The organism is Nocardioides sp. CPCC 205120, assembly GCF_048654585.1.
Classification (GTDB): Bacteria; Actinomycetota; Actinomycetes; order Propionibacteriales; family Nocardioidaceae; genus Nocardioides.
Genome location: NZ_JBMCYY010000001.1, coordinates 1,303,064 through 1,360,439, shown reverse-complemented (window position 1 = coordinate 1,360,439; position 57,376 = coordinate 1,303,064). Strand labels below are relative to the sequence as shown.

50 protein-coding genes (2 of these 50 cut by a window edge) are annotated in these 57,376 nt (G+C 74.4%); 27 read left to right on the top strand and 23 right to left on the bottom strand.

Annotated features, from left to right (window positions below; translation table 11 throughout):
* Both ACOACO_RS06345 and ACOACO_RS06340 read right to left on the bottom strand, forming a co-directional pair.
* Positions 1–742: the 5' portion of an acyclic terpene utilization AtuA family protein gene (locus ACOACO_RS06345; protein WP_420295396.1), read on the bottom strand. It extends 602 nt beyond the left edge of the window; only the first 742 of its 1,344 coding nucleotides appear in the window; it begins with the start codon at positions 740–742; the stop codon falls past the left edge of the window.
* Between the two features lie 2 nt (positions 743–744).
* Positions 745–936: a ferredoxin gene (locus tag ACOACO_RS06340; protein WP_420295395.1), complete on the bottom strand. Its 192-nt coding sequence runs from the start codon at positions 934–936 to the stop codon at positions 745–747.
* Positions 937–1,108: 172 nt separating this feature from the next.
* On the opposite strand from ACOACO_RS06340, the gene ACOACO_RS06335 reads away from it, so the two are divergent.
* Genes ACOACO_RS06335 through ACOACO_RS06320 form a run of 4 tightly spaced genes read left to right on the top strand, consistent with a single transcriptional unit; the run spans position 1,109 to position 6,521 of the window.
* Positions 1,109–2,362 carry a cytochrome P450 gene (locus ACOACO_RS06335; RefSeq protein ID WP_420295394.1) on the top strand — a complete coding sequence of 418 codons (1,254 nt, stop codon included), beginning with the start codon at positions 1,109–1,111 and terminating at the stop codon, positions 2,360–2,362.
* A gap of 13 nt (positions 2,363–2,375) precedes the next feature.
* Entirely contained in the window at positions 2,376–4,019 is a 1,644-nt protein-coding gene (locus ACOACO_RS06330; RefSeq protein ID WP_420295393.1) for an FAD-dependent oxidoreductase, read from the top strand.
* 28 nt (positions 4,020–4,047) lie between these two features.
* A complete protein-coding gene (locus ACOACO_RS06325) occupies positions 4,048–5,292 on the top strand; it encodes an NAD(P)/FAD-dependent oxidoreductase (RefSeq protein ID WP_420295392.1) in 1,245 nt (414 codons plus the stop codon).
* The gene (locus ACOACO_RS06320) at positions 5,289–6,521 is read left to right on the top strand and encodes a CynX/NimT family MFS transporter (protein ID WP_420295391.1); all 1,233 of its coding nucleotides are present in this window, start codon (positions 5,289–5,291) and stop codon (positions 6,519–6,521) included. Before ACOACO_RS06325 ends, ACOACO_RS06320 begins: the two co-directional genes overlap by 4 nt.
* A 96-nt stretch (positions 6,522–6,617) precedes the next feature.
* Here ACOACO_RS06320 and ACOACO_RS06315 read toward each other — a convergent pair whose 3' ends face one another.
* From ACOACO_RS06315 to ACOACO_RS06290, 6 genes are all read right to left on the bottom strand, one after another.
* Positions 6,618–7,181: a nuclear transport factor 2 family protein gene (locus ACOACO_RS06315; protein WP_420295390.1), complete on the bottom strand. Its 564-nt coding sequence runs from the start codon at positions 7,179–7,181 to the stop codon at positions 6,618–6,620.
* Positions 7,178–8,974: an ABC transporter permease gene (locus ACOACO_RS06310; RefSeq protein ID WP_420295389.1), complete on the bottom strand. Its 1,797-nt coding sequence runs from the start codon at positions 8,972–8,974 to the stop codon at positions 7,178–7,180. Before ACOACO_RS06310 ends, ACOACO_RS06315 begins: the two co-directional genes overlap by 4 nt.
* Positions 8,974–10,149 carry an ABC transporter ATP-binding protein gene (locus ACOACO_RS06305; RefSeq protein WP_420295388.1) on the bottom strand — a complete coding sequence of 392 codons (1,176 nt, stop codon included), beginning with the start codon at positions 10,147–10,149 and terminating at the stop codon, positions 8,974–8,976. The genes ACOACO_RS06310 and ACOACO_RS06305 overlap by 1 nt, the downstream gene beginning before the upstream one ends.
* 43 nt (positions 10,150–10,192) lie before the next feature.
* Positions 10,193–11,179 (bottom strand): ABC transporter substrate-binding protein, encoded by a 987-nt coding sequence (locus tag ACOACO_RS06300; RefSeq protein WP_420295387.1) that lies wholly within the window; start codon positions 11,177–11,179, stop codon positions 10,193–10,195.
* 208 nt (positions 11,180–11,387) lie between these two features.
* Positions 11,388–12,230 carry an SDR family oxidoreductase gene (locus tag ACOACO_RS06295; RefSeq protein ID WP_420295386.1) on the bottom strand — a complete coding sequence of 281 codons (843 nt, stop codon included), beginning with the start codon at positions 12,228–12,230 and terminating at the stop codon, positions 11,388–11,390.
* Between the two features lie 75 nt (positions 12,231–12,305).
* A complete protein-coding gene (locus ACOACO_RS06290; RefSeq protein WP_420295385.1) occupies positions 12,306–13,037 on the bottom strand; it encodes a PaaX family transcriptional regulator C-terminal domain-containing protein in 732 nt (243 codons plus the stop codon).
* 62 nt (positions 13,038–13,099) lie between these two features.
* Between ACOACO_RS06290 and ACOACO_RS06285 the strand changes: the two genes are divergently transcribed.
* Entirely contained in the window at positions 13,100–14,728 is a 1,629-nt protein-coding gene (locus ACOACO_RS06285; protein ID WP_420295384.1) for an acyl-CoA dehydrogenase family protein, read from the top strand.
* 69 nt (positions 14,729–14,797) lie between these two features.
* Entirely contained in the window at positions 14,798–16,705 is a 1,908-nt protein-coding gene (locus ACOACO_RS06280; RefSeq protein WP_420295383.1) for a hypothetical protein, read from the top strand.
* Positions 16,706–16,806: 101 nt separating this feature from the next.
* Here ACOACO_RS06280 and ACOACO_RS06275 read toward each other — a convergent pair whose 3' ends face one another.
* Positions 16,807–17,664 carry an SDR family oxidoreductase gene (locus ACOACO_RS06275; protein ID WP_420295382.1) on the bottom strand — a complete coding sequence of 286 codons (858 nt, stop codon included), beginning with the start codon at positions 17,662–17,664 and terminating at the stop codon, positions 16,807–16,809.
* Positions 17,665–17,825: 161 nt separating this feature from the next.
* On the opposite strand from ACOACO_RS06275, the gene ACOACO_RS06270 reads away from it, so the two are divergent.
* The gene (locus ACOACO_RS06270; RefSeq protein WP_420295381.1) at positions 17,826–18,389 is read left to right on the top strand and encodes a cysteine hydrolase family protein; all 564 of its coding nucleotides are present in this window, start codon (positions 17,826–17,828) and stop codon (positions 18,387–18,389) included.
* 232 nt (positions 18,390–18,621) lie between these two features.
* Positions 18,622–19,455 (top strand): sigma-70 family RNA polymerase sigma factor, encoded by an 834-nt coding sequence (locus ACOACO_RS06265; protein WP_420295380.1) that lies wholly within the window; start codon positions 18,622–18,624, stop codon positions 19,453–19,455.
* 70 nt (positions 19,456–19,525) lie between these two features.
* Here ACOACO_RS06265 and ACOACO_RS06260 read toward each other — a convergent pair whose 3' ends face one another.
* The gene (locus tag ACOACO_RS06260; protein ID WP_420295379.1) at positions 19,526–20,704 is read right to left on the bottom strand and encodes an alcohol dehydrogenase catalytic domain-containing protein; all 1,179 of its coding nucleotides are present in this window, start codon (positions 20,702–20,704) and stop codon (positions 19,526–19,528) included.
* A 122-nt stretch (positions 20,705–20,826) separates the two neighbouring features.
* Here ACOACO_RS06260 and ACOACO_RS06255 point away from each other — a divergent pair, with 122 nt between their 5' ends.
* From ACOACO_RS06255 to ACOACO_RS06205, 11 genes are all read left to right on the top strand, one after another.
* Complete coding sequence (locus ACOACO_RS06255; protein ID WP_420295378.1) at positions 20,827–22,050, top strand: cytochrome P450; 1,224 nt, start codon at positions 20,827–20,829, stop codon at positions 22,048–22,050.
* A 26-nt stretch (positions 22,051–22,076) separates the two neighbouring features.
* Positions 22,077–24,350, top strand: a complete 2,274-nt coding sequence (locus tag ACOACO_RS06250) for a catalase (RefSeq protein ID WP_420295377.1) — start codon at positions 22,077–22,079, stop codon at positions 24,348–24,350.
* 1 nt (position 24,351) lies between these two features.
* The gene (locus tag ACOACO_RS06245) at positions 24,352–25,866 is read left to right on the top strand and encodes an FAD-dependent oxidoreductase (protein WP_420295376.1); all 1,515 of its coding nucleotides are present in this window, start codon (positions 24,352–24,354) and stop codon (positions 25,864–25,866) included.
* A 187-nt stretch (positions 25,867–26,053) separates the two neighbouring features.
* Positions 26,054–26,542: a DUF4383 domain-containing protein gene (locus tag ACOACO_RS06240; protein ID WP_420295375.1), complete on the top strand. Its 489-nt coding sequence runs from the start codon at positions 26,054–26,056 to the stop codon at positions 26,540–26,542.
* 141 nt (positions 26,543–26,683) lie between these two features.
* Positions 26,684–27,007, top strand: a complete 324-nt coding sequence (locus tag ACOACO_RS06235) for a DMT family transporter (RefSeq protein WP_420295374.1) — start codon at positions 26,684–26,686, stop codon at positions 27,005–27,007.
* A gap of 111 nt (positions 27,008–27,118) precedes the next feature.
* Positions 27,119–28,126 (top strand): TauD/TfdA dioxygenase family protein, encoded by a 1,008-nt coding sequence (locus ACOACO_RS06230; protein WP_420295373.1) that lies wholly within the window; start codon positions 27,119–27,121, stop codon positions 28,124–28,126.
* 122 nt (positions 28,127–28,248) lie between these two features.
* Complete coding sequence (locus ACOACO_RS06225; protein WP_420295372.1) at positions 28,249–28,923, top strand: GTP cyclohydrolase II; 675 nt, start codon at positions 28,249–28,251, stop codon at positions 28,921–28,923.
* Between the two features lie 53 nt (positions 28,924–28,976).
* Positions 28,977–29,738 (top strand): ABC transporter permease, encoded by a 762-nt coding sequence (locus tag ACOACO_RS06220; RefSeq protein ID WP_420295371.1) that lies wholly within the window; start codon positions 28,977–28,979, stop codon positions 29,736–29,738.
* A 455-nt stretch (positions 29,739–30,193) separates the two neighbouring features.
* Positions 30,194–31,444: a DUF222 domain-containing protein gene (locus ACOACO_RS06215; RefSeq protein ID WP_420295370.1), complete on the top strand. Its 1,251-nt coding sequence runs from the start codon at positions 30,194–30,196 to the stop codon at positions 31,442–31,444.
* Between the two features lie 355 nt (positions 31,445–31,799).
* The gene (locus ACOACO_RS06210) at positions 31,800–32,411 is read left to right on the top strand and encodes a flavodoxin family protein (RefSeq protein WP_420295369.1); all 612 of its coding nucleotides are present in this window, start codon (positions 31,800–31,802) and stop codon (positions 32,409–32,411) included.
* 426 nt (positions 32,412–32,837) lie between these two features.
* Positions 32,838–33,581, top strand: a complete 744-nt coding sequence (locus tag ACOACO_RS06205; RefSeq protein ID WP_420295368.1) for a hypothetical protein — start codon at positions 32,838–32,840, stop codon at positions 33,579–33,581.
* Positions 33,582–33,612: 31 nt separating this feature from the next.
* On the opposite strand, the gene ACOACO_RS06200 is transcribed toward ACOACO_RS06205, so the two are convergent.
* Positions 33,613–35,031: a mycothione reductase gene (locus tag ACOACO_RS06200; protein WP_420295367.1), complete on the bottom strand. Its 1,419-nt coding sequence runs from the start codon at positions 35,029–35,031 to the stop codon at positions 33,613–33,615.
* 116 nt (positions 35,032–35,147) lie between these two features.
* Between ACOACO_RS06200 and ACOACO_RS06195 the strand changes: the two genes are divergently transcribed.
* Positions 35,148–36,221 carry a spore photoproduct lyase family protein gene (locus tag ACOACO_RS06195; RefSeq protein WP_420295366.1) on the top strand — a complete coding sequence of 358 codons (1,074 nt, stop codon included), beginning with the start codon at positions 35,148–35,150 and terminating at the stop codon, positions 36,219–36,221.
* Positions 36,222–36,322: 101 nt separating this feature from the next.
* Complete coding sequence (locus ACOACO_RS06190) at positions 36,323–37,147, top strand: alpha/beta fold hydrolase (RefSeq protein WP_420295365.1); 825 nt, start codon at positions 36,323–36,325, stop codon at positions 37,145–37,147.
* A gap of 67 nt (positions 37,148–37,214) precedes the next feature.
* On the opposite strand, the gene ACOACO_RS06185 is transcribed toward ACOACO_RS06190, so the two are convergent.
* A complete protein-coding gene (locus ACOACO_RS06185; protein WP_420295364.1) occupies positions 37,215–38,873 on the bottom strand; it encodes a SpoIIE family protein phosphatase in 1,659 nt (552 codons plus the stop codon).
* 116 nt (positions 38,874–38,989) lie between these two features.
* Between ACOACO_RS06185 and ACOACO_RS06180 the strand changes: the two genes are divergently transcribed.
* Together ACOACO_RS06180 and ACOACO_RS06175 are read left to right on the top strand one after the other, a co-directional pair.
* Positions 38,990–40,180 carry a PP2C family protein-serine/threonine phosphatase gene (locus ACOACO_RS06180; protein ID WP_420295363.1) on the top strand — a complete coding sequence of 397 codons (1,191 nt, stop codon included), beginning with the start codon at positions 38,990–38,992 and terminating at the stop codon, positions 40,178–40,180.
* A gap of 207 nt (positions 40,181–40,387) precedes the next feature.
* Complete coding sequence (locus ACOACO_RS06175) at positions 40,388–40,855, top strand: hypothetical protein (protein WP_420295362.1); 468 nt, start codon at positions 40,388–40,390, stop codon at positions 40,853–40,855.
* Between the two features lie 24 nt (positions 40,856–40,879).
* Here the strand turns inward: ACOACO_RS06175 and ACOACO_RS06170 are convergent, their stop codons facing one another.
* Positions 40,880–41,248: an ATP-binding protein gene (locus tag ACOACO_RS06170; protein ID WP_420295361.1), complete on the bottom strand. Its 369-nt coding sequence runs from the start codon at positions 41,246–41,248 to the stop codon at positions 40,880–40,882.
* An 89-nt stretch (positions 41,249–41,337) separates the two neighbouring features.
* Positions 41,338–41,643, bottom strand: a complete 306-nt coding sequence (locus ACOACO_RS06165; RefSeq protein WP_420295360.1) for an STAS domain-containing protein — start codon at positions 41,641–41,643, stop codon at positions 41,338–41,340.
* A gap of 199 nt (positions 41,644–41,842) precedes the next feature.
* Between ACOACO_RS06165 and ACOACO_RS06160 the strand changes: the two genes are divergently transcribed.
* On the top strand, positions 41,843–42,625 hold the full coding sequence (locus tag ACOACO_RS06160; protein WP_420295359.1) for a GAF and ANTAR domain-containing protein: 783 nt from the start codon (positions 41,843–41,845) through the stop codon (positions 42,623–42,625).
* Positions 42,626–42,741: 116 nt separating this feature from the next.
* Entirely contained in the window at positions 42,742–43,185 is a 444-nt protein-coding gene (locus tag ACOACO_RS06155; protein ID WP_420295358.1) for an ATP-binding protein, read from the top strand.
* A 74-nt stretch (positions 43,186–43,259) separates the two neighbouring features.
* Here the strand turns inward: ACOACO_RS06155 and ACOACO_RS06150 are convergent, their stop codons facing one another.
* From ACOACO_RS06150 to ACOACO_RS06110, 9 genes are all read right to left on the bottom strand, one after another.
* A complete protein-coding gene (locus ACOACO_RS06150) occupies positions 43,260–45,638 on the bottom strand; it encodes an ATP-binding cassette domain-containing protein (RefSeq protein WP_420295357.1) in 2,379 nt (792 codons plus the stop codon).
* A 91-nt stretch (positions 45,639–45,729) separates the two neighbouring features.
* Positions 45,730–45,939, bottom strand: coding sequence for a hypothetical protein (locus ACOACO_RS06145; protein ID WP_420295356.1), 210 nt, complete (start codon positions 45,937–45,939; stop codon positions 45,730–45,732).
* A gap of 105 nt (positions 45,940–46,044) precedes the next feature.
* Positions 46,045–46,980 (bottom strand): carbon-nitrogen hydrolase family protein, encoded by a 936-nt coding sequence (locus ACOACO_RS06140; RefSeq protein WP_420295355.1) that lies wholly within the window; start codon positions 46,978–46,980, stop codon positions 46,045–46,047.
* Positions 46,980–47,687: a CoxG family protein gene (locus ACOACO_RS06135; RefSeq protein ID WP_420295354.1), complete on the bottom strand. Its 708-nt coding sequence runs from the start codon at positions 47,685–47,687 to the stop codon at positions 46,980–46,982. The genes ACOACO_RS06140 and ACOACO_RS06135 overlap by 1 nt, the downstream gene beginning before the upstream one ends.
* The gene (cutA, locus tag ACOACO_RS06130) at positions 47,684–50,167 is read right to left on the bottom strand and encodes an aerobic carbon-monoxide dehydrogenase large subunit (protein ID WP_420295353.1); all 2,484 of its coding nucleotides are present in this window, start codon (positions 50,165–50,167) and stop codon (positions 47,684–47,686) included. Before cutA ends, ACOACO_RS06135 begins: the two co-directional genes overlap by 4 nt.
* Positions 50,164–50,757, bottom strand: coding sequence for a (2Fe-2S)-binding protein (locus ACOACO_RS06125; RefSeq protein WP_420295352.1), 594 nt, complete (start codon positions 50,755–50,757; stop codon positions 50,164–50,166). The genes cutA and ACOACO_RS06125 overlap by 4 nt, the downstream gene beginning before the upstream one ends.
* Positions 50,754–51,674, bottom strand: coding sequence for an FAD binding domain-containing protein (locus tag ACOACO_RS06120; RefSeq protein WP_420295351.1), 921 nt, complete (start codon positions 51,672–51,674; stop codon positions 50,754–50,756). The genes ACOACO_RS06125 and ACOACO_RS06120 overlap by 4 nt, the downstream gene beginning before the upstream one ends.
* Positions 51,675–51,764: 90 nt before the next feature.
* Complete coding sequence (locus ACOACO_RS06115) at positions 51,765–53,201, bottom strand: uracil-xanthine permease family protein (RefSeq protein WP_420295350.1); 1,437 nt, start codon at positions 53,199–53,201, stop codon at positions 51,765–51,767.
* 202 nt (positions 53,202–53,403) lie between these two features.
* Positions 53,404–55,170, bottom strand: coding sequence for a PucR family transcriptional regulator (locus tag ACOACO_RS06110; RefSeq protein ID WP_420295349.1), 1,767 nt, complete (start codon positions 55,168–55,170; stop codon positions 53,404–53,406).
* Positions 55,171–55,245: 75 nt separating this feature from the next.
* Between ACOACO_RS06110 and ACOACO_RS06105 the strand changes: the two genes are divergently transcribed.
* Together ACOACO_RS06105 and ACOACO_RS06100 are read left to right on the top strand one after the other, a co-directional pair.
* On the top strand, positions 55,246–56,133 hold the full coding sequence (locus ACOACO_RS06105) for a DUF2877 domain-containing protein (protein ID WP_420295348.1): 888 nt from the start codon (positions 55,246–55,248) through the stop codon (positions 56,131–56,133).
* Positions 56,130–57,376: the 5' portion of an FdrA family protein gene (locus ACOACO_RS06100; RefSeq protein WP_420295347.1), read on the top strand. The gene runs 262 nt beyond the window's last position; only the first 1,247 of its 1,509 coding nucleotides appear in the window; the start codon lies at positions 56,130–56,132; its stop codon lies beyond the right edge, outside the window. Before ACOACO_RS06105 ends, ACOACO_RS06100 begins: the two co-directional genes overlap by 4 nt.

Genomic DNA, 57,376 nt, shown 5'->3' with positions numbered 1-57,376 from the left:
CCACCACCGAACCGTCCTGGACCTCCCCGATCGGGAAGCCGAGGTCGTGGGGGTCGGGCACGACCCGGTACGGCGGGTCCTCGTAGTTGCCACCGGTGGAGTGCACGCCGCACTCCAGGAGGTGCCCGACCATCGTGGCGTGGCCGACGCGGTCCCAGTCGTCCAGGTCCCAGCCGAGCTCGTGGCAGACCGGCCCGACGAACAGCGAGGGGTCGGCCAGCCGACCACCGAGCACCACCTGTGCGTCCTCCCGCAGGCACCCGACGATGCCGTCGGCGCCGAGGTAGGCGTTCGCCGAGACGACCCGGTCGCCGAGAGCACGCACCGTCGTGCCCAGCTCGGGGAGCTCGGCGTCGATCTCGTGCACCAGGTCGCGCACGTCGTCGCCGTGGACGACGCCGATCCGCACCCCGGGCACGCCGACCTCGCGCAACGCCCGGGCGAAGTCGTCCCGGGCGGCGTCGGGGTTGGCCGCCCCGAAGTTGCCCACGACCTTCCCCCCGGCCGTGAGGTAGTCACGCAGCAGCGGGACCAACCGGCCGATGCGCCGGTCCTGGCCGGCTGACGGGTCCTCGCGCCTGCGCACCTGCGCCAGCGCCATGGTGCGTTCGGCGAGACAGTCGAAGCCGAGGTAGGACACCCGTCCGCTCGCCGCCATGGCGGCGACGGAGTCGAGGCGGTCGTCGGCGTAGGCCGACCCCGAGCCGAGGCGCAGGACCGCCGGGGCAGCCGGGCGCTCCACGCTCAATCGACCTCGATCGCCAGCTCCGGACAGCTGTCCGCCGCGAGCTGGGCGTCGTCCGCGCGGTCGTCGGGGACGAGCTCGTCCTTGACGTACGCGTTCCCGTCCTCCTCCCGCGCGAAGAAGAGGTCGGGAGCGCTGATGCGGCACAGGCCGTGGCCCTGGCAGCGGTCGTCGTCGACCTTCACGTGCATGGGGTTCCTCCTCGCAAGGGGTCGCCGGGAGCGGCGACCTGGTCCGTCCTGGGCGTGTCCGTCCTGGGTGTGACGCAGTTGACACGACGCCTATCGAGTATAACCATGATCACATTCGTGGGAACCCCTGATCGCAGACGCGATCCGAACACCCGAGAGTGAAGGACCAACGATGACCGAGACTGCCGACCGCAGCCCCGTGGTCGAGTTCGACCACAACTCCGACGCGCACTCGGACGACCCCGCCGGTTCCTACCGCCGGCTGCGCACGGAGCACCCGGTCGCGTGGACGGAGGCGCACGGCGGCTACTGGGTGCTGTCCGGCTACGACGCGGTCTTCGAGGCCGCGCGCGACGACTACACGTTCTCGTCGGCCCGGAACTCCTACGGCGGCGAGGGCCTGTCGGTGGTCATCCCGAAGACACCCGCGCCGTTCCACATCCCGATCGAGGTCGACCCGCCCGAGTTCAAGAAGTGGCGCAAGCTGATCAACCCGATCACGGCACCGGCGGCCGTGGAGCGCATGGAGCAGCTGGTCCAGCACTACGTGACGGCCTTCATCGACGACATCATCGAGGTCGGCGAGTGCGACATGACCTCCGTCATCGGCGTGCCCGCCATCGTGACGGTCGACTGGCTCGGCCTGCCCATCGAGCACTGGCGCACGTACGCCTCCGCCTTCCACGCCCTCCTCGTCGCGGTGCCCGGGACCGAGGAGTTCGACCGTGCGGTGACGCAGGACCTGCCCATGCTGGAGGAGATCACCCGCAAGGTGATCGCCGACCGCACGGCCGACCCGAAGGACGACATCATCAGCTACCTCGTGCAGCAGGAGGTCGACGGACGCCGCGTCACCTCCGACGAGGTCTTCGCGATGGTGGACCTGCTGCTCTCCGGCGGGGTCGGGACCACCGCGTCGCTCGTCAGCAACACGGTGGTCTGGCTCTACCAGCACCCGGACGTGCGCCAGGACCTCATCGACCACCCCGAGAAGCTGGAGCGTGCGCTCGAGGAGTTCCTCCGCTACTTCTCGCCCACCCAGGCGCTGGCGCGCACCGTGACCACCGACGTCGAGTTCCAGGGTGCGGACATGAAGGAGGGTGACCGCGTGCTCATCGCGTGGTCCTCGGCCAACCGCGACGCCCAGCAGTTCGACGACCCGGACGAGATCGACATCGAGCGCTGGCCGAACCGGCACACCGCGTTCGGCATCGGCGCGCACCGCTGCGCCGGGTCCAACCTCGGACGCGCGATGGCGAAGGAGCTGCTCTCGCAGTTCCTCACCCGGATGGGCGACTACGTCGTCGACCTCGACCAGCTCGAGCGCTACCCCCACCAGGGCACGAACACCGGGTGGCAGCGGATCCCCGCGACCTTCACCCCCGGCCCGCGCCTGCTGGGCACCGACGCCGCGCCCGGCCGGTGAGCGGGGAGCAGCCGTGAGCACGCCGGGACCCGCCCGGCCCCGCGAGCACCACGACGTCGTCGTCCTCGGCACCGGCGCGGCGGGCCTCACCGCCGCCCTCGCCGCGGCCCACACGGGCGCCACCGTCGGCCTCTTCGAGAAGGGCCCGAAGGTGGGCGGCACGACGGCGTTGTCCAGCGCGGTCGTGTGGCTGCCCGACAACCGGTACGCCCGCGCCGCCGGGGTGGCCGACTCCCGCGAGGACGCGCTGGCCTACCTGTCCTCGCTCTCCCACGGCCTGATCTCGCCCGCGCTCGCCGAGGCCTTCGTCGACACCGTCGGGGAGATGTGCGACTGGCTCGAGGGATCCACCCCGGTGCGCCTGCAGCTCGTGGCCGGGTTCCCCGACTACCACCCCGAGCACCCGGGCGGGAAGCCCGGCGGCGGCCGCTCGGTCGAGCCGGCGCTCTTCTCCTTCGACAGCGTGCCGGGCTGGGCCGGCCGCGTCGTGGGCACCCCTCGCCGCATGAACGTCTCCGACACCCCGACCGGCGGCGGCACCGGCGTCCTCGCCCCCGACGAGCTCGCCCGGCGCGAGGCCGCCGGACTCGAGGGGCTCGGTCGAGCGCTCGTCGGCGGTCTGCTGGCCGGATGCCTGGAGCACGGCGTGGAACCGGTCACCGACCAGCGGGCGACCCGGCTGCTCACCACCGACGGCCGCGTCACGGGCGTCGAGCTGACCTCCGCGGACGGCGAGGTGCGCACGGTCGGGGCGGGCGCCGTGGTGCTGGCCACCGGAGGCTTCGAGCAGGACGCCGAGCTCGTCCGCGCCTTCCTGCGCGGCCCGATGACCGCCCCCGCAGGGGTGCCCACCAACACCGGGGACGGACTGCGCATGGCCATGCGCCTCGGCGCGAGCCTGGGCATGATGCGCGAGGCGTGGTGGGTGCCCGTCGTACGTCTGCCGGGAGAACGCGCCGACGGCGGCGAGAACGTGTTCCTCGTGCTGCGCGAGCGCACCCTCCCCCGCTCGATCGTCGTCAACGACCAGGGCCGCCGCTTCACCAACGAGGCCGCGAACTACAACGCGCTGGGCGGCGCGTTCCACGCCTTCGACCCCACGCGGTTCCGCTACGCCAACCAGCCGGCGTACCTGGTCTTCGACGCCGGGTTCGCCGAGACCTACGGTTGCTTCGGAGGCGCCCCGGGGGCGCCGGTGCCCGACTTCGTCACCCGCGCCGACACCCTGGCGGAGCTGGCGGCGGCCATCGACGTGCCGCCGGACGCGCTGGAGGCGACCGTCGCGCGCTGGAACGCGATGGTGGCCGCCGGCCACGACGACGACTTCGGCCGGGGCGACAGCGCGTACGACGGGTGGTGCGGCGACCGCTCCCGCTACCCCGGACGCGCGGCGACGCTGGGCCCGCTCGAGCGCGGTCCCTTCCACGCCGTCGAGCTGCTGAGCTCGACGCTCGGCACCAAGGGCGGCCCTCGCACGGACGTCGACGGCGCCGTCCTCGACGTCGACGGTGTCCCCGTCCCCGGTCTGTACGCCGCCGGCAACGTCATGTCCGCCCCGACCGGGATGGTCTACGGCGGTGCCGGCGGAACCCTCGGGCCCGCGATGGTCTTCGGTTACCGCGCCGGCCGGGCGGCCGCACGCGTGCCGGTCACCTGAGCGCGGCCCCCGATCCCGAAGGAGCACCATGGAGAGCACGCTGGACCCCTCCGCGGCCACGGTCGTCGTCGTCGGAGCGGGGCTCGCCGCCCTGCGCACGTGCGAGCGGCTCCGCGCGGCCGGGCACCACGGACCGTTGGTGGTGCTCGGCGAGGAGGCGCACCCGCCGTACAACCGCCCGCCCCTGTCGAAGGAGGTGCTGCGCGGGACCGCCGACCTCGACCGCCTGCCGTTCCGCCAGCGCCCCGCCACGCAGGAGGGGGTCGACTGGCGGCTCGGCGAGCGCGTCGTCGCCGTCGACCTCGACGCCCGCACCGTGACCACGGACGGCGGGGACGTCGTCGGGTACGACGGTCTCGTGGTCGCCACCGGCGTGCGTGCCCGTGCCCTCGACCTGCCCGGCGACCCGCGCTGGCGCCACCGGATCCGCACCGTCGAGGACGCCCGCAGGCTCGCGCCCGAGCTGCGGCGGGGCACCCGCGTGGTCGTCGTCGGGGGCGGGTTCATCGGCTGCGAGGTGGCGGCCACCGCCACCACGCTGGGCTGCGACGTGACGATCGTCGAGCCGCTGGCAGCCCCCCTGCAGCGGCCGCTGGGCGGCCTCGTCGCCCGGGAGGTGCAGCGACGCCACGAGGCGCACGGTGTGCGCTTCGCCCTGGGCCGCACGGTCAGTGCGCTGGAGGACGCCGGGGAGCACCTCGAGGTGGTCCTGGACAACGGGGCCCGGGTCCCCACCGACGTGGTCGTCGAGGCCGTCGGCTCGCAGGCCAACGTGGAGGCGTTGGCCGGGACCGGTCTCGACCTCACCGACGGCGTGCTGTGCGACGCCGATCTCCACCCCCTTCGGGGCGGCGAGCCCGTGCCCCAGGTCGTCGTCGTCGGTGACGTCGCCCGGTTCCCGGTGGCGGGGTACGGCGACCGGTCCCTGCGGGTGGAGCACTGGACGATGCCGACGGACATGGCCGCCCACGCGGCCGCGAGCCTGCTCGCGGGCCTCGCCGGTACCCGCCCGACGGAGCGGCTCGCACCGCTGCCCACCTTCTGGAGCGAGCAGTACGGCGTACGCCTCCAGTCGTTCGGCGTCCCCCACCTCGGCCTGGACGACGTGCGGGTGCTGGAGGGCGACCTGACCGACGAGGCGGCGGTCGGCTACCACGACGCGGACGGCGTCCTGCTCGGCGTGGTGCTCCTCGGGATGGGAAAGCGGATGCTGGAGTTCCGCACCGCGGTGACGCAGGCCCGCGCGGCCCGCGCCCTCGAGCCGGCCGGGTGAGCGAGGCGCCGGTCCCCGTCCCGCCGTCCGCGGCACGGACGGGCGCGCCCCGGCCCTCGCACCTGCCCGTCGGTGTCGTGGTGGCGATGGTCGCCGTCATCGGGCTCAACCTGCGCGCCAGCATGGGCGCGCTGCCCCCGCTCGTCGACGCGATCGACCGCGACCTCGGTCTGTCGAGCACGGCCGCGGGCCTGCTCACCTCCGTCGCCGTCGCCTTCATGGGTCTCTCGGCCCCGCTCGGGCAGCGGCTGGGTGTGCGGATCGGCGCCGAGCTCGCCACCGGCGTCCTCATGCTGCTGCTCGCCGTCGCCGGGCTCGTGCGCGTGCTCCCGCTGAGCACCCCCCTGCTGTTCCTCAGCGCCGCGGTCGCGGGCGGGGCGATGGGGGGCTGCTCCGCACTCATGCCCTCCCTCATCGCCCACCACGTCCCGCGCATCCGCGGGCTGACGACGGGTGTCTACTCCACCGGCCTCGCCCTCGGCGTCGCCGTGGCGGCAGGAACGGCCGTGCCGCTGGAGCACCTGCTCGGCGGGTGGCGCCCCGCGCTGGCCTTCTGGGGCGCGGTGAGCGCGGCGACAGCCGCCGCCTGGCTGCTGCTGACCCCCGCGCTGCGCGGGCCCCGTCCCGACGCCGGCGCCCCCGCCGTCGTGGTCGACCACCGGATGCCGTGGCGGTCGTCGACCGCGTGGTGGGTCACGCTCTTCACGACCTCGCAGATGATCGTCGGCTTCAGCGGGCTCGCGTGGATCACGCCCCTCTACGTCAGCCACGGCCTGGGGGCCCAGGAGGCGGCGAACCTGTTCGTGCTCTTCCAGGTCGTGCAGGTCGTCACCATGCTGACCCTGCCGGCCCTGGCCGACCACACCCTCGACCGGCGCCCCCTGCTCGGGCTGGTGGTCGCCTCGACCGTCGTGGGCATCTCCCTGCTGCTCGTCGACCCCGTCGGACTCGCCGTGCCGACCATGGCGCTGTTCGGCATGGGGGTCGGCGGTGGCTCCGCCCTCGGGCTCGTGCTCATCACCGACGTCACCCACACCCAGGCCGACGCGGCGCGCCTGGGGGCCATGGTCGTGCTCGTGGCCTACCTCGCCGGTGCCCTCGGACCCCTCGTGCTGGGGGTGCTGCGCGACCTCACCGGCGGCTTCGCCGCGGGGTACGGCGTGATGCTCGCCCTGTCCGTGGTCGTGCTCGGCGCGGTCGCGGCGTACCGGCCCGGCCGCTCCGTGTGACCCCCGCTCCTCCGCGGCCGCGTCCCGACGCGGACGCACCGCGGCCCCGGGCCGTCGGGACGACGGCGCGGGGCCGGGCGGGCTGCTGGATGACGCTCAGAGGTAGTCGTGCAACCAGGCGCTGCCGGTCTCGGAGTAGAGCGCCTCGGGCCAGTCCGCGGGCCGCTGGTCGCCGTAGGCCCGCACGCTGTTGCGGTCGCCCAGCTCCGAGAGCTCGGCGACGGGCAGGTAGTACATGTAGCTCATCAGCCGCGAGGCGAACTGCCAGCGCCCGTCGTTGCGCACGTACTCGTCCTTGTAGCGCAGCGCCACCTGCATGGCGACGCCGTTGCGGCTCACCTCCGCGTGGCTCGCGAGCAGGCCCCGCGCCCGGTCGGGGTCGTCCCCGAAGCGCACGACGTGGCCGTGGGAGAAGTGGTTGGTCGGACCGAGCGCCGAGAACCGCCCGAGGTACGTCTCGACGATGTCCTCGATGCCGTCGGCGGCGAACACGCCGTCCTGCGAGCGCAGGGCGGCGTCGGGCGCGAAGATCTGGCGGATGCCCCGTTCGTCGCGCTCGTCCATCACGTAGCCGTAGAGGACGCCGAGCTCCTGGATCTCGGCACGGTCCTGCAGGCGCTGGAGCCGCTGCTCGGTGGTGGTGGTGGTCGGGTCGGTCACGGTGATACCTCCTGGGTCGGGACGGCCGCGGCGCGTCGCGCACCGCGGGTCGTGCGGGAGCGCTGCCAACGGGCCAGGCCCAGCGCGACCGAGACCACCACGGTGGTCAGCAGCGTCGTGAGCACGGCCATCGCCGCGAGGGGCGGGTAGGTGCCGGTGTTGTAGCGGTCGAGGATCACGAAGCCGGCGACCGGGTTGCCCGTGCCGGCCAGCAGGGCTGCGACGGTGACGTCGCCCGCCACCAGCACGAAGAGGAACGCCCAGCCGGAGGTCAGGCCGGGCAGCATCAGCGGCAGCTGCACCCGGGTGAAGGTGCGGCCCTCCGAAACACCGAAGACGGCCCCGGCCTCGCGCAGCTGCGGGCCCACCTGCAGGTACGCCGAGGTGGCGTTGACGACGGCGTGCGGGAAGAAGATGGCGGTGTACGCGATCACGAGGAGCAGGGTCGTGCCGCCGATGCGGAACGGCTCGCCGACGAACGCCGCGATGAAGGCGAGCGCGAGCACCAGGATCGGCACGGCGGCGGGGATGCGGGTGACCGCCTCCACGACGCCCGTCCACCGCGACGTCTCCCCGTGCGTCATGCGGGCCACGACGGCGGCCAGGGTCATGCCGATCGTGGCGCAGGCGACACCGACGAGCACGCTGTTGCGCAGCGCGGTGGTGACCAGGTCGTTCGACAGCAGCTCGGTGTAGTTGTCGAACGTGAGGTCGCCCCACGGGATCGATGCCGTCCAGAAGCGCTCGAGCGAGACGACCACCAGGGCGACGATCGGCAGGACGCTGGCGCCCAGGAGGTAGAGCAGCATCAGGGCGCGCGCGACGTGGCGGAAGGGACCGAGCCGGGTGGGCTGGGAGTTCAGGCCCTTCCCGCCCACGGTCGCGTGCCCCGTGGAGCGCACGAAGCGGCGCTGCAGGAGCCAGGCGATCGTCACCATCAGCAGGAGCAGCAGGCCGTGTCCGAGCGCCTTGGCCTCGTCGGCGGGGAACGAGCGCGTCATGGCCTCGACCACCTCGACCGACAGCACGTCGACGCCCGCCTGGGTACCGATGACGACCGGCGTGGAGAAGAGCGCGAAGCCGATGGCCATGACGATGAGGAGGGCGCCGCCGACGGAGGGCCCGAGGCTCGGCAGCGTGACCCGGCGGAAGGTCTCGAGCGGCCCGGCCCCCGAGATGCGCGCCGCCTCCTCCGCCACCGGGTCGAGGTTGCGGAACCCCGCCGCCAGGGTCAGGTAGGCGAACGGCACGAGGTCGAGCACGTAGACGAAGAACAGACCCTGCCAGGTGAAGATGTCGAGCGGGCCGTCGACGTCGGCCCCCAGGAGCCCGAAGAAGCCCTCGATGGCGCCGTTCAGCAGGCCCGCGCTCGGGGCGGCCAGGAACACCCAGCCGATCGCTCCCGCGACCGGGGGGATGAACATCGGGAGGATGGGGGTGACGTCGGCCAGGACCCCGATGCGGGCGTCGGTGCGCTCGTTGACCCAGGCCAGCAGCGCCGCCAGGAGCAGGGCCACCACACCCGCCGGTACGACGAGCATCACCGTCGTGCGCAGCGTCGCCAGCGCCGGTCCGCTGGTGGCCTCCGCCCAGACGTCGCCGGCCATCGACGGGTCGTCGCCGAGGCCGAACACGTCGCCGAGGATGGTGAGGACCGGGTAGAGGATGACGACGCAGACGAGCGCGCAGACCGCCCAGCCGAGCACCTTGAAGCCGTCGGGGCGCCGCCGGGGCCGGCCCGTGCCGGCGGGCGACGGGGACGGGGCCGGGCGCTCCAGGGTGGGAGCGGTCATCACGGCACCAGGTGCAGGTCGGTCGGGTCGATCGTGAGCGCGAGCTCGTGGCCGGGAGCCAGGAGCGCCGAGCCCTGGGGCCGGACCCGGAGGGTCACGTCACCCACGTCGACGAGGTACTGCGTCGCCGCACCCAGGTAGGCGCTGTCGCGCACCGTGCCGTGCACGGCGTTGCGACCGGTCTCCCCCGTGGGCCCCCCGGCGGCCAGCCGCCAGTCCTCGGCCCGGAGGACGACACCCACCTCGGCCCCCGTGCTCGGCGCCCCACCGGGCACGGCGACCACGAGGTCGCCGATCGTGGAGCGCACGCGCACCTGCCCTTCCCCGGCCGGGCCCAGCACGGTGGCCTCCACGACGTCGGCGGTGCCGACGAAGTCCGCGACGTACCGGGAGACCGGGGTCCGGTAGAGCTGGCGGGGGGCGCCCGCCTGCTCGATGCGCCCCTTCCTCAGCACCACCAGCGTGTCGGCGAGCTCCATCGCCTCCTCCTGGTCGTGCGTGACGTAGACGGCCGTGAAGCCCAGCTCGCGCTGGAGCGCGTGGATCTCCTGGCGCAGCTGCACGCGCACCTTTGCGTCGACGTTCGACAAGGGCTCGTCGAAGAGCACGACGTCGCTGCCGAAGGCGATCGCCCGCGCCAGCGCGACGCGCTGCTGCTGCCCGCCGCTGAGCGCGGAGATCGGCTGACCGCCGAGCTCGGCGATGTCCACGGTGGCGAGCGCCTTCGCCACCCGGTCGCGCACCTCCTGCTTGGAGAACGAGCCGCGCGCCCGTCGGGTCGTCATGGGGAACGCGACGTTCCGCTCCACGCTCATGTGGGGCCACAGGGCGTAGGACTGGAACACCATGCCGAGACGCCGGTCCTGCGGCGTGAGGGAGAGACGGCGCGCGGAGTCGTAGAAGGAGCGGCCGCCCACGGCGATCGATCCCGACCCGGGTTGCTCGAGCCCGGCGATGCAGCGCAGCAGCGTCGTCTTGCCGCACCCGCTGGGGCCGAGGAGGACGCAGAACGTGCCCGCCTCCACCTCGAGGTCGATGCCGTCGATCGCCGGGACCCGGGTGCCGTCGTTGCGGGTGTAGGTCTTCTGCAGGTCGCGGATCTCGATGCGCCCGCCCGGGGTGCCGTCGTCGGTGCGTCGGCGACCTCGCGCGGGGCGCGTGTCGGTGACCGTCATGGGTGTCTCCTCGTCCACGGGCGGGGGACCGGGCGGGTGCCGGTCAGAACCCCAGCAGCTCGTCGATGGTGTCCTGGTTCTCGGTCACGTCCGACTCGGCCACCTCGGTGTAGCCCGACGGCAGCTCCATGGCGCCGGGGACGCCCTCGAGCACGGAGGCGGCGATGCCGGCGGTCACCTTCTCCTGACCCTCCATGCTCAGCAGGTAGTCGAGGAACAGTCGCGCGGCGTTCGGGTGCTCGGCCTCCTCGACGACACCGGCGTACTGGTTGACGCCGCTGGTGTCCTCCGGGATGACCAGCGCCAGCGGAGCCCCCTCGTCGATGAGCGGCTGCACGACCGCCTTGAGGGAGGGGATCACGACGTCGGCCTCACCGGCGACGACCTGCTGCGTGCCCGGCACGAGGCTGTCGACGACGATCGGGTCGAGCTCGCCCAGGCCCGAGAGGTAGTCCTCGCCGAGGGTCTGCATGAGGAACAGGTACTCCGCCGAGTAGGCGACCACCGCGGTGTCGCCCATCATCAGCCGGCCGTCCAGGCGCTCGTCGAGCACGTCCTCCCAGCCCTCGGGCTGGACCGGGCTCGTCTCGGTGTTGTAGGCGATGCCCAGCGGCTGCACGTTGATGAGGGCGTAGGTGTCGTCGTAGAGGAACTCCTCGGGCCAGTCGGCCAGGGAGGCGACGGTGTCGTCGTCGACCTCGGCGAACCAGCCCTGGCTGACGGCTTCCTCCCAGAAACCCTGGCTCGCGATGTTCAGCACGTCGGCCTGCGGGTCGCCGGCCTGCGCCTCGCCCGCGAAGCGGCTGCCGAGCTGGCTCGAGACGCTGCGGATGAAGTTGACCTCGATGCCGTACTTCTCCTCGAAGCCGGTCGCGACGCTCTCGATGAGGGCCTCGGGCAGGTCGGAGTACCAGTCGAGCTGGCCCTCCTCCTTGGCGGCCTCGACCAGCGCGTCGGCGTCGCCGGAGACGACCTCGGCCTGCTCGTCGGAGCCGCCGCAACCGGCGAGCACCAGGCTCAGGGCGGACACGGCGGCGAGTGCGGGAACGCGGTTCATCGGAGGCTGACCTCGGCTTTCCTCGGGGGAGGCGCCCGGCACGACGTGGCGCGGAGCCCTGCGTGCCGTGACGCGAATCACTGGAAAGCAGCATAATGATACGCAGAGATTTGTCCAGGGTGGGCCCGCTCCGTGGACGCCGGCGCCGCCGGAGCGCCCCCGGGCCCCGCCCGCGCAGCCCTCAACCCGTGGCGAGCAGCGCGGCCAGCGACAGCGGGTCACGGCCGGTGAGGGCGCGCACGGCGTCGGTGGTGCGGGCGAGCTCGCCCGACGCGATCGCCGTGTACGTCGAGACCCAGGCGTCCTCCTGCCAGCGCGGGGCGTCCCAGGGGCGGCGGGAGGCGTAGGCCTCCTCGAGGGTCTCGTCGTGGAAGGTCACCGGGCGGCCCGTGGCGGCGGCGATCCGGGCGGCGACCTCGGTCAGGGTGAGCGCCTCGGGGCCGGTGAGCTCGTGGGTGCGGCCGACGTGGTCGTCGGGGGCGAGCAGCACCGCCACCGCGGCACGGGCGACGTCCGCACGGGCGACGGCGGCGACGCGGCCGTCCCCGGCGGGACCGCGCAGCACGTCGTCCTCCCCGACGAAGAGGGGGAACACGTCGAGGTAGAAGCTGTCGCGCAGGAACGTGGTGGCCAGGCCGCTGGCCCGCAGGTGCTCCTCGGTCGCGAAGTGGTCGCGCCCGAGCGTGAAGGTGCAGTCGGGCGCGGCGGCGGCGAACGAGGTGTAGACGACGTGCCGCACGCCGGCGGCCACGGCGGCGTCGACGAACCCGCGGTGCACGTCGACGCGGTCCTCGGTCTCCGAGGCCGACACCATGAACAGCGTCTCGACGCCCTCGAGCGCCGCGACCGCCCCGTCGGGGTCGGCGTAGTCGCAGCGGACCGCCGTGGCGCCGGGGAGCTCGGGCGCCCGCTCGGGGGACCGGGCGAGGAGGCACTGCTCGACGCCGCGCGCCGCCAGGTCCCGGGCGACCAGGCCACCCAGGGCACCGGTCACCCCCGTCACGGCGATCGGCGACGGGGTCACGACGTCCTCCGGGGATCGGCGGGCAGGGGTTCGACATGAAGGGGTTCGACAGGCAGGGGTCCGGCGGACCGAACGCTACCCCCGCTCGCCGCCCTCGGGGGCGAGGTGGCGCAGCTCGGCGCGGTAGGCGCCGTACGCCGCCCGCAGGGCCGGGGCCGGCCACCCGGGCGGCAGGAGCGCCGCCGGCAGCAGGGGGTCCGTCGCGACGTGGCGCACGAGCGCCGCGGCCGCCGCCAGCCGTTCCGCCGGCGCCCCGGCCCGCTCGAGGTCGGCGAGCGCGGCGCTGCCCCGCGCCGCCCACCCCTCGAGGTCCCACAGCCGCCGCGCGAGCACCTCGGGGTCACCCACCGGCCGCGCGACGAGCGCCTCGACCACCGAGGACGTGGCGTAGGACGCCGCCCGCCGCAGGTTCGCGGGGCGCATCCAGACGCCCTCGCGCAGCTCGGCGAGCCGATGCTCGGCCAGGTCCTGGCGCAGCGCCGCCCGCTCGTCGGCGGGGCGGCCCGCGACGACGACGACGGCGGTCTCCCAGGTCCCGTCCCAGGGGCGCTCGGCGTCGGTGACGGCCTCCTCCTGGCGACGCTGACGGGCGGCGAGCCGGTCGCCCAGCGCGTACGTCGCATCGGGGTCGCGCCGCAGGTCGCCCGCCGCGACGGCCCGCGTCAGGGCCACCCGCATCGTCGCGGGCGGCACGCCTACCGCACCGCCCATGCGGACGAGCGCGGCCGCCCCGAGCCGCTCGGGGTGCGCCCCCAGCGCCAGGCTCAGCGCCACGGAGCGGGCGCTCAGGGTCGGGGGCGGCGGCACCGGGCCATCATGCCCCGTTACGCCTCTGGACACAGTCGTCGCGCGAAGCGTAACGTCGGGCCATGGCCGCCACCCACGACGTCGTCAACCAGGTCCCGCCGCTGACCGGGCACGACACCGCCCACGACCCCGCCCTCCTCGAGGGGCTCGAGCGCGAGGGCGCGGGGTGGGCGCGCGACGAGGTGCACGCCCTCGGCCGCCTCGCCGGGTCGGCGGAGGCGCAGGAGTGGGGCCGGCTCGCCGAGCGGGTGCCGCCGCGCCTGCACACGCACGACCGCTACGGCCACCGGGTCGACGAGGTGGAGTACGTGCCGGCGTACCACCGCCTCATGGAGACCGCCGTCGGCCACGGGCTGCACGGCGCGCCGTGGGCCGACGACCGCCCGGGCGCCCACGTGGCGCGGGCGGCGAAGTTCCTGGTGTGGTCGGTCGACGCCGGCCACGGCTGCCCGATCTCGATGACGTACGCCGTGGTGCCCGCGCTGCGCGCGAACCCCGAGCTGGCCGCGCGCTTCGAGCCGCTGCTCACGAGCCGCGCGTACGACCCGGTGCTGCGCGAGCCCACCACGAAGCGCGGGCTCACCGCCGGCATGTCGATGACCGAGAAGCAGGGCGGCTCGGACGTGCGGGCCGGCACGACCCGGGCGCTGCCCCAGCCCGACGGCTCCTACCGGCTGGTGGGCCACAAGTGGTTCACCTCGGCGCCGATGTCGGACCTCTTCCTCACCCTCGCCCAGGCGCCCGGCGGCCTGTCCTGCTTCCTGCTCCCCCGCGTGCTGCCCGACGGCGAGCGGAACGCGCTGCGGTTCCAGCGCCTGAAGGACAAGCTCGGCAACCGCTCCAACGCGTCGTCGGAGATCGAGTACGACGGGGCCACCGGCTGGCTCGTCGGCGCGGAGGGCCGCGGGGTGCGCACCATCGTCGAGATGGTCAACATGACCCGCCTCGACTGCGTGCTCGGCTCGGCGGCGGGCATGCGCACCGCGCTCGTCGCCGCCGCCCACCACGCCCGCCACCGCCACGCCTTCGGCCGGGCGCTCGTCGACCAGCCGCTCATGCGCAACGTGCTGGCCGACCTCGCGATCGAGTCGGAGGCCGCCACCACCGCGGCCCTGCGGCTCGCGGGGGCCAACGACCGCGCCGTGCGGGGCGACGAGGGCGAGGCGGCGCTGCGCCGCATCGCGCTCGCCGTGACCAAGTACGCCGTGTGCAAGCGCGCCCCGATGGCGGCCGGCGAGGCGATGGAGTGCCTCGGCGGCAACGGGTACGTCGAGGACTTCGACCTCGCCCGCACCTACCGCGAGCTGCCGCTGCTCTCGATCTGGGAGGGCTCGGGCAACGTCGCCGCGCTCGACGCGCTGCGCGCCCTGGCCCGCGAGCCGCACACCCTGGACGCCTTCCTCGCCGAGGCCGAGCGGGCCACCGGTGCCGACCGCCGGTACGACGACGCCCTGGCCGCCCTGAAGAAGGAGCTGACGTCGTTCGACGACATCGAGCTGCGCGCCCGCCGCGTGGTGGAGCGGATGGCGTTCGTCTTCCAGGGCGCCCAGCTCGTGCGGCACGCCCCGCACGCGGTGGCCGACGCCTTCTGCGCGACGCGGCTCGCCGGCGACTGGGGAAGCGCGTTCGGCACCCTGCCGCCGGGCCTCGACCTCGACCCCGTGCTCGAGCGCACCGCCTCGGGGCTGTGAGCCGCCCGTCCGGGTGACATCTCCCCGCTTCCGACGACAGACGTCCCCGGGCGGCCCTAGCATCCCGGCATGCACACCCTCCCCCGGCGCCGGCAGTCGTTCCTCGGCGCCGCCCTCCTGGTGCTCGCGACCCTCGTCGCGTCCACGCTCCCCGCCACGACGACCGCGTCCGCGGCCGCCGCTGCCGCAGCCCCCGGGCGCGTCCTCCACGTGTCCCCGACCGGGCGCGACTCCAACAACGGCTCCGCGGGCGCGCCGTGGCAGCACCTCGACACGGCGATGGGCCGCCTGACGGCCGGGGACACCCTCCTCGTCGCCCCGGGCACGTACGGCGACGGCAACGGCGACGGCGTCATCCGCCCGCGCCTGCAGGCCGGCACGCCCGAGCAGCGCATCACCGTCAAGGCGACCGGCCCCGACGTCTTCCTGTCGGTGCCGCTGGGCATCGACAACGCGGCGTACTGGACGTTCGACGGGCTCAACGTCGGCGGCAACGGGGTGGTGGCCACCGGGAGCCGGCCGCAGTACCTCGTGAAGATGCTCGGCGGGACGGGCTGGGTGTTCCGCAACGCCGAGATCTGCTGCTACGGCACCTACGGCCTCGTGCGCATCCACGGCAAGCCGGTCGACTGGACCTTCAGCCACAACCTCGTCTACTCGAACCGCGGGCGGGGCCAGGGCAGCGACCAGGACCACATCATGTACATCGAGACCGACCGCGGAGCCGGTCCGGGCTACATCGAGCGCAACATCCTGGCGGGCGCCTCGAACGGCGCGAACATCAAGCTCGGCCGCGACCGGCAGGACAACCCGGACGGCGGCCCGACCGGGGTGACCATCCGGCGCAACACCCTGGTCGGCGCGTTCAACAACGTGCGCCTCGCCTTCGACACGACCGCGGCCCTCATCGAGGACAACATCACCCTCGGGGCCACGCTCAACTGGCCCAACGGGCCGGCCGCCGTGCAGCCCTACTGCCTCGACGGGCGCGGCAACGTCACGAGGAACGACCTCTGGTGGGGGCCGCCGACCGTCCGCCACACCGACCCCATCCGGGGCACCTACTGCACCTACCGCGGCCAGTGGGTCGACCAGGGCGGCCACGTCAAGCGCGACCCCCGCATCGGCGTCGCACCGTCCGGCACCTACAACCAGACGCGGCTGCGCTCGCTGCGCCCGGAGCAGTTCGTGCCCGGCGACGCGATCGCCCGCGGCTACGGCCGCTTCAGCCAGTTCGACCAGGTGCTCGCCGGGGACTGGGACGGCGACGGCGTCGACACCCCCGCCGGCGTGCTGGGCAACCGGGTGCACCTCACCGACCAGGCGACCGACGCCGGCACCTCGGGCGTCGCCCCGGGCGCGGGCGAGGCGGAGCGCATCCTCACCTTCGGCCGCGACGGGTGGCAGTTCGTCGCCGGCGACTGGAACGGCGACGGCATCGACGAGATCGGCGCCTACGACCCCGCCACGTCCACGCTGCACCAGCGCTTCACCGCGAACCGCACGGTGGCGGTGAGGTTCGGCAGCACCTCCCGTCGCTACCAGGCCTACGTCGGCGACTGGAACGGCGACCGCATCGACGACCTCGGGCTCCTCGACCTGACCGACAAGACGTTCCACCTGCGCAACAGCGCCACCCGCACCACGAGCTTCAAGTTCGGGTCGGGGCGCATCGCCTACCAGGCGGTCGCGGGCGACTGGAACGGTGACGGCCGCGACGAGCTGGGCCTGTGGCAGCCGAGCACCCGCACCTTCCACCTGCGGGCCTGCTCGGAGGTGAACTGCACCGGGGCGACCACCAGCTTCCCCGTCGGCAGCGCCTCGAGCGCGCCCTTCTACCAGCCGGTCGTGGGGCGCTGGGACCGCTCCTCGGGTCCGGGCCACACCGTGGGCGTGGTGCTCTGGAACACCTGGAGCCGGGCCCGGGGCAACGACACGACGAGCGGCTTCTGGCCGACCCGCAGCTACGACGGCTGACGCACCGCGCCGCACGTCCCGTCGTACGACGAGGGCCGCTCCCCGACCGGGGAGCGGCCCTCGCTGGTCGTACGGCGGTACGGCGGGGCGTGGGGCAGGCCTCAGAAGACGGGCTTGCCGCCCGTCACGCCGAGCACCGTCCCCGATACGTAGCTGGCGTCGGCCGGCGATGCCAGGAACACGAACGCGGGGGCGACCTCGGCCGGCTGGCCGGCGCGGCCCAGCGGGGTGTCCGACCCGAACTGCTCGATCTTCTCCACCGGCTGGGTCGCGGGCTGCAGCGGCGTCCAGATCGGGCCCGGCGCCACCGCGTTGACCCGGATGCCGTCCTCGCCCAGCTCGGCGGCCAGGTTCACCGTGAGGTTGTTGATCGCCGCCTTCGTGGAGGCGTAGTCGAGCAGGCTCGTCGACGGGTCGAACGCCTGGATGGAGGAGTTGTTGATGATGCTGCCGCCCCGCTCGCGCAGGTGCGGGACCGCGGCGCGCACCATCCAGAACAGCGCGTAGAGGTTGGTCTTCAGCGTGCGGTCCAGCAGCTCGTCGTCCAGGTTGAGGATGCCGGCGCCGCGGGCCATCTGGAAGCCGGCGTTGTTGACGAGCACGTCGAGCCGGCCGAGCTCGGACACCGTCCGCTCGACCACCGCGTCGCACGTCGCCGAGTCGCGCAGGTCGGCCTCGATGGCGAGGGCGCGCCGACCGGCGGCCTCGATCAGCTCGACGGTCTGCCGGGCGTCCTGCTCCTCGGCGGCCAGGTAGGTGAACGCCACGTCCGCGCCCTCCCGGGCGTACGCCAGCGCCACTGCGCGGCCGATGCCCGAGTCGCCGCCGGTGACGAGACCGACCAGGCCCTCGAGCCGGCCGTGCCCGACGTACGACTCCTCGCCGTGGTCGGGCCGGGGCTCCATCTCGTCGGTGAGGCCGGGGGGCTCCTGCTGCTGGGCGGGGTAACCGTCTGCCATGTCGTTGCTCCTCCCCGACGCCCGGGGGCGTCGGTCGTCTGCTCCGTCCGCGACCGGTACCCCGGCCGCTCCGACACCACCCGCGGGACCCGGCCGGGGCGGGCCCCCCGCCCGAGCGGGCGGCGGCATGACGCCGGGGAGCGCCGGGTACCTGGCTCCTCGTGGACGCCGTACTGATGATCGACATGCAGCAGGGGTACTTCAGCGACCCGGACCTCGAGGAGCAGCGGCCGGCCCTGGTCGACGCCTGCTCGCGCCTCGTGCGTGGCGCGCTCGACGCCGGGGCGCTGGTGGTGGAGGTCGTCACCGTGCACGAGCACGACCGGAGCACCTGGGCCCGCAACATGCTGGAGGACGACAAGCCGTTCCTGCTGCGCGGCTCCGAGGAGGCGGCCCGGCTGCCGGGCCTGCCCGAGGTGGGCCCCCCGAACGGGGTGGTGCTGGAGAAGACGCGGGACAGCGCCTTCCACCGCACCGACCTGGTGGACCTGCTCCACGAGCGCGGCATCGACCGGCTGCTGCTCTGCGGGATCTCGACGGAGTCCTGCATCGGGGCGACCGCCCTGGACGCCTACTCCCACGACTTCGAGACGGTGCTCGTCGCCGACGCGATCGCGTCGCCGTCGCAGGACAGCCACGTGCGGACGCTCGACCACCTCGGTCGCAGCTACCGCCAGCCCGGGGTGGGCGTCGCCGACGTGCTGCCGACGCTCACGGGGGCCTGAAGCGGGTCGGACCCGGCTCCGCACGGACTACGCGCCGGAGCGGTACCCACCTGCGGCGCGTCTAGCCCCACCGACTCACCAGGTGGGAACTTCTTGATCGATTCGCGTCGGGACTGGTCCAGACCGCCCGGATGGGTCTAGGTTCATCTGGTGGTGGTGCCACCAGCACCTCCACTCGTTCTTTCCAGCTCAAGCCGCGGGCTGGCCAGGCACTCGAGGCTCAGGACCCACGATGCCCAACGAAGAACTGTCCCCCACCGCCCCCGTCACGAGTGCCCGTCAGAGCGAGCGTGAGCAGCGGCGCGCGGCGACCGCAGCCAGCCTCGAGGCCGCCGGGCGCGCCACCGACCAGGCCGAGCGCGATGCTGCGCTCCGCGAGCTGGTCGTCGCCAACATGGGTGTCGCCCGTTCCCTGGCCGCCCGCCAGCGCAACCGCGGCATCCCGATCGAGGACCTCGAGCAGGTCGCGTACCTCGCCCTGGTCCGGGCCGCCGACGGCTTCGACGTCACGCAGGGCAAGGACTTCCTGACGTACGCCGTCCCCTGCATCCGCGGCGAGCTGCGTCGTCACTTCCGCGACCACGGCTGGATGGTCCGCCCGCCCCGTCAGGTGCAGGAGAACCAGTCGGCCGTCATCCGGGCCCGTGACCGCCTCACCGGCGACCACGGCGAGAACGTGCCCGCGGCGGTCATCGCCCGCGAGCTCGAGATCGAGGTCGACGTCGTCGAGCAGGCGCTCGCGGCCGAGGGCTGCTTCCGGCCGGTCTCCCTCGACGCCCCGCTGCCCACCGGTGTGGGCACGCGGCACGAGGAGACGGTGGTCGACCCGGCCGCCGAGCAGGAGCTCATCGAGGCCCGGGAGACGCTGCGCCCCGCGCTGCGCCAGCTGGGCGAGCGGGAGCGGCGCATCCTCATGCTGCGCTACTTCCACGACCGCACCCAGCAGGAGATCGCCGACGAGCTGGGCATCACCCAGACGCAGGTGTCCCGGCTCCTCGCCGGCATCCTGCGCCAGCTCCGCGAGGTCGTGGGTGCGCCTGCGGCCACCCAGCGCCGCGCCTCCTGAGCGACGCTCACCAGCACCGAGGACGAAGGGGCGGGACCGGATCACCGGTCCCGCCCCTTCGTCGTCTGCGTCAGGGCTGGAAGACGACCTTGATCATCCCGTCCTGCTTGTCGCGGAATGCCTTGTAGGCCTCCGGCGCCTCGCTCAGGGGCAGGTGGTGGGTGGCGAAGCCCTCCGTGCCCAGCGGGTCGTCGTCGGTGAGCAGCTCGAGGATGTCGTCGGACCAGCGGTGCACGTTCGCCTGGCCCATCCGCAGCTCGATCTGCTTGTCGAAGATCTGCATGAGCGGCAGCGGGTTGACGGCTCCGCCGTACACGCCCGAGATGGAGATCGTGCCGCCACGGCGCACCGTCTCGATGGCGGTGTTGATGACCACCAGCCGGTCGACGGCGGCCCGCTTCATCAGCGGCTCCGCGACGACGTCCGGCAGCAGCTTGACCGCCTTCTGCGCCAGCTCGGCGGCGGGCGAGCCGTGCGCCTCCATGCCGACGGCGTCGATGACGGCGTCGGGACCGCGACCGTCGGTCATCTCCCGCAGCGTCGCGGCCAGCTCGGCCGGCGGCTGCTCCTCGACCACCTCGGCGCCCCAGGCGGCGGCGCGCTGGCGCCGGTCCTCCTCGGGCTCGGAGACGATCACGCGGATGCCGCGGCGCGCGGCGATGCGGGCCGCCATCGCGCCGATCGGGCCGCCACCGATGATGAGGACGCTCTCGCCCTCGCCGACCCCGGCGTACTCGACGGCCTGCCACGCGGTGGGCAGCACGTCGCTGAGGAAGAGGAAGCGGTCGTCCGGCGGGCCGTGCGGCACCTTGATGGGCAGCGTGTCGCCGAACGGCACGCGCAGCAGCTCCGCCTGGCCACCGGGAACCTGGCCGTAGAGCTTGCTGTAGCCGAACAGGCTCGCGCCCGTCCCCTGGTCACGGTTCTGGGTGGTCTCGCACTGGCTGTGGAGGCCGCGGCTGCACATCCAGCACGTGCCGCAGCTGACGTTGAACGGTACGACGACCCGGTCGCCCGGCACGAGCGTCTCCACGCCGGGGCCCACCTGCTCGACGATGCCCATGGGCTCGTGGCCCACGACGTCACCCGGGGTCATGAACGGGCCGAGCGGCTCGTAGAGGTGCAGGTCCGACCCGCACAGCCCCGTCGAGGTGATCCGCACGATCACGTCGCCGGGATCCTGGATGGTCGGGTCGGGGACTTCCTGCACCCGCATGTCCTGCGAGCCCTGCCACGTCACTGCCTTCACGTTCACTCCTCGGGTGGTCGGTGGGCGGACCGATGCCGGTACCCAGCGCCCCCCGGCTGCACCCACCCGCCGGGGCCCGCGCCCGCGTATGCGGCCACGGGGGCAGGGGTACCGGAGGGGCCATGGACCTCGCCCTCGCACTGCTCCGCCGCGGGTACCACGCCCTGCCCGCCGAGCGCCGACGCAACGGCGGCGCCGACACCTTCGTCACCCGCATGCTGGGCGGGCGTGCCGTCGTCGTCCGCGGGCGTGCCGGGGCCGAGCTCTTCTACGACACCGACCGCGTGAGTCGCGTGGGCGCCGTGCCGCCGCCCGTGGCCGGCCTCATCTTCGGCCGCGGGGCGCTGCACGGCCTCGACGGCGCCGAGCACGCCGAGCGCAAGGCCCTGTTCCTCGACCTCCTCGACGGCGCCGCCGTGCAGGAGGTCACCGGCGAGGTCACCGCCCTGCTGCGTCCGCGCCTCGACGCCCTCGCGGCCCAGCCCGACGGGGGCGAGGTCGTGCTGTTCGACCTGCTCGTCGAGGCGTACGGCGACGCGGTGCTGCGCTGGGCCGGCGTACCGGGCTCCGCGGAGGAGCGCCGGGTGCTGGCCCGGCGGATGGCCGCCATCGTCGACGGGTTCGGCGGAGCGGGCACGGCGTACGTGCGGGGCTGGCGCGAGCGGCTGCGGCTGAACCGCTGGGCCGCGCGCCTCGTCCGCGAGACCCGCCGCACCGCCTCGGTCGACGCGACGTCGGTGGTCGCCCGGATCGCCGCGACCGACCTCGACGACAGGACCGCCGGCGTCGAGCTGCTCAACGTGCTCCGCCCGACCGTCGCCGTGGCGTGGCCCGCGACCTGGGCGGCGCTGACCCTGGCCGTCGACCGCTCCGCCCGGGCCGCCCTCGTCGGCGACGCCGGCGCCCGGGCCCGGGTGTGCGTCGCGCACGAGTCGCGTCGTGTGCACCCGTTCGTCCCCGCGCTCGCCGGCCGCATCCGCTCCGAGACCGAGCACGACGGCGTGCGGCTGCGCCCGGGCGACCACCTCGTGCTCGACGTGCCCGGCACCGACACCGACCCGGCGTGGTGGGACCGTCCCGAGGAGCTCGACCCCTCCCGGTTCGCCCACGCCGAGCCCGACCCCTACGCCTACGTCCCCCAGGGCGGCGGCCACCCCGACCAGGGCCATCGCTGCCCCGGTGAGCCCCTCACCGTGGCCCTCGTCGCCACGACCCTCGGTGAGCTCGCCCGTCACGACATCACGCCCGTCGACGACCAGCCGGGCCGGACCGACCGGACCCGGATGCCCCGCCGTCCCCACGGCGGGCTGCGACTGCGCGTGCGCACGACCGACCCGTCCGCCTGAACCCCACCGGAAGGCACCGTCACCCCATGGACCCGTCCACGCCCGTCAAGAAGGCCGCGCAGCTCGTGGAGGACGCCGCCGAGGCGCTCACCTCCTCCTCCGACACCGTCCCCGGGGTGCCCTCCAGCACGCCTGCCACGGTCGAGGAGCCGACCACGCCGCACCCGCCCGCCCCGCCGAAGCCCGACCAGCGCGCGCCCGAGCTGCGCACCGCGACGGGCGCCGAGGCGAAGGCCAAGCCCGGTGACCGCCACCAGCAGGGCACCTGGCTGACCACGTCCACCGGTGTCCGCGTGCACGACACCGACCACTCGCTCAAGGCGGGCCGGCGCGGCCCGACGCTGCTGCAGGACCACCACCTGCGCGAGAAGCTCATGCACTTCGACCACGAGCGCATCCCGGAGCGGGTCGTGCACGCGCGCGGCGCGGCGGCCCACGGCCGCTTCGAGGGCTACGGCACCGCGGCGTCGATCTGCCACGCCAGCGTCTTCGACGAGGGCCGCACCACGCCCGTCTTCGTGCGCTTCTCCACCGTGCTGGGCTCCCGCGGCTCGGCCGACACCGTGCGCGACACCCGCGGGTTCGCGACGAAGTTCTACACCGACGAGGGCGTCTGGGACCTGGTCGGCAACAACATCCCGGTGTTCTTCATCCAGGACGGCATCAAGTTCCCCGACGTCGTCCACGCGGCCAAGCCCCACCCGGACCGCGAGATCCCCCAGGCCCAGAGCGCGCACGACACCTTCTGGGACTTCGTCTCGCTCCACACCGAGGCGCAGCACCACACGCTCTGGAACATGTCGGACCGGGGCATCCCGCGCTCGTACCGGATGATGGAGGGCTTCGGCGTCCACACCTTCCGCTGCACGAACGCGGAGGGCGCGACCTCGCTGGTGAAGTTCCACTGGAAGCCCAAGCTGGGCGTCCACTCCCTGACGTGGGAGGAGGCGCAGATGCTCGGCGGCATCGACCCCGACTTCCACCGCCGCGACCTCGCCGACGCCATCGAGGCGGGTGCCCACCCCGAGTGGGAGCTGGGCGTGCAGGTCTTCCCGGACACCCCGGAGCAGATGTTCGAGGGCATCGACCTCCTCGACTCCACCAAGCTCGTGCCGGAGGAGCTCGCCCCGGTGCAGCCCATCGGGCGCCTCGTCCTCGACGCGAACCCGACGAACTTCTTCGCCGAGACCGAGCAGGTCGCCTTCCACACCGGCCACCTCGTGCCCGGCATCGACGCGACGGACGACCCGCTGCTGCAGGCGCGCAACTTCTCCTACCTCGACACGCAGCTCTCGCGGCTCGGCGGGCCGAACTTCAACCAGCTGCCGATCAACCGGACGCACGCGCCGGTCAACGACATGCTGCGCGACGGCTTCCACCAGCACGCCGTGCACGCGGGCGTGGCGCCATACCGCCCGAACTCGCTCGACGGCGGCTGCCCGTTCTCGGCTACCGCCGACCAGAGCGACCCGGCCACCCGGGCGTTCGTCGAGGCCGTCGCCACGGTGGCGGAGGGCGCGAAGGTGCGGGCCCAGCCCGCGTCGTACGACGACCACTTCAGCCAGGCGCGCCAGTTCTGGCTCAGCCTCACCCCGGTGGAGCGCGAGCACGTCGTGCGGGCCTACACCTTCGAGCTCGGCAAGTGCTACGAGGAGGCCGTCAAGGTGCGCCAGCTGCAGTCGCTGGCGCAGATCGACGCCGCGCTGTGCGCCGAGGTCGCCGCCGGCCTCGGGCTGCCGGTCCCGCAGGCCCCGGGCCCGCTGCCCGACGTCGACCCCAGCCCCGCGCTCTCGCAGATCGGCGGCACGTGGCCGCTGGAGGGCCGGATGGTCGGCATCGTCGTCGCCACGGACACCGATCCCGGTCTCGTGACGGCGGTGCAGGAGGCCGTGCGCGCCGAGGGCGCCCTGCCGCTCGTCGTGGGTCCCCACGGCGGGCAGGTCGCGGGCACCACGGCGCAGCGCACCTTCGCCACGACCCGCTCGGTCGAGTTCGACACGGTCGTCCTGCTGGACGCCCCCGCGCCGGCCGCCGACTCCCCGCACGACGAGAAGACGTCGGTGCCGGGCGCCCCTGCGGCGGTCGACCCACGGGTGCTGCTGCTCGTGCAGGAGGCCTACCGCCACGCCAAGGTGATCGCGGCGGTCGGCAACGGCACCGCGGTGCTCGACCTGGCGGGCGTCGCACCGGAGGGCGTCGGCGTCGTCGTCGGCACCGACCCGGCCGAGGTCTGCACCCGGATGTCCGCCGCCGCCCGCGCGCACCGCGTGTGGGAGCGCTTCGGCGTCGTGGGGGTGTGACGTGCTGAGGACCATCTGGGAGGACCGCTCCTCCGCCGAGTCGTCGATCCCGGCGACCGCGCTCGACACGGACACGACGTACGACGCGGTCGTCGTCGGCGGCGGCCTCACCGGCCTGACCACCGCCCTGCTCCTGGCGCGCGGCGGCCAGAAGGTGCTGGTGCTCGAGGCCCGCGAGCTGGGCGGCGGCACCACCGGCCGCAGCACCGCGAAGGTGAGCCTGCTGCAGGGCAGCCAGTTCTCGCGCATCGACCGTCGTCACGGCACCGCGACCCTGCGGTCCTACGCCGCGGCCAACCGCGAGGCGCAGGCGTGGGTCACGGCGTTCGCCGAGGACGCCGGGGTCCTGGTCGAGCACCGCGACGCCTTCACCTACGCCAACGGCGCCCTCGGCGCCCGGGTGCTGCGCCGCGAGCTGGCGGCCGCGCAGAAGGCGGACCTGTCGGTGCGCTGGACCGACGACACCGAGCTGCCGTTCGCGGTGCGGGGCGCCATCCGCCTCGACGACCAGGTGCAGGTCGACCCGGTCGCCCTCGTCGGCGCCCTGTCGCGGCAGTGCCGCGACCTTGGGGTCACGATCGTCGAGCACGCCCGCGTGCAGCGGGTCGGTGACGGCGACCCGGTGCGGGTGGCCGTGCGGGTGCCGGGCGACGACCCCTCGGCCGACCAGCAGGCCGTCGTGCAGGGCCGCCAGGTGGTGCTCGCCACCGGCATGCCGATCCTCGACCGGGGCGCGTTCTTCGCCCGGATGAGCCCGCAGCGCTCCTACAGCATCGCGGTGACCCTGCCGCAGGAGGCGCCGCACGGGATGTACCTCGCGGCCGACATGCCGTCGCGCTCGCTGCGCGACGCCACGCTGCCGGGTGGTCCGCCGACGCTCCTCGTGGGCGGCGAGGGCCACGTGACCGGGCGCAAGCGGCCGACGAGCCAGCGCCTCGACGCGCTGCGGATCTGGGCGATGGACCACTTCCCCGGCGCGCAGGAGACGCACGCGTGGTCGGCGCAGGACTACTCGCCGCACCACGGGCTGCCGTACGCCGGCCCCCTGCTGCCGGGCAACCGCCGCATCCTCGTGGCCGGCGGCTTCTCGAAGTGGGGCATGACGAACGGGGTCGCCGCCGCGCTGGCGATCACGGGCGACGTCCTCGGCAACGCCCCGGCCTGGGCGGGGGCGTACCGCCCGTGGGGCGCGCAGGAGCTGACCGGCCTGCCCGGGGCGGCGTGGATCAACACCGAGGTCGCGGTCGCGATGACCGCGGGCTGGCTCGTTCCGCGGGCGCCGTCGGTCGCGGCCGGCACCGGTGCCTCCGGCAGCAGCGAGGCGCGTCAGCGCTCCCGCCTGTGCGGGCTGGTGCCGGGCAAGGAGGGCTCCGCCGTCTGCACGCACCTGGGCGGGGTGCTCACCTGGAACGACGCCGAGCGCAGCTGGGACTGCCCGCTGCACGGCTCGCGCTTCGAGGAGCGCGGCGAGGTCATCGAGGGTCCGGCCGTCCGGCCCCTCGCGACCCGCGACTGACGGTCCGACCCGCACGCACACCCGTGCCCGGCACCCCTCGGGGTGCCGGGCACGGTGCGTCCGGCCGCCCGTCGTGCGCCTGCCACCTCCGGTTCGACGCGCGTCCGTTCCGAGGGCCCGCGAGCGGGTACCGGGCTGCGGGAGCACCCGTCCCGAGAGCACCTTTCCGCCTTCCCGAGGAGAAGTCATGCGATCTGAAGACGTCAGCGCCCAGCGCGTCAACACCCCGCGGCAGAAGGGCGACCGCTTCCTGCGGACCGTCGCCCTCGTCGTCGGTGGCACGTTCCTGCTCGTGGGGATCCTGGGGTTCGTCCCCGGCGTCACCACCGACTACGACCAGCTCGAGCTCGCCGGGCACGAGAGCGAGGCCAAGCTGCTCGGCCTCTTCCAGGTCTCGATCCTCCACAACATCGTCCACCTGCTGTTCGGCGTGCTCGGCATCGCGGCCGCCAAGCGCCCCCGGGCCGCGGTCACCTACCTGATCGGCGGCGGCCTGGTCTACCTGGTGCTGTGGATCTACGGCCTCAGCGTGGGCCACCACTCGGACGCCAACTTCGTGCCCCTCAACGACGCCGACAACTGGCTGCACCTCGGCCTGGGCGTCGCGATGATCGGCCTCGGCGTCTACGGCTACAAGCGCCTGCGCGGCGGCATCGGCGGCGACGTCCCGATGTGAGCCCGCGCCGGACGCCGTCGGTGACGACGGGCGTCAGGCCACGCCGCGTGAGCGCGGCAGCACCCGCGACCGCCGCGTCGCCCTCCCCGTGGTGGGATCGGGCGGCGCGGCGTTCGCGCACCCGGTGGGAGGAGCACGCGCATGTGGGGCTGGTTGCTGGTGGCGGTCGGCAGCGAGGTCGTGGCGACGCTGTCGCTGCGGCAGTCCGAGGGCTTCTCGCGGCCCGGCTGGTCGCTCGTGGTCGTGCTCGGCTACTGCTCCGCGTTCTACGCCCTGTCGCAGGCACTGGTGGCGGGCATGCCGCTGGGGCAGGCGTACGCCGTGTGGTGCGCGCTCGGGATCGCGACCATCGCCGTGCTCGGCATCGTGCTCTTCGGCGAGACGCTGACGGCGGTGCAGGCCGTCGGGCTGGCGCTCGTCGTCGCCGGCGTCGTGCTGGTCGAGCTGGGCGCCGCGCACCGGTGACCTGCCCGCAGGGGTGACCAGTCGGTGGACGGCGGGGACGCTCGTCCCCCACTAACCGTACTGTCTTAGTCGAGTATCTACGGATTGCACGACCGACCACAGGAGGTACCCGTGACCGTCACCGTCGACCGCCCGTCCACGACCCCGTCCACGACCCCGTCCACGAGCCCGTCACCCGGCCCCGCGGCGCTCCCGCTGCCGGCGCCCGCACTCCCGGACGGCGTCGCGGTCCACCAGGTCGGCGGGCGGCTGGGTGCCCGGATCGAGGGCGTGCGGCTCGGCGGGGACCTGTCCGACGAGGTGGTCGCGGCGGTGCGGGCCGCACTGCTCGAGCACCAGGTGGTCTTCCTGCGCGGTCAGCACCACCTCGACGACGAGGCGCACGCCGCCTTCGCGGAGCGCCTCGGGCCGCTCACCACCGCGCACCCGACGGTCAACACCGGCAGCGCCCGCGTGCTGCGGGTGACGGCGAACAAGGGCATGGCGGCCAACGCGTGGCACACCGACGTCACCTTCGTCGACCGCGTGCCGGCCATCAGCGTGCTGCGGGCGGTGACCCTCCCGCCGTACGGCGGCACGACGGCGTGGGCGAGCACCGTCGCCGCGTACGACGCGATGCCGGCGCCGCTGAAGGCCCTGGCCGGGGGGTTGTGGGCGGTGCACACGAACTCCTACGACTACGCCCAGCTCGACGAGGAGCACGACCAGCCGGACGCGCACTACACGCGCGACGACTTCACCTCGACGCTGTTCGAGACGCGCCACCCGGTGGTGCGCGTGCACCCGGAGACCGGGCGGCGCTCGCTCGTGCTCGGCAACTTCGTGAAGCGCTTCGAGGGGTTCAACGCCTCGGAGTCGCACCAACTGTTCCACCTGCTGCAGGGCCGGGTGACGAAGCTGGAGAACACGGTGCGGTGGACGTGGCAGCCCGGCGACGTGGCGCTCTGGGACAACCGGGCGACGCAGCACTACGCGGTGGCCGACTTCGACGAGCACCCGCGGGAGATGCGTCGCATCACCGTCGCGGGCGACGTGCCGGTCTCCGTCGACGGGCGCCGCTCGGAGGTGCTGGCCGGCGACGCGCGGGCGTACTCGCGGCTCGACGAGCTGGTCTCCTGAGGCACGACGGGGCGCGGGCGCGAGGCGGGGCGGCGCGAGGCGGAGCGGCGCGGCGCGGGAACAGATCAGGGACCTGCGGACTTCTTGAAGACACTTCAATCTTCAAGTGTTTGGATGTCCCCATGACTCAGCACCTGCACCCCCTCGACGCCGGGCTGCCCGCGGCCACGACCCGCACGAGCGTCCGCGTGCCGCTCTCCTTCGCCGACGGTTACGCCACGACCGCCGACGTCGTGACCTTCGACGGCCTCGTCGACGGCCGGGAGCACCTGCTGCTCGGCCTCGGCGACTGGCGGGCGGCGCTCGCCCGCTCCGCCGCGGGCGGGGAGGCGCCGCTGGTGCGCCCGCACAGCGAGTGCCTGACCGGCGACGTGCTGGGGTCGCAGCGCTGCGACTGCGGGCCCCAGCTGCGCGAGGCTGTGGAGCGGATCGCCGCGGTGGGCGGCGTCGTGCTCTACCTGCGGCAGGAGGGGCGGGGCATCGGGCTGTACGCCAAGCTCGACGCCTACGCGCTGCAGGACGCCGGGCTCGACACCTACGAGGCGAACCTGGCGCTGGGGCATGGGGAGGACGAGCGCGACTACCGCGCCGCCGCCCAGATGCTCCGCACCGTCGGCGCCGACCGCATCCGGCTGCTCAGCAACAACCCGGACAAGGCGGCGCAGCTCGCGTCGTACGGCGTCGCGGTGACCGAGCGCGTGCCCACCGGGGTGCACCTGTCGGCGAGCAACGCGCGCTACCTGCTGGCCAAGCGCGACCACACCGCCCACACGATCGACCTGCCCGCGACCGCCTGACCGGGCCCGCGGGGCGTGCGGCGGACCCGCGGCGGGCGTGCGAGCCTGGCCCGGTGGAGACCGTGCAGCTGGGGTGGGCGTTCGGGCTGCTCGTGGCGCTGCTCGCCGTGGCCGCCGCCGCGGCCACCCGGCTCGCGGGGCTGGGGTCGTGGCGGGCGCCGCTGACGGCCACCGCCCGCGCGGCCGCACAGCTCGCGCTCGTCAGCCTCGTCATCACCGCCGCGCTGCACAGCCTGCCCGCGACCGCCGCCTTCGTCGCGACGATGGTGGTGGTCGGCGCCCTGACCTCGGCCCAGCGCGTGGTGGGCGGGCACGGGCGCCACACGGCGTGGTTCGCGCTCCCCATCGCGGTCGGTGCCCTGCCCGTGCTGCTGGCGGTCGTGGCCGCGGGAGTCGTGCCGGCCGAGCCGGTGGCGGTGCTGCCCGTCGCCGGGATCCTCGTCGGCGGCGCGATGTCGGCGACCACCCTCGCCGCCCGTCGTACGGTCGAGGAGCTCACCGACCAGCGCGGCGCCTACGAGGCGGCGCTGTCCCTGGGCCTCCCCCGCCGCGCGGCCGTCGACGTCGTCGGGCGGCCCGCCGCCGCCCTCGCCCTCGTGCCCGGCCTCGACCAGACGCGGACGGTCGGGCTCGTGACGCTGCCCGGAGCGTTCGTCGGGGTGCTGCTCGCGGGCGCCTCACCCGTCCAGGCCGGCGCCGCGCAGCTGCTCGTGCTCGCCGGGCTGCTCGCGGCCCAGACGCTCGCCGCGGCCGCCGCCGTCGAGCTCGTGGCAGCGGGACGCATCCCCGTCGCGGGCGCGCCGCTGCGGGAGTAGGTCGTTCCGGTGGGTGGTGGCGGCGCCGGGCTGGTCGGTGGTCGAGGTGGGTGGCTGCGCTCGGTCCGGTGGTCGGGGTGGCCCGCGCTCGTTCCGGTGGTTGAGGTGGCCGCTCCGCCCCGGTGGTTGAGGTGGTGCGCTGGATCCGGTGGTCGAGGTGGCCGCTCCGCCCCGGTGGTTGAGGTGGCCGCTCCGCCCCGGTGGTTGAGGTGGCCGCTCCGCCCCGGTGGTTGAGGTGGCCGCTCCGCCCCGGTGGTTGAGGTGGCCGCTCCGCCCCGGTGGTTGAGGTGGCCGCTCCGCCCCGGTGGTTGAGGTGGCCGCGTCAGCGGCCCTCGAAACCACACCCGGCTGACCCGGCGGACGGGCGGGCTATCCGTCTGACCTGCGCAAACCTGTTCTGTGGAGAACCGTCGATCGCGGCCGGAAGTGTCGGTGGCCGGTGGTGTGATGGGTCCATGACCGAGACCGCGCTGCACCCCATCGCCGGGGTCGCCGCGCGTCTGCACGGGGACCTCGACGACGGTTTCGACCTCGGCTTTCTGACCCTCGGTGCGGCCGAGACCGGTGCGGCGCTCGTCGAGCTCGAACGGGCGGCGAACCGCCTCGCGGCGCTCCAGTCGAGGCTGCTGGCCCACGCCACCGAGGTGCGGGTCGAGGACGAGACCGGCGCCCCGTCGACCGCGGTGTGGCTCGCGAACGCCACACACGTGACGCGGGCCGAGGCCCACCGCCGCGTCCGAGTCGCGGTCGCCACCCACGAGCGGTACGACGCCCTCGTCGCCGCTTCCACATCCGGCTCCGTGTCGCCCGGCCAGGCCGACGTCATCGTGCGAGCGCTCGAGGACCTCGGAGACGACGTCGACGCCGGCGTCCGGGACGAGGCAGAGAAGGTGCTGGTCGGGTTCGCCGCCGACCACGACGCCAAGGACCTGCGCGTGCTGGGCCGCCGGATCCTCGACATCGTCGCCCCCGCCGTCGGCGAGGCCCGCGAGGCCGAACTGCTGGCGAAGGAAGAGCGCGAAGCCGCCGCGAAGGTCCGGCTGACGATGCGCGAGGACGGGCACGGCTGCGTCCACGGCCGGTTCACCGTGCCGGAGATGCACGGCGCGATGTTCACCAAGATGATCGACGCCATCGCCTCGCCGCGTCGTGACCACCTGCGCGACGACCCCCGCGACGACGCCGCCGACCCCCGACCGGCGTGGGAGAGGCGCGGCCAGGCGTTCGTCGAGCTCATCGAGCGCATGCGTGACGCCGACCTCCCCGACGCCGCCGGCGCGGGCACGACGGTGGTGGTGACCATGTCGGTCGACACCCTCACCGGCGGCCTGGCCGCGGCGTCGCTGGACACCGGTCACCGCATCTCCCCGGGCGAAGCCCGACGGCTGGCCTGCGGCGCTGACCTGGTCCCGGCGGTCTTGGGCACCAAGAGCGAGGTCCTCGACCTGGGTCGCGCCGCGCGGTTCCACAACAAGCCCCAGCGCATCGCACTGATCCTGCGCGACAGGGGCTGCACCGCCGAAGGCTGCGACGCCCCGCCCCAGCGCTGCGAGGCCCACCACGACGACCCCTGGTCACGCGGCGGAAGGACCTCCGTCGAACGGGGCCGGTTGTTGTGCTGGCACCACCACCGCGTCGCGCACGACCCGACGTACCTCACCGAGACGCTCGGCACGGGGAAGCTCAGGTTCACCCGGCGGAACTGATCAGACCTGCGCATCGGACCGTGGTTTCGAGGGCCGCTGGCGCGGCCACCTCAACCACCGGACCAGCACGGCCACCTCAACCACCGGGCACGTGCGCGGCCACCCCCGGTGGTTGAGGTGGGTTGCCCTGGCAACCCCTCGAAACCACGCCCGACGACCGCCGTGGTTTCGAGGGCCGCTGGCGCGGCCACCTCAACCACCGGGCACAGGCGCGGCCACCTCAACCACCGGACCAGCGCGGCCACCCCCGCGGTGGTTGAGGCGGGTTGCCCTGGCAACCCCTCGAAACCACGGCCGCTCCCACGCCCCCGCTCGCACGCCGGGCGGGTGACGGGCTCCTGGGTACCGTCGACGCATGACCGAACTCCGCGCCTTGCAGCTCACCTGCACGCTGAAGAAGTCCCCCTCGCCGTCGAGCTCCGAGGTGCTCGGCCGGCAGGTCCTCGATGCGCTCGGGCAGCACGGCGTGAGCGGCGAGGAGGTGCGGGTCGTCGACCACGACGTGGCGTTCGGCGTGAGCCCCGACGAGGGTGACGGGGACGGCTGGCCGACGATCCGCGCCAAGGTGCAGGCCGCGGACATCCTCGTCATCGCCACCCCGATCTGGATGGGCCAGCCCTCCTCGGTCTGCAAGATGGTGCTCGAGCGGCTCGACGCCGAGCTGTCGGAGACCGACGACGAGGGCCGGCCCGCGATGTTCGGGAAGGTCGCCCTGGTCGCCGTCGTCGGCAACGAGGACGGCGCCCACCACACCACCGCGCAGATCTTCCAGGGGCTCGACGACGTCGGGTTCACGATCCCCGCGCAGGGTGCGACGTACTGGGTGGGCGAGGCCATGCAGGGCACCGACTACCTCGAGCTCGTCGAGACGCCCGAGCCCGTCGCCGGCACCACCAGCACGGCGGCCGCCAACGCGGCCCACCTCGCACGCCTGCTGAAGGCGCAGCCCTACCCCGCACAGGGCTGACGGCCGACGAGCACCACACCGACGCCGCCGCCACGGCCCGCCCGGACCCACCGCCACGGCCCGCCCGGACCCCCCGCCACGGCCCGCCCGGACGCCCCGGCATGGCCCGTTCGGACCCCCGGCATGGTCCGTTCGGACCACGCCGCGCCGACCGTTCGAACCAGCCCGCCGCACCCCGGTCGTGGTGTACTCGAAACAGCCGCGCCGCGCGGCGCGCGGTCCGGGCCGCGACTGCTCTCCGAGGGGGTCCGGATGGCCGACGGTAGGACCGACGCAGGTGAACGCCGGCCGGGGCCCGACCGCACCACCTCCGCGCCGCATGCCCAGCCCGGCCCTGCCCAGCCCGGCCCTGCCCAGCCCGGCCATGCCCAGCCCGGCCCTGCCCAGCCCGGTCAGCCGCACCCGGTCCACCCCCACGACCCGCACGTGCTCGAGGTCGTGGTGCCCGGGGCGGCGGGCGGCACGACGGTCCGCCTCGCCCGCGAGCACCCCTTCACCCCGACCGAGCGGGGCCTCGCGGAACGCCTGGTGGACGGGGTCACCGACGTGACGCTCCAGCCGCAGGCGGCGGCACCGGCCCGGCAGCACGACGTACCCCCGTCGACCCCGGCCGCGGCCCGCGCGCACGACGTGTCGCTGCTCGCCGAGGCGCTCGAGCTGTGCCTCGATCGGCTCGACGACATGGTCGGCGCCTCGACGGAGGACCGGCTCACCGTCGTCGCCCACACGTGCGCGCTCGCCGGCGCCGTCGGCGGCTGGTGGGTCGGCCGGGTGGACGGCCCCGTGGTCTGCGTCATCGCCGAGGGCACCGGGACCCCCCTGCCGACGGGCGGCACGGCGAGCGGCGTCGCCGACGCGGCCGTGCGCCCGCCCCGCATGCTGCCGCTGGCGTCCCTGAGCCGGGTCTCCGGCCTGCTCGACGCCCTCGAGGGCGGCTCGTTCGCCGCCCCGCTGACGCCCTCCCCGTGGCTCGGCGGCACGGTCCCGCCGGCGGGGCCGGGCGGCGTACCGAGCGGCGAGGCGGTCGGCGCGGGCGGCTACGACGACGACGCCCGCCAGTGGCTGGTCGTGCTCCTCGACGGCGGCAGCGTCGAGGTCGCTCCGCTGCGCGTGCTCGTCACCGCGGTCACCCAGGCGGCCCTGGGCGTCCCCCTCCCCCGCCAGGCCTGACCCGGCCCGGGCGGCGGTCGCCCGCGTCCCCTCACGCGCGGCCCATCTCCTCCTCGAGGGCGAGCAGGGCGTTCTCCACGACCTCGGTCGGGGCGGGGTGGATCCAGTACTCGCTGCGCGCCAGCCCCGCCACCGGCAGCCCGTGGGTGATCGCGTGGACGAGCACCTGCACCAGCGACGCGGCCTGCGGGGCGACGACGTGCGCGCCCACGAGCAGCCCGGTCGACCGGTCCCCGAGCAGCTTGACGAAGCCGCCGGGCCCGGCCGGGTCGCGGTCGTCGGGGTCGGCCTGCAGGGCCCACCCGTACGCCGTGTCGGCGAGGTCGTGGCGGGCCACGGCCAGGTCCGCCACCTGCTCGCGGGCCTCCGCCTCGGTCAGCCCCACCGCGGCCACCTGCGGCTCGGTGAAGACGGCGAGGGGCACGTACCGGTGGTCCGAGACCACGAGGTCGTCGGGGTGGAGCAGGTTGTGCGCCACCACCCGGGCGTCCTGGTTGGCGACGTGCTTGAGCGGCTCGTGGCTGCTCGCGTCCCCGAGGGCCCACACGCCCTCGGCGGTGGTGCGCTGGTGCGCGTCGACGACGACGCGGCCCGTGTCGTCGACCTCCACCCCGGCGGCGTCGAGGTCGAGGAGGTCCGCGTTGGTCTCGCGCCCGGTGGCGACGAGCACGAGGTCGGTCTCGAACGTGCTCCCGTCGTCCAGCTCCATCCGCGCCCCGCCCCCGTCGAGCGGTACGGCGCGCTCCAGCCGCGTGCCGAGCCGCACCTCCCACCGGCGCCCGGCGGCGGCGGTGACGGCGCGGGCGACGTCCTCGTCCTGGCTCGCCAGGAGGGTGTCCTCGCTCTCGACCTGCGTGACCTCGACGCCGAGCGCGGCGAAGACCTGGGCGAGCTCGCACCCGACGTACCCCCCGCCGAGCACCGCCATCCGGGCGGGCAGCGCCTCGATGCGCAGGATGGTGTCGCTGGTGTGGTGGGGCACGTCGTGGAGGCCGGGCACGTCGGGCACCACCGGGCGGCTGCCGGTGGCCACGACCACCTGGTCGGCCGTGACCTCCGTCGTCGTGCCGTCCTCGAGGTCGACGACGAGCCGGCGGGGACCGGTGAAGCGCGCGGTGCCGGTGAGCACGTCGACGTGGTCCTGGCCGCGCCGGTGCTCCTCGCCGGAGCGGGCCACGGCGTCGACACGGCCGGCGACCCGGTCGCGCAGCGCGGGCCAGTCCACGCCGTCGTGGCGCGTCCGCAGGCCCAGCGCGGGGCCGCGCAGCGCGGCGCTCGCCACCTCGGCGGCGTGGACGAACATCTTCGACGGGATGCAGCCGCGGTTGACGCAGGTGCCGCCGTACGGGCCCCGCTCGACGATCGCGACCCGCAGGTGGGAGAACCGGTCGTCGACGATCGTGTTGCCCGAGCCGGCGCCGAGCACGACGACGTCGTAGTGGGTCCCCATGCGGTGTCTCCCTTCGCCGGGCCGCGGACGCGCGCCCGCTGTCATGCAACCAGAGGCCCGGGAACGCGGGCCGCGCGCGGGCAGGACCGTCGGTGGCGGTGGCTACCGTGGCCGTCATGGTCCTCCCCGCGGCGCAGCGCGTGCTGGCGGTCCGGCGCATCTACCACGAGCCGGACATCGAGCGCTGGCCGCGCGCGCGCCAGGTGCTGGAGCGGTTCCCCGACGCCGAGCGGGTCGAGGTGCCCAGCCACCAGTCGATCCCCGGGCTCTACGGCAACGCGGGGCAGGTGGAGGACTGGGTGCGCAACAAGCGTGAGGTGCTGGTGCTCGGCGAGAAGCGCAGCCTCGCGGCGCGGCCCAACGGGCGCTCGGCCGACTTCATCGCGCCGTCCACGTCGAACGGCTGCGCCATGGCCTGCAGCTACTGCTACGTGCCGCGCCGCAAGGGCTACGCCAATCCCGTGACGGTGTTCGTCAACATCGAGAAGGTGCTGGGCTACCTGGAGCGGCACGTCGGGCGCCAGGGCCCGAAGCCCGAGCCGAACCAGTGCGACCCCGTCGACTGGGTCTACGACCTGGGCGAGAACGGCGACTGCTCCGTCGACGCCCTGGTGAGCGACAACGTGCGCGACCTCGTCGACCTCTTCGCGCGCCTGCCGGGCGCCAAGGGCAGCTTCGCCACGAAGTTCGTCAACCGCGACCTGCTCGGGTGGGACCCGCGCGGCGGCACGCGGGTGCGTTTCTCCCTCATGCCCCGCGAGACCTCGCGGCGCCTCGACCTGCGCACCACGCCGATCGACGAGCGGATCGCCGCGATCGACGACTTCGTCGAGGCCGGCTACGAGGTGCACCTGAACTTCAGCCCCGTCGTGCTGCACGAGGGCTGGCAGGCCGAGTGGACCGAGCTGTTCCGCCAGCTCGACGACGTCCTCTCCCCCGCCACCAAGCAGCAGCTGGCCTGCGAGGTCATCATGCTCACCCACAACGCCGCGCTTCACGAGGTCAACCTCGGCTGGCACCCGCGGGGCGAGGAGCTGCTGTGGCGCCCCGACCTGCAGGAGGAGAAGCGCAGCCACAGCGGGCAGGTCAACGTGCGTTACCGCGCGGCCTGGAAGGCGCGCTGGGTGCAGCAGTTCACCGACCTCCTCGCGGCCGAGCTGCCGTCCTGCCGCGTGCGCTACGCCTTCTGAGGCCCGTGGCCGCTCGGGGCCCCCGACTACGGTCGCGAGGGGTCCGCACGAGCGGTCCCGCACCCCGCCGAGGAGGACCTGTGTTCCGGAGACGACGACACGTGCCCCGCACCCGCGGGTGGGTACGGCGGCCCGACGGCACCCGCCTCTCCCTGCAGGTCGAGGGGCGACGCGGCGCCCCGGCGCTCCTGCTGCTGCAGGGCCAGGCCAACTCCGACGCCTGGTGGGACCGCCTGCGCGGCGACTTCACCGACGCCTGGCTGACCGTGACCTTCGACTACCGCGGCACGGGCACCACCGAGCTGCCGCCGGGCGGCGAGGAGCGCGGCCCGGCCTGGTCGACGGCCGGGTTCGCCGAGGACGCGGCGGCCGTGCTCGCGGCCGTGGGCCGGGACGCGGCCGACGTCTACGGCACCTCGATGGGCGGTCGGGTCGCGCAGGAGCTGGCCCTCGCCCGGCCCGACCTCGTGCGCCGTGTCGTCGTGGCCTGCACGTCGACGGGCGGCGCTCCGGCGGTCCACCGGGACCGCGACGTGGGCATGCTGCTCGCCGGGCCCGACGACGAGGAGCGGCAGCGCGGGCTGGTCGACCTCTTCTACACACCGGCGTGGACGCGGGCCCACGGCGGGTACGACGGGGTGCCCCGCGACCTGCTGGGGGACCCGTCGATGACCGTCGAGGCGGCGCGGCGCCACCTCGAGACGAGCTCCGACCACGACGCGGCGGACCGCCTCGGCGGGCTGACGGCCCCCACCCTCGTGCTGCACGGCACCGACGACCTGATGGTGCCGGCCGCGAACGCCGACGTCGTCGCCGGCCTGCTGCCGGACGCCCGCACCCGGCTCGTCCAGGGCGGGCGCCACGGCTTCTTCGACGAGCACCGCGACCTCGTCGTCCCGTGGGTGCGGGAGTTCCTCACCGGGTGAGCCGGCGGGCCGGCCTCGGCCCGCTGGCCGGCCGCCCGGTCGGTCAGTCGGTCAGTCGGTCAGTCGGTCAGTCGGTCTCGGGGCGGGCGTGCAGCACCATGAGCGCGACGTCGTCGTCCCCGGCCGGCAGCTCGAGCATCGTGGCGAGCAGGTGGTCGCACAGCTCCTCCGCGTCCAGGTGCTGCTGCCCGCTGACGGCGGAGCGGAGGTGCTCGAAGCTGGCGTCGAGGGGCACGCCGCGGCGCTCGACGAGGCCGTCGGTGTAGAGCACGACCTTGGAGTCCGGCACGAGCTCGACCTCGACGTCGGTGCGCTCCGTGGTCGGCTGGACGCCGAGGATGATCTCCCCCGCCTCGTCGAGCAGCACCGCCGTGCCGTCCGGCTGCAGCAGCACCGGCGGCGGGTGGCCGGCCCGCGACCACCGCAGGATCCGGCGGCCGGCGGCCGCGTCGGCCTCGGTCTGCTCCACCCGCGCCACGATGGCGGTTGCGATCGTCGCCACCCCCAGGCTGGCGAAGGCCCGGTCCAGGCCCTCCAGCACCCGCGCCGGGCTGTCGCCCGTGGCGATCGCGATGCCGCGCGTCAGGTTGCGCGCCTGCGCCATCGTCGCGGCCGCGGCCAGGTCGTGCCCGGCGACGTCGCCGATGGCGAGCATGAGGGCGCCGTCGCTCTGCTGGAACGCGTCGTGCCAGTCCCCGCCGATCTGCGCGACGTCCGCCGCCGGCACGTAGCGCACGGCCACCTGCAGGTGGTCGGGCTGCATCGGGGGCGTGAGCAGCGCCTGCTGCAGGGCGATCGACATGTCGCGCTGCGCCGTGGCCACGCGGCGCTCCGACTCCAGCAGGTCGATGCGCGTCAGCGCCTGGTTGAGCGAGGCGGCGATGAGGCGCAGGAAGTAGCGGTAGTCGTGGTCGAACGGCAGCTGGTCGCTGACGGAGCAGACGAGGACGGGCGCGGGCAGGCCGGGCCGGGTCGACAGGTCGAGGCGCTGCCAGACGACCTTGCCCGCCTCGGTGTCCTCGACGTACAGGGTGAGGTCGTTGATCGTCACGCCCGGCGCGGCAGGCAGGGCCGGGGCGGTGGCGCCGGAGTGCGGGATCGGCGCGTCCTCCTCGAGACCGGGGATGCGGATGTCCACGGCGGGCAGGTCGCGCACCTGGTCGCGCAGCAGGTAGAGGGACAGCCGGCGCAGGTCGGCCTTCGTCTCGACCGTGGCGAGCACGTCGGAGAGCCGGCTCAGCAGCTCGAGGCGCCGCTGCGAGATGACGTGCCGGGTCGTCTCGGCCGCGATGTCGAGCACACCCTCGATGGTGTCGTCCTCCGCCACCACGGGCGAGTAGGAGAACGTGAAGTAGCACTCCTCGAGGAAGCCGTGCCGGTGCAGCGGCACGAGCGCGTCCTCCGTCCAGGTGGCCCCGCGCCCGTCCAGGGCGCCCCGCATCAGCGGCCCGATCTGGTCCCAGGCCTCCCAGAACACCTCGGCGGCGGGCGACCCCAGGGCCGAGGGGTGCTTCTCGCCGATCATCTCGATGTAGGCGTCGTTGTAGACCAGGACGAACTCCGGGCCCCACATGAGCACGGCGGGGAAGCGGGTGCGCAGGACGGTCCGCACCGCGCTGCGCAGTGCCGGGGACCACTGCTCCGGCGCACCCACGGCCGTGGCGGCCCAGTCGACGCCCGCGTACACCTCGCGCAGACCCGCGCTCGCGCCCTCCCACCGTTCCACCCGCTGAACCTACCCCGTTCGCGCGCCCGCGGTGGTCCCGGGCGCGCGGCACGGTAAGGTGCCGGAGCGGTGGAGCAGACGCCGCACCCTGCCCACCACCAGGCGGTCGACGACCCATGCCGTCCCTCCCCGCCCCGATCGCCGCGACGTCCGCCGGCCCGGGGCCCGACTTCGAGGGTGCGCTCGAGCACGTGCGCACCCTCATGGGCGCGCAGACGGCAACCCTGCTCCTCCTCGACGAGGCATCCGGCAAGCTCCGCACTGCCGCCTCCCTCGGCTTCGGCCGCCGGTGGCGCACGGCGTCGTACGTCTCCCTCGGCCAGGGCTTCGCGGGCCGCGTCGCCGCCACGCGCAGGCCCGTCGCCGTCGACCGCGCGGCGGGCGACCCGGTGGTGAACCCGGTGCTGAAGTACAGCGAGGTGACGAGCCTGCTCGGCGTCCCCGTGCTCTCGGGCGAAGAGCTCCTCGGGGTGCTGCACGTGGGCTTCCACGCCCGCCGGACGTTCAGCGCGCAGGACGTCGCCGACCTCGAGCTGGCCGCGGCCAGCATCTCCCGCACCGTGCTGTCGACCTCCGAGCACGACGCCCACCTCGCGTCGCTGGTGCTGCAGCGCAGCCTCCTGCCCACGCTGCGCGACGTCGACGGCCTCGAGCTGGCTGCCCGCTACCTGCCGGCGGACGGCGACTTCGGTGGCGACTGGTACGACGTGTTCTCCCTCCCCGACGGGCGGCTCGGCCTCGTCATGGGTGACGTCGTCGGGCACGGCCTGCAGGCCGCCGTCGTCATGAGCCGGCTCCGCAGCGCCCTGCGGGCCTACGCCCTCGACGAGGACGACCCGGCCGCCGTGCTGACGCGGCTCGACCGGATGCTGTGCCACTTCGAGCCCGGCATGACGGCGACCGTCGTGTACGCCGTCACCGAGCCGCCGTTCGACCACCTCGTCGTCAGCAGCGCGGGCCACCTCCCCCCGGTGGGCGCCTCCCCGGGCGCCGCGGCTGCGCCCGTCGACGTCGAGTCCGACACCCTCCTGGGCCTCGACCCCGCGACGCCCCGCACGACCACGGCGGTGGCGCTCGCTCCGGGCGGCGCGCTCGCGTTCTTCACCGACGGCCTCGTGGAGATACGCACGCCCGGCACCGAGGGCGACGACCCGTACTGGACCCAGCTCGCGCGGATCTGCCGGGGGTTCTCCGCCGACGAGCACCCCGAGGTGGCCTGCAGCCGCATCCTCGCCGAGGCCCTCGGCGACGAGGTCACCGAGGACGACGTCGCCCTCCTGGTCGTCCGCCGCCCCCACGTGCGCTGAGCGCGCCCCCGCGCAGCGCGCCCCACCGGTCGGGCCCGGCATCCGGGGAGGGTGGTCCCGATCACACCACCCGGACCCATCCGCCCGGCCCACGGCGACGAACACCACGGGTCCCCCGCAACCCCCGGGGGCCGCCGTGCCACGTCCAGGAGCCCCACCATCCTTCCCACCGACCTGCTGCAGGCGGGCCTCTCCACCCTCGACGCGTTGTCCCGCGCCCCCGTGGAGGAACGCCTGGAGGCCGTCCTCGACCTGCTCCACGCCCCCTGCTCCGACGCCCCGGCGACCGTGCGCGGCTGGTGGCTGGCCGACCATGCGGACGGCACGACCCGGGTACGGCGCTCCCGCGGCTCCGCGTGCCTGCCCGTCCCCTCCGTCGTGCGCGGGTGCGGCGCCCTCGCGGCGGCCGCCGAGGGCCGCGCCTCCGTGCTCGACCCGGCAGCCGTCGCCCGCCTCGTCGCCCGGCGCGCGCGCACCGGGGGCGTCGGCGGCGCCGGCGGCCTCCTCGTGGAGCACCCACGTCTCCTGGTGAGCGGCGGCTTCGACGTCGACGCCCGCAGCTGGGTGACGGCGGTGGCGGTGGGTGGGCCGCCGAGCGGTACGGCGGTGCTGGAGCTGCTGCACGCCGCGCTCGTGCAGGCCGCGCTCGGGTTCCCCCGCGCACCCGTGGGGTGAGGTGGGCCCGCTGCGGGGCGGGGGTCAGCGCTGGATGCAGGCGGTGACGACGGTGGAGTCGCCGCGGTCGACGGCCCAGTCGTCGCAGATGACGTCGACCATCATGAGGCCCCGCCCGCGGGTGGAGGCCTCCTCGTGCTCGGGCTCGACGAACGCCGGGCCGGTGCCGGCGTCGACGACGCGGAGCACGACGTGCCGGGAGGTGAAGCCCCAGGCCATGCGGATGGTGCCGAGCACGCCGGGGCGCCCGTGGTCGACCGCGTTGACGACGAGCTCGCCGGCGACGATCAGCACGTCGTCGACCACGTGCTCGGGCAGCCCGCGCTCGGCGAGCGCCGTGCGCAGGTTGCGGCGGGCCTCCCCGCCGGCCTCCGGGCCGTGCGGCAGGTCCACGTGGCTCCACCGGGCACGGAGCTGCCGGACGCACTCCGCCACGGCCGCGCGGGCAGAGCCCACCGACCGGACCTCGCTGGTCCCCGCACTCACGTCAGCACCCGGTAGGGGATCTTGCACACCTCCAGGACGCGGTGCGGCACGGTGCGCTCGACGACGCCCAGCACCAGGGACGTGCCGTTCCGTGTCGCCTCCGCGGCGGCCCGGGCGAGTGCCCCGACGATGCTGCTGGGGAGGAACGTGACGGCACTCAGGTCGACGAGGAGGTCGTGGCGGAAACCGTGGCTCGACTCGTCGAGCACCTCGATCAGCTGCTCCTGCTCGTGGGCCTCGACGTCGCCGACGAGGGCGACGCGGCCGTCCACGGCTTCGGCGACGAAGGGGGGTGCACCCATGGGCACACAGTACGCCCCCGGCCCCGTCGTCCGCGCGCGCACTCCCCAGGCCGCGTGACGGTCCGCGACCGGTCGGGGTCGTGGGACGGTCTCGGGACCCACGGCACGCCGGGCCATCGGTCATGATGTCCCCCGGCGTCGCCCCCATCCCCCGTCGAGGCGGCACCGAACGAGGACGGGACGTGCAGGAGGTAGGTCGATGAGGGGTGACGAGGCGCGCACGCTGGCCGCCCTCAGCCGCGAGCTGAACCGGGGTGCCCCGGACACCGGCGACACCGCCGTCCGCATCTGCGAGCTCGCCGCCGAGCACGTGCCCGGCTGCGACCACGCGAGCATCACCCTGCGTCGCGGACGCGGTCGTCTCCACACCGCCGCCGGCTCCTCCGACCTCGCCCACGAGCTCGACCAGGCGCAGTACGACGCGGACGAGGGCCCCTGCGCCGACGCCTCGCGCGACGGGACGTTGCAGCACGCCAACGACCTGCGCGCGGCGGCGGAGCGGTGGCCCAGGTGGGCACCCGCGGCGGCCGCGGCGGGCTGCGGATCCGTCCTGGCCGTGCCCCTGGTCGACCAGGAGGACGCGGTCATGGGGGCCATCAACTTCTACTCGCACCGCTCGGGCGTGTGGGACACGGAGGCGCGCGAGCTCGCGTACCTCTACGCCACGCACGCGGCGCTGGCGCTCAACGCCGTGCAGGTCACCAGCGGGCTGCGCACGGCGATGACGAACCGCCACCAGATCGGGGTGGCCCAGGGCATCCTCATGCAGCGCTACGGGCTGAGCCTCGACCAGGCGTTCAGCCTGCTCCAGCGGCGCTCGCAGGAGACGAACACCAAGCTGTCCGAGATCGCCGCGCGGATCGTCGAGGACCCCGAGGGCGAGGGCCCGGGCCCCGCCCTGGGGCAGCAGACCCGCCGTACCAGGGGAGCGTCGGTCCCGGGCCCGCGGCGCGCGGACGACGGTGACCGTGCCGGCCGCTGAGGCAGCCGCGTCCCGTCCACGTTCTGGGAGGGATGTCCGCCCCACGAGTCACAACCAGTCGGCGGGGTACCGGAGCCCGCGACCTGATGGACGACGCCCGAGAGAGGATGGATGACGTGACGAGCGACAGCCCGGTGCAGCTGGCGGCCTGGCGCTCCGTCGACCTCCCGCACGACGACGAGGCCGTCCGCGCGACGCGCGAGCTGCTGCGCGACGTCCTCGGCCCCGACGGCGCCGACCTCCCGCCGAGCACGGTGACGGACACGGTCATCGTCGCGGGCGAGCTCGTGCTCAACGCCGTCGACCACGGGATGCCCGGCACGACGGGCATGATCGAGTTCTCGTGGAGGCTCACCCGCCAGCACGTGGTGATCCGCGTCGTCGACGCGGGGGTGGGGCCCGAGATCGTCCGCGGCATCGGGAGCGACGACTCGCTGCGCGGCCGCGGCCTCGTGCTGGTCGACGCGCTCGCCGACAGCTGGAGCGCCGACCGCACGGGCCGCACGACGGTGACGGCCCGCATCCCGCGGGAGCGCGGCGCCCTCGGCGCCCCCCGCTGACCCCAACCGCCGCACTCGCGTCGCCGCACCCCACCGCGCCCCGCCGGACCGCGAGCCGGGCACGGCGCGCGGCCTCAGGCGCCGACGTACTCCGCGAGGTGCCGCCCGGTCAGCGTCGACCGCGCCGCCACGAGGTCGGCGGGCGTGCCCTCGAAGACGACGCGGCCGCCGTCGTGGCCGGCGCCCGGACCGAGGTCGATGATCCAGTCGGCGTGCGCCATCACCGCCTGGTGGTGCTCGATGACGATCACGCTGCGCCCGGCGTCGACGAGGCGGTCGAGCAGCCCCAGCAGCTGCTCCACGTCGGCGAGGTGCAGGCCCGTCGTCGGCTCGTCGAGGACGAAGGTGCCGCCCTCCTCCCCCATCCGTGTCGCCAGCTTGATGCGCTGGCGCTCGCCGCCCGACAGCGTGCTCAGCGGCTGCCCGAGCGTGAGGTAGCCCAGCCCCACGTCGGCGAGGTGGGTGAGGATGCGGTGGGCGGCCGGCAGGCGGGCGTCGCCCTCGCGGAAGAACGCCTCCGCCTCGGTCACCGGCAGGGCCAGCACGTCGGCGATGTTGCGGCCGCCCAGCTCGTGCTCCAGCACCTCGGCGGAGAAGCGCCGCCCCTCGCAGACCTCGCAGGGCGACGACACCGTGGCCATCGGGCCCAGGTCGGTGTAGATCACGCCCGCCCCGTTGCAGGCCGGGCACGCGCCCTCGGAGTTGGCGCTGAAGAGCGCCGGCTTCACCCCGTTCGCCTTCGCGAAGGCCTTGCGGATCGGCTCGAGCAGCCCCGTGTACGTCGCGGGGTTGCTGCGCCGCGACCCCTTGATGGCGCCCTGGTCGAGCACCACGACGCCGTCGCGTCCCGCCACCGAGCCGTGGACGAGCGAGCTCTTGCCGGACCCGGCGACGCCCGTGACGACGGTGAGCACGCCCAGCGGCACGTCCACGTCGACCGAGCGCAGGTTGTGGGCGCAGGCGCCACGGACCTCGAGCCGGCCCGTCGGGGTGCGGACCGACTCCTTGAGCCTGACGCGGTCGTCGAGGTGGCGGCCGGTCAGCGTGCCGCTGGCGCGCAGTCCCTCGACCGTGCCCTCGAACACGATGTGCCCGCCGCCCGAGCCCGCCGCGGGGCCGAGGTCGACGACGTGGTCGGCGATGGCGATGGTCTCCGGCTTGTGCTCGACCACGAGGACGGTGTTGCCCTTGTCCCGCAGCTGGAGCAGCAGCTCGTTCATGCTCTGGATGTCGTGCGGGTGCAGGCCGATCGTGGGCTCGTCGAAGACGTAGGTCACGTCGGTGAGCGACGAGCCGAGGTGGCGGATCATCTTGGTGCGCTGCGCCTCCCCGCCGGACAGCGTGCCGGCCGGGCGGTCGAGCGAGAGGTAGCCCAGGCCGATGGCCACGAACGAGTCGAGGGTGTCGCCGAGCGCCCCGAGCAGCGGCGCGACGGACGGCTCGTCGAGGCCGCGCACCCACGCCGCCAGGTCGCTGATCTGCATCGCGCACGCGTCGGCGATGCTCACGCCCCCGATGAGCGACGAGCGGGCCTCCTCGGTGAGCCGGGTGCCGGCGCACGCCGGGCACGTCGTGAAGGTGACGGCGCGGTCGACGAAGGCCCGCACGTGGGGCTGCATGGCCTCGCGGTCCTTCGACAGGAACGACTTGCGGATCTGCGGGACCAGCCCGAGGTAGGTCAGGTTGATGCCGTCGACCTTGATCTTGGTCGCCTCCTTGTGAAGGAGGTCGTCGAGCTCGCGGTCGGTGAACTCGGCGATCGGCTTGGTGGTGTCGAACCAGCCGCAGCCCCGCAGGATGCGGCCCTGCCAGCCGTCCATCGAGTAGCCCGGGATGGTCAGCGCGCCCTCGTCGAGGGACTTCGACGCGTCGTACAACGCCGACAGGTCGATGTCGTTGACCTGCCCGCGGCCCTCGCAGCCCGGGCACATCCCGCCGAGCACGCTGAAGCTGCGGCGCTCCTTCGTCTCGCGGCCGCCCTTGGTGGTCGTGATCGCGCCGGCGCCGCTGACGGAGGCGACGTTGAAGGAGAACGCCTGCGGCGGGCCGACGTGGGGGCGGCCCAGGCGGCTGAAGAGGATGCGGAGCATCGCGTTCGCGTCCGTGGCCGTGCCCACCGTGGAGCGCGGGTTCGCGCCCATCCGCTCCTGGTCCACGATGATCGCGGTCGTCAGGCCCTCGAGCACGTCGACGTCGGGCCGGGTCTGGCTGGGCATGAAGCCCTGCACGAACGAGCTGTAGGTCTCGTTGATCATCCGCTGCGACTCCGCGGCGATGGTCGCGAAGACCAGGGAGCTCTTGCCCGAGCCCGAGACGCCCGTGAAGACCGTGAGGCGCCGCTTGGGCAGCTCGACGTGCACGTCCCTCAGGTTGTTCTCCCGCGCGCCGACGACCCGGATCAGGTCGTGGGTGTCGGCCGGGTGGGGCGTGGCGGTGGGCGTGCTCGCGCTCATGTCTCTCCTCGGTGCGGCGGTCCGGGGAGCAGTATGTCGGCCCCCGCCGACACCGTCCGCGTGTCCGCCGCCCGGGGGTCAGGGCCGGGGGTCAGGGCCGGGGCGCGCCCTCGCCCGGGGCGCGGTGGTTCGTGGGGCACGCGTCGTTGGTGCACACCCGCTCGTCCACCGTCGGGTCCGCTCCCCCGACCACACCGTCCTCGGGGCCGACCGGCCCGTCGCCCGTCTCCCGGTCGGGCTCGTGCGGCCGCAGCCGCACCGCCGCGCCGCACTCGGCGCAGGGCTCCACGTCGCCGTACACGTCCCACCTCCCTCGAACGGGGTCGTCCCCGCCGCCCGATCCTAGATCGGTCGACGGGGACGACGGGGACGACGGGTCGTGCGGGTCGTGCGGGTCCCGGGCGCCTCAGGCGCCGGTGGTGCTGCTCGGCGGCGGCTCGTGCGCCGCGTGCGGGAACGGCGTGCGCGCCGGCCCCGCCAGCTCCTCGGCGTAGTTCGCCAGCAGCGCCAGGTTCCGCTCGTCGAGGTGGTCCCAGCGCTGCGGGACGCTCGAGCCGGGCGTCAGCGACGCCATGGCCGTGGCGGGCGTCAGGCGGGCGCTGACCCAGCACTCGTGGCTGGCGGCGCGCGCCACGACCTCGGCGATCGGGGTCACGATCATCGAGTTGCCGAAGTACGGCGAGCCCGCCGGGTCGAGGCCCGTGGCGTTGGTGCCGACGACGTACACGTGGTTGTCGTAGGCCCGGGCGCGGGTCGTCAGCTCCCACAGGTCGGCGCTGCGCAGCAGGGCCGAGGGGCGCGCGATGATCTCGGCGCCCTTGACCGCGTTGATGCGCGACAGCTCCGGGTAGTCGCCGTCGAAGCAGATGATGAGGCCGATGGTGCCGATCTCGGTCTCGACCACCGTGACGTGCTCGCCGGGGGTCACCCAGCCGCCGCGGTTGACGTCCTCGCTGCAGAAGGGGTGGGTCTTGTGGTAGGTCCCCAGCACCGTGCCGTCGGGGCCCGCGAGGTGGGCGGCGTTGTAGACGACGCCGCGCTGCTCGCCGGGCTCGTAGGCGCCCCACACGAGGTGGATGCCGAACCGCTGCGCGAGCTCCGTGTACGGCGCGGTGCCCGCCCCCGGGGCCGCCTGCAGCAGGTCCCACAGCTCGTCGGGGCCCATCGCGGGGCCGAAGCCGGTCGTGACCGTCTCGGGCAGGACGACGAGCTCGGCGCCCGTCGCCTCGACGGCCCGCTCCACCCAGTCGAGGGCGCGCTCGGTGTTGCCGGCGACCGTCTCGACGCTGAGCGGCCGGTGGTCCGGCGCCACCTGGACGGCGGCCACGGTCACGTCGCGCATCAGCGGGCCCTCCGTCCGAGCAGCGAGCCGACGACGACGCCGACGAGCACGAGGCCCGCGCCCGTCAGGGCACCCTTGAGGAACTGCTCCGAGGAGCCACCGCCCGCCGCGGACGCCGACGGGGCGGGGGCGCCGGGCCGGGAGAAGGTGCGCGGCGCCTCGGCCGAGCCGGCGGCGACGGGGGCGGCGCCGGCCGCCCCGCCCTCGCGGGTCTCCTCCGGCGACTGGTCGGTCGCGCTGATCGCTCCCACGGTCGGACCGGTGGCCGGGCCGTTCTGCAGGTGGTCGTCGACGGCCTTGAAGAACTCGGCGGCCAGGCGCTTGCCGACCGAGGCGAGCATGCGCTGGCTGACGCCGCCGATCATGCCGCCGACGACGGCGTCCGCGACGAAGCGGATGAGGGTGCCCTCGCCCTGGGTCTCCATGTCGACGTCGACCTCGACCTGGATGGTGCCCGGGCCGCCGGCGCCGGTCGCGACCATCTTGAGGTAGGCCGGCTCGCGCTTGTCCTTGAGGTGGACCTCGCCCTCGTAGGTGCCGCGGATGGCGGCGACGCCGGCGCTGATGGTCATCCGGTAGGAGTCCTCCGCCACCGCCTCCAGCCGCTGGCAGCCGGGGATGGTCGCGACCAGCACCTCGGGGTCGTTGAACGCCGCCCACAGGGCGTCGATGTCGCTGGTCAGGGTGGCCTCGCCGGTGACCTTCACGGTCGGTCCTCACTCTCTGTCGGTGCTGCGGGGAGGGACGCCGGGTCCACCCACCGGGTGCTCGCCGTGCCCGGCATGGTGTTGACCACCGGCTCGGGGTACGCCGCGGCGCGGCGCAGGTCGAACAGCTCCGAGGGCGAGATCGGCATCCGCACGATCGGGATGCCCTCCGCGTCCTCGATGGCGGCCGCGATCGCGGCGCTCGTCGGGATGACCCCCGCCTCGCCCGCGCCTTTGATGCCGAGCGGGTTGAGGGGGGACGGCGTCTCCAGGTGGTCGATCTCGATGCTGGTCGGCACCTCGGAGACGTAGGGCATGAGGAAGTCCATGAACGACGCGTTCGCGAGCTGCCCCGCGTCGTCGTACGCCATGACCTCGTAGAGCGCGCCGCCGACGCCCTGCGCGACGCCGCCGTGGATCTGGCCCTCGACGATGCGGGGGTTGACCATGCGGCCGCAGTCGTGGACGACGGCGTACTTCAGGATGTGGATCTCGGCCGTGTCCGGGTCGGTCTCCACGATCACGGCGTGCGCGCCGGCCGCGAAGGTCGACGCCGGCGGGGAGTAGTAGTCGGTCTCGTCGAGGCCCGGCTTGTCCCCCGGCGTGATCGGCGGCTGCGAGTAGTCGACCGGCCCGCCGCTGAACTGCGTCGCCGCCTTGCTCGCCTCGTCGAAGGCGTAGCGCAGCGGGTTCGACAGCACCGCGACGGTGCCGATGCCGACGGCCGTCGACGGGTCGCCCTTGACCTGCACCTGGCCCTCGACGATCTCGAGGTCGCCCGGGTCCGCCTCGAGCGCGTCCGCCGCCAGCTGCAGCGTGCGGTCGCGCACCTTGCGGGCCGCGAGCGCGATCGCGCTGCCGCTCATCACGGCGCCGCGGGAGGCGAACGTGCCCACCGAGTAGCCGAAGCGGCGGGTGTCGCCGGTGGTGACGATGACGTCCTCGAACGGGACGCCGAGCTCGGTCGCGACGATCTGGGCGAAGGCGGTCTGGTGGCCCTGGCCCTGCGAGGTGATGCCCGTGGCGACCTTGACCTTGCCCGACGTCAGCACCTGCACGTGCCCGCCCTCGTAGGGGCCGGGACCGGTGCCCTCGACGTAGAACCCGAGGCCGATGCCGACGCGCCGGCCCTCGGAGCGCGCCTGGGCGCGGAACTCCTCGAACTCGTCCCAGCCGACCAGCGCGCGCAGCTTGTCGGCCAGGCCCGGGTAGTTGCCGGAGTCGTACTTCAGCGGCCGGCCGTCCTGGAACATGAGGCCGAAGTCGACCGGGAACTCGTCGGGCTGGATGAAGTTCGCCTCGCGCACCGCGAGCCGGTCCTTGCCGAGGTACTGCGCGATGCGGTCCATCGTGCGCTCCATCGCGTACACGCCCTGCGGGCGGCCGGCGCCGCGGTACGGCGTCACCAGCACGGTGTTCGTGTAGAGGCTCGTGAACGTCACGCGGTAGGCACCCGGCTTGTACGGCCCGAGCAGCTGCGTGGAGGCGTTGATCGGCACGATGAGGCCGTAGGGGATGTAGGCGCCGTGGTCGTGGAGGATGTCGACCTCCATGCCCAGCACGCGGCCCTCGTCGTCGAACCCGACGTCCACGGTGAGCAGCTGGGCGCGCTCGTGGGCGCTGGAGACGAAGTGCTCGCGGCGGTCCTCGGTCCACTTCACGTCGCGCCCGAGCCGCATCGACGCCCAGGGGACCATGATCTCCTCGGGCCACGGGTGCACGATCTTCACGCCGAAGCCGCCGCCCACGTCGGGCGTGATGACGTCGACCTGGGTGAGGTCGAGGCCCAGCTTGGCCGAGACCGCGCCGCGCACGCCGGTCGACGTCTGCGTCGCCGTCCAGAGCGTCAGCTTCCCCTCGTGCCGGTCCCAGCGCGCGTGGACGCCCTTGCCCTCCATCGGCATGCAGGCGCTGCGCTCGATGTCCCACTCGAAGGTGAGCCGGTGCGGGGCCTGCGCCACGGCGGACGCGGCGTCGCCGTACGACTGGGTGGAGACGGCCGCGGCGTTGCCGGGCACGTCGTCGTACACGAGCTCCTCGGCGGCCGCCGCCTTGCGCAGGCCGACGACGGGCTTGAGCACCTCGTAGTCGACCTTGACCAGCGCGACGGCGTCCTCCGCGACGTAGCGGTCGCGGGCGACCACCATCGCCACGGCCTCGCCGACGTGGTTCACCGCGTCGCGCGCCAGGGCGTAGCCGGTGCGCGGGTGGGTGAGGTCGGGGTGCGGGATGAGCAGCGGCAGCGGCTCCGCGGCCGGGCCCGCGAGGTCGTCCCACGTGTAGACGGCGACGACGCCGTCCACCTCGTAGGCCTCGAACGGGTCGATGTCGCGGATCCGCGCCCGGGCGTGCGGGCTGCGGACGAAGGCGGCGTGGAGCGTCCGGTCGTCGCCGATGTCGTCGACGTACCGGCCCTTGCCGGTGACGAGCCGGGGGTCCTCGACCCGCTTGACGGGCTCGCCGAAGCCACGCGTGGTCACTGGGCACCGCCCTGCGTCGCGGCGGCGGGGGCGTCGGGCCGTGGGCCGCGGTCGGCGGCCGGGGCGTCGCCCGCCGCGCGCTCGCGGGTGAGCTCGGCGGCGCGCAGCACCGAGGCGACGATGTTCTGGTAGCCCGTGCAGCGGCACAGGTTGCCGCCGATGGCCTCGCGGGCCTCCTCGGGCGTCGGGTCGGGGTTCTCCGCCACGAACGCGCTGATCGTGGTGAGGAAGCCGGGGGTGCAGAAGCCGCACTGCAGGCCGTGGCAGTCCACGAACGCCTGCTGCGTGGGGCTGAGGGTGCCGTCGGGCTCGGTGAGGCCCTCGACGGTGGTCACCTCGTGCTCGTCGGCGGAGACGGCGAGCATCAGGCAGCTGCGGACGGGCTCGCCGTCCAGCAGCACCGTGCAGGCGCCGCAGACGCCGTGCTCGCAGCCGACGTGGGTGCCGGTGAGCTCGAGGTCGGTGCGCAGGGCGTCGCAGAGCGTGCGGCGCACGGGCACGTCGAAGCGGCGCGGCACCCCGTTGACCTTCACGCGGATCTCCGCGTGCTGCTCGCCGACCTGGCCCGTGCCGTGGCTGGTGCTCGTCATGCCCGTCCTCCTCGCGTCGTCGGTGCGGTGCCCGCGTGCTCCGGTGCCTGCCCGGCCGCCCGCTCGGCGGCCTCCCGGGCCAGGCGCTGCGTCAGCACCGCGGCCAGGTGGCGGCGGAAGTCCGCACTGGCGTGCAGGTCCCCCGCGGGGTCGATCAGCTCGCGCACCCGGTCACCGAGCGCCGGGTAGTCCACGTCGTCGTACGTCGTGCCCGCGACGGCCCCGGTCAGGTCGACGACCTCCGGCACGTCGCTCACCGAGACGAACGACAGGCGCAGGGAGGTGAACCGGTCGGCCTCGTCGAGCTCGGCGACGACGGCCAGGCCGCACATCGCGTAGTCGCCGTGGCGCCGGGTGATCTCGTCGAAGGCGGTGCCGGCGCGGCCGGGCACCGCCGGGAAGAAGGCGGAGACGGCGAGCTCGTCGTACCCCAGGACGGACTCCATGGGGCCGACGAAGAAGTCGGCGGCGTCGATGGTGCGCTCGCCGCGCACGGAGCGGGCCACGACCTGGCCGCCCAGGAGCGCGAGCACGACGGGCATCTCGGCCGAGGGGTCGGCGTGCGCGAGGCTGCCGACGGTGGTGCCGCGGTTGCGGATGGTGGGGTGCGCGACGTGGCGCAGGGCCTGGCCCACGAGGGGGACCCGGACCGCGGTCTCGGCGTCGCGCTCGAGGCGCGCGTGGCGCACCAGGGCGCCGACGCGGACGCCGTCGTCGGTGACCTCGAGGTCGCCCAGCTCGGGCGTCAGCTTGTTGATGTCGACCAGGTGCGCCGGCGCGGCCAGGCGCATGGCCATGACGGGCACCAGGCTCTGGCCGCCCGCGAGCACCTTGGCGTCCACGGAGTGCTCGGCGAGCGTCTCCAGGGCCTCGGCGACCGTGCGGGGGGCGTGGTAGGTGAACTTGGAGGTCTTCATGCTCTCCCTGTCCGTGAGGGGAGACCCGCCGTGCGGCGGGCCTCCCCGGAGGTGTGACGGTGGCGTTCCGGCCAGGTGCGGCCGGTCCGGTCAGTGCGCCGCGGGGCCTCCCGGGCCACGGTGGCCCGGCGAGCCCGGCGCGTCCGGCGAGCCCGGGCCGCCGACCCGCTCGACGGGCCCGGCCTCCCGGAGCCGCGCCGGGGCGGCCGCCCGCACCGCGTGGTAGGCCACGATCGTGACGATCGTGCCCAGCGCGATGCCGGTGACGGAGAAGTCGTCGCTGAACTTCAGCGAGACGTCGCCGATGCCGATGACGAGGCCGGCCGCGAGCGGGACCAGGTTGACGGGGTTGCCGAAGTCGACGCGGTTGTCGACCCAGATCTTGGCGCCGAGGAGCCCGATCATCCCGTACAGGACCACGGTGATGCCGCCGAGGACGCCGCTGGGGACGGCCGAGACGGCGGCACCGAACTTCGGCGAGAAGCCGAAGACGATCGCGACCAGCGCGGCCACGTAGTAGGCGGCGGTGGAGTAGACCCGGGTCGCCGCCATGACGCCGATGTTCTCGGCGTACGTCGTGGTCGGCGAGCCGCCCACGAAGCCGGCGAGCGCGGTGCCCACGCCGTCGCCGATGAAGGCGCGGCCCATGTAGGGGTTGAGGTTGCGGTTCGTCATCTCCTCGACGGCCTTCACGTGGCCGGCGTTCTCCGCCACGAGCGCGATGACGCCCGGGACGATGAGGAGGATGAAGGTCGCGCTGAAGCTCGGCAGGTGGGCGCCCGACAGGACGGTCCCGTCCGCCTGCGTGATGCTCTCCGGCAGGCCGATCCACGCGGCGTCGCCGACGGCGCCGAAGTTCACGCGGTCGGCCTCGGTGCCGTCGGCACCGGCCAGCGGGCCCGCGACGACGTCGAGGACCCAGGACAGCGCCGTGCCGAAGACGAGGCCGAGGAGCACCGCGATCCGCGACAGGAAGCCGCGCACGACGACGGAGACGACGATGACGAAGATCATCGTGGAGACCGCCACCCACTGGTCCGCGGGCCAGTAGAGGTCCGCCACGACGGGCGCCAGGTTGAAGCCGATGAGCATGACGACCGCGCCGGTCACGGCCGGCGGGAGCACGCGGTTGATCATCGAGCCGCCGACCAGGTGGACGCCGATGCCGATGACGACGAGGAGCAGGCCGGCGACGAGGATCGCCCCGGTCACGTCGGAGCTCTCACCGCCCTGCGCCCGGATGGCGCCGGCAGCCGCGACGAACGCGGCGCTGGTGCCCAGGTAGGACGGGATCTTGTCGTTGACGATCAGCAGGAACAGGATCGTCGCGATGCCCGACATGAGGACCGCGAGCTGCGGGTTCAGCCCCATGATGATCGGGAAGACGAACGTCGCCCCGAACATCGCGACGACGTGCTGCGCACCCAGCCCGATGGTCCGGGGCCAGGACAGCCGCTCGTCCGGTGCCACGACCGCCCCCGGTGGCGGGGTGGCACCCCCTTCGTACAGCTTCCACTTCAAGGCCATCTTGCTTGTCTCCTCTCGGGCTGGCACGCGAAGCGTGTCCAGGAGTGGCCCGCTCAGCCGTGTCGTTCGACGCGGGTTGTGGCCTCTGCCACACGCGCGGCGACGCCGAGCCTACGGAGAGCGACCGGGCACGTCGTCATCAGTGTCTGCCAGCGTCGACCCCCAGGCGTTGTGGACATCTGCGAACGGCGCGTGATGGTGGTCACCGGGAGGACCGGTGGTGTTCACCCGGGGTACCCCCGTCACGGGCCCTCGGGTGGGCCTGCTCGGCGCCCGGCTCGCGGCCCGTCGCCGTGCGCAGCTTGAGCGCCTGCAGGGCGACGGCGACGTTGAGGCGCAGGTGGGCGTCGGTGGTGAACGGCCCGATCATGCGTTCCAGCTTCGAGATGCGGTAGCGCAGGGTGTTGTAGTGGAAGAGCAGGTGGCGCGCGGTCTCGGCCACGTTGAGGTTGTGGTCGAGCAGCGCCTGCAGCGTCGTGCGCAGGTCCTCGTTCTCCGCGCCGTCGCCGGCGAGCTCGCCGAGGGTGTCGCGCACGAAGCCGGTGAGCTCGTCCGGGTCGGAGACCAGGCTCAGCAGCCGGTGCACCCCGAGGGAGTCGAAGTGCGCGAGCGCCCCCGGGCCCTGGAGCCAGCGCCCCACCCGCACGGCGCTGCGGGCCTGCTCGTAGGCCGCGGGCAGTCCGTCGACGTCGGTGAACACGCGGGACAGGCCCGTGCAGAACGTCCGCCGCCCACCGCCCCCGTCGCCGCTGACGCGGGTCACGAAGGGGCGCACGAACCCCTCGACCTCGCCGGCCCGGGAGGGGTCGAGACCCACGACGGCGACGACCTCGTCGCTGAGGCTCACCACGGCGGCCCCGGGGTCGTGGGTGCGCACCACGGAGCGCCACGCGGCCGAGAACCGGTCCTGCGGCGGCTGGAGCCCGTCGGCGGGGCGGTACGGCGGGGCCGGCTCGTCGTGCTGCGCGACGACGACCACCATGGGCCGGTCGAAGTCCCAGCCGAGCATCCCGGCGTGCGCGACCACCTCGTCGCGCGGGCCCGCCGTGCCGGCGAGCACGTCGCGCAGGAAGTCGCCCTCGTACTTGCTCTCGACCGCCGCCAGCTCGCGCTGCTTGGTGATGCTGAGCGCCACCACGGTCGCGGCCCGCTGCAGCGCGTGCTCGTCGCTGCGCGACAAGGGGTGGACGGTGGCGGTGGCGACCATGCGCCCGTGGTCGTGCCGACCGGCGACGACCGGCACGACGATCCGCTGCCGCCCGCCGCCGTCGCTGAAGCCGTAGGAGAGGTCCTCCACGCGCACCCGGCCCGTGGGGTCGCGCTCGAGGCCGTCGTCGAAGGCGTCCGGCGCGGTCGCGACGTCGACCTCGCTCGAGCGGTCGGTCTCGACGAGCACGCGGCCGTCGGCGGTGGTGACGAGGATGCGGGCACGCACCAGGCGCGACACGTGGTCGGCGACCTCGGCCAGACCCTCCCCCGCCACGATCCGCTGCAGCAGCTCGTGGTGGAGGCGCTCGGAGCGCGCGAGCAGCACGCTCTGGCGGTCGAGCACCTCCGACAGCACGACGGTGAGCACCTCGTCGAAGCCGAGGTCGGGCAGGGTCAGCACCGGGAAGGCGCGCCGGTCGGCCTCGGCCAGGACGGCGGCCGGCAGCGACTCGAGGTAGCGGCCCAGCTTCACCACGAGGCCGGCGGCGCCGCGCTCGTCGAGCGCGGCCACGAGGTCGACGAGGGCCTCGGGGTTCCCGCGCAACGGGTACCCCGTCGTCAGCAGCAGCTCGCGCTCGCGCACCCACGGAGCGATGTCGGGCACCTCCATGACGTTGAGCCGCTCGATGCGGCGCCCCAGCCCGGCGGCGCCCGCCACGCACGTCGTGCCCGCCAGCTCCGCCAGCTCGGTCATCTCCGCCACCGAGATGCCGTAGTCCCACGACTCCTCGACCGGACGGTCGAAGGGGGTTGGGAACATCTGCGAAGACTCGCTGTGATCCTTGGCACTTTCGTACATGGGGGGACCGTACCCGTCCCGGCTAGCGTCCGACGGGTGACCTCCGCCGCGACCGCCGACCTCGCCCTGGCGGGCCGGGTCGCGGGCCCGCCCCGCCCGCTCCGCGTGCTCGTCGCGGCCCGCGCGGCGGCGTACCTCGGTGAGGCGGACCGCCGCGGCGGGGCCGTGTGCGCGGTCGTCGACCACGGAGGTGTCGCCGTGCCGGACGCGCTGGTCCTGCCGCCCCACCGCTCGTGGACGGCGGTGCTCGCCTCCCACGTGCGCGGCGGCCGGCCGGTGCTGCTCGGCGGCGGTCTCCTCTCCTGCGGTCCGCACGAGGTGCGGGTGCGCGTGGCCGCGGACAGCCGCGTCGCCGTGCCCGACCACGCGACCGGGACGCCCCGCGCCCTCGCCGCCCGCGCCCTCGACCGCCTGGCCCTCCGGCCGCTCCCGACCGACCCCCACGCCGTCGCGGCCCACCGCTGGACCGGCGACCGCGCGACCCCCGAGGCCCTGTGCGTCGACGCGCCCGCGCTGCTCGGCCGCGGGCCGGGCCTCACCCCGTCCGGCGACGACCTGTGCGCCGGCGCCCTGCTCGTGCACCGCCTGCTCGGCACGCGCGGCACCGACGAGGCGGTCGCGACCCTGCTGGAGCGCGCCGAGGGCCGCACGACCACGCCGTCGGTGCTGCTGCTGCGGGCCGCGGGCGAGGGGCGCGCCGCTGCCCCGGTACGCCGCGCGGTCGAGGCCCTGCTCGCCGACCACGTCGAGCTGGGCGAGCTCGAGGCCGCCCTCGACGGGCTGCTCGCCCTCGGGCACACCTCCGGCGCCGACCTGGCCGCGGGCCTGCGCGCCGGGCTGACCGCGGTCGCGGCGCCCCCCGCCGCCGGCCCCACCCACGAACGCACCACCCCCCTGCCGTCCACCGAGAGGAACTGCGCATGACCGCGACGACCGGCGTCCACCACGTCGAGACGAGACGAGGTCGCTACGTCGACTCCGTCTCGCTCATGCAGGTCTCCGCGACCGTCGCGGCGGTCGAGGGGGTCGACAAGGCCCAGGTGGCGATGGCCACCGAGCTCAACCTCGACGTGCTGACCGGCATGGGCTTCGAGATCCCCGAGGGCACCGGCCCCAACGACATGGTCGTGGCCATCGCCGCCCGCGACGAGGACGCGGTCGCCGCCGCCCTCGCGGCGGTCGAGCAGGCGGTCGCCGCGATCGGCACCAGCACCGGCGCCGGCGGGTTCGGCGGCGAGCCCGAGGCCCGCACCACCCGCTGGGCCGTGGAGCGCACGCAGGCGTCGCTGGCCGTCATCTCGGTGCCCGGCGAGCACGCGTTCGCCGAGGCCCTCGGCGCCCTCGAGGAGGGCGCCTCGGTGCTGCTGTTCAGCGACAACGTGCCGGTCGAGCAGGAGGTCCGCCTCAAGGACCTGGCCGCCGAGCGTGGCCTCCTCGTCATGGGTCCCGACTGCGGCACCGCCGTCGTCGGCGGTGTCGGCCTGGGCTTCGCCAACGTGCTGCGCCGCGGCCCCGTCGGCATCGCCGCCGCGTCCGGCACCGGCGCGCAGCAGTTCACCAGCCTGCTGCACACCGCGGGCGTCGGCGTCTCCCACTGCCTCGGCCTGGGCGGGCGCGACCTCTCCGAGGCCGTCGGCGGCCGCTCGGCCCGCGCGGCCCTGGCGGCGCTCGACGCCGACGAGGGCACCGAGGTGATCGTCGTCGTCTCGAAGCCCCCGCACCCGGACGTGGCCCGCGACCTGCGCGAGCACGCCGGCACCCTGTCCAAGCCCGTCCACTTCGTGCTGCTCGGCCCCGGCCAGCCCACGATCACCGCGGGCGTGGAGGGCGTGCTCACCGCGCTCGGCGCCGAGGTGCCGACCTGGCCCACGTGGGGCGTGCCCGCCGAGGCGCCCGCGGTCACCGGCCACCTGCGCGGCCTGTTCGCCGGCGGCACCCTGTGCGACGAGTCGATGCTCATCGCCGAGGAGACGCTCGGCGACATCCGCTCCAACATCCCGCTGCGGCCCGAGCTCGCCCTGCCGGGCGACCTGCGCCACGACGGGCACCTGATGATCGACTTCGGCGACGACACCCTGACCCAGGGCCGTCCCCACCCGATGATCGACCCGGGCCTGCGCCTGGCCCGGCTCGCCGACGAGGCGGCCGACCCGGCCGCCGGCGTCGT

Excerpts from the sequence above, each read along its gene's own strand:
- ACOACO_RS06340 (WP_420295395.1), bottom strand. The coding sequence starts at position 936 with ATGCACGTGAAGGTCGACGACGACCGCTGCCAGGGCCACGGCCTGTGC.
- ACOACO_RS06335 (WP_420295394.1), top strand. The coding sequence starts at position 1,109 with ATGACCGAGACTGCCGACCGCAGCCCCGTGGTCGAGTTCGACCACAAC.
- ACOACO_RS06325 (WP_420295392.1), top strand. The coding sequence starts at position 4,048 with ATGGAGAGCACGCTGGACCCCTCCGCGGCCACGGTCGTCGTCGTCGGA.
- ACOACO_RS06310 (WP_420295389.1), bottom strand. The coding sequence starts at position 8,974 with ATGACCGCTCCCACCCTGGAGCGCCCGGCCCCGTCCCCGTCGCCCGCC.
- ACOACO_RS06305 (WP_420295388.1), bottom strand. The coding sequence starts at position 10,149 with ATGACGGTCACCGACACGCGCCCCGCGCGAGGTCGCCGACGCACCGAC.
- ACOACO_RS06285 (WP_420295384.1), top strand. The coding sequence starts at position 13,100 with ATGGCCGCCACCCACGACGTCGTCAACCAGGTCCCGCCGCTGACCGGG.
- ACOACO_RS06280 (WP_420295383.1), top strand. The coding sequence starts at position 14,798 with ATGCACACCCTCCCCCGGCGCCGGCAGTCGTTCCTCGGCGCCGCCCTC.
- ACOACO_RS06275 (WP_420295382.1), bottom strand. The coding sequence starts at position 17,664 with ATGGCAGACGGTTACCCCGCCCAGCAGCAGGAGCCCCCCGGCCTCACC.
- ACOACO_RS06265 (WP_420295380.1), top strand. The coding sequence starts at position 18,622 with ATGCCCAACGAAGAACTGTCCCCCACCGCCCCCGTCACGAGTGCCCGT.
- ACOACO_RS06255 (WP_420295378.1), top strand. The coding sequence starts at position 20,827 with ATGGACCTCGCCCTCGCACTGCTCCGCCGCGGGTACCACGCCCTGCCC.
- ACOACO_RS06250 (WP_420295377.1), top strand. The coding sequence starts at position 22,077 with ATGGACCCGTCCACGCCCGTCAAGAAGGCCGCGCAGCTCGTGGAGGAC.
- ACOACO_RS06240 (WP_420295375.1), top strand. The coding sequence starts at position 26,054 with ATGCGATCTGAAGACGTCAGCGCCCAGCGCGTCAACACCCCGCGGCAG.
- ACOACO_RS06235 (WP_420295374.1), top strand. The coding sequence starts at position 26,684 with ATGTGGGGCTGGTTGCTGGTGGCGGTCGGCAGCGAGGTCGTGGCGACG.
- ACOACO_RS06225 (WP_420295372.1), top strand. The coding sequence starts at position 28,249 with ATGACTCAGCACCTGCACCCCCTCGACGCCGGGCTGCCCGCGGCCACG.
- ACOACO_RS06215 (WP_420295370.1), top strand. The coding sequence starts at position 30,194 with ATGACCGAGACCGCGCTGCACCCCATCGCCGGGGTCGCCGCGCGTCTG.
- ACOACO_RS06210 (WP_420295369.1), top strand. The coding sequence starts at position 31,800 with ATGACCGAACTCCGCGCCTTGCAGCTCACCTGCACGCTGAAGAAGTCC.
- ACOACO_RS06200 (WP_420295367.1), bottom strand. The coding sequence starts at position 35,031 with ATGGGGACCCACTACGACGTCGTCGTGCTCGGCGCCGGCTCGGGCAAC.
- ACOACO_RS06195 (WP_420295366.1), top strand. The coding sequence starts at position 35,148 with ATGGTCCTCCCCGCGGCGCAGCGCGTGCTGGCGGTCCGGCGCATCTAC.
- ACOACO_RS06180 (WP_420295363.1), top strand. The coding sequence starts at position 38,990 with ATGCCGTCCCTCCCCGCCCCGATCGCCGCGACGTCCGCCGGCCCGGGG.
- ACOACO_RS06165 (WP_420295360.1), bottom strand. The coding sequence starts at position 41,643 with ATGGGTGCACCCCCCTTCGTCGCCGAAGCCGTGGACGGCCGCGTCGCC.
- ACOACO_RS06160 (WP_420295359.1), top strand. The coding sequence starts at position 41,843 with ATGAGGGGTGACGAGGCGCGCACGCTGGCCGCCCTCAGCCGCGAGCTG.
- ACOACO_RS06150 (WP_420295357.1), bottom strand. The coding sequence starts at position 45,638 with ATGAGCGCGAGCACGCCCACCGCCACGCCCCACCCGGCCGACACCCAC.
- ACOACO_RS06140 (WP_420295355.1), bottom strand. The coding sequence starts at position 46,980 with ATGCGCGACGTGACCGTGGCCGCCGTCCAGGTGGCGCCGGACCACCGG.
- ACOACO_RS06125 (WP_420295352.1), bottom strand. The coding sequence starts at position 50,757 with ATGACGAGCACCAGCCACGGCACGGGCCAGGTCGGCGAGCAGCACGCG.
- ACOACO_RS06120 (WP_420295351.1), bottom strand. The coding sequence starts at position 51,674 with ATGAAGACCTCCAAGTTCACCTACCACGCCCCCCGCACGGTCGCCGAG.
- ACOACO_RS06115 (WP_420295350.1), bottom strand. The coding sequence starts at position 53,201 with ATGGCCTTGAAGTGGAAGCTGTACGAAGGGGGTGCCACCCCGCCACCG.
- ACOACO_RS06110 (WP_420295349.1), bottom strand. The coding sequence starts at position 55,170 with ATGTTCCCAACCCCCTTCGACCGTCCGGTCGAGGAGTCGTGGGACTAC.